54 protein-coding genes (2 of these 54 only partly in view) are annotated in these 57,671 nt (G+C 35.4%); 29 read left to right on the top strand and 25 right to left on the bottom strand.

The window, feature by feature from the left end; genetic code table 11:
• The 3 genes from E0H99_RS01975 to E0H99_RS01965 form a co-directional block, all read right to left on the bottom strand.
• Window positions 1-474, bottom strand: partial view of a flavodoxin family protein gene (locus tag E0H99_RS01975; RefSeq protein ID WP_131990666.1) — the 5' portion only. Its footprint begins 15 nt before the window's first position; only the first 474 of its 489 coding nucleotides appear in the window; it begins with the start codon at window positions 472-474; its stop codon lies beyond the left edge, outside the window.
• A 7-nt stretch (window positions 475-481) separates the two neighbouring features.
• Window positions 482-1,930 (bottom strand): Fe-S cluster assembly protein SufB, encoded by a 1,449-nt coding sequence (sufB, locus tag E0H99_RS01970; protein WP_131990664.1) that lies wholly within the window; start codon window positions 1,928-1,930, stop codon window positions 482-484.
• A 90-nt stretch (window positions 1,931-2,020) separates the two neighbouring features.
• Window positions 2,021-2,350: a HesB/IscA family protein gene (locus E0H99_RS01965; protein ID WP_114753489.1), complete on the bottom strand. Its 330-nt coding sequence runs from the start codon at window positions 2,348-2,350 to the stop codon at window positions 2,021-2,023.
• A 169-nt stretch (window positions 2,351-2,519) separates the two neighbouring features.
• Here E0H99_RS01965 and E0H99_RS01960 point away from each other — a divergent pair, with 169 nt between their 5' ends.
• The 3 genes from E0H99_RS01960 (at window position 2,520) to E0H99_RS01950 (ending at window position 7,013) form a co-directional block, all read left to right on the top strand.
• A complete protein-coding gene (locus E0H99_RS01960) occupies window positions 2,520-3,380 on the top strand; it encodes an MBL fold metallo-hydrolase (protein WP_131990662.1) in 861 nt (286 codons plus the stop codon).
• A gap of 76 nt (window positions 3,381-3,456) precedes the next feature.
• On the top strand, window positions 3,457-5,079 hold the full coding sequence (locus E0H99_RS01955) for a S8 family peptidase (protein ID WP_131990660.1): 1,623 nt from the start codon (window positions 3,457-3,459) through the stop codon (window positions 5,077-5,079).
• 59 nt (window positions 5,080-5,138) lie between these two features.
• Complete coding sequence (locus E0H99_RS01950; protein ID WP_131990658.1) at window positions 5,139-7,013, top strand: M1 family metallopeptidase; 1,875 nt, start codon at window positions 5,139-5,141, stop codon at window positions 7,011-7,013.
• A gap of 77 nt (window positions 7,014-7,090) precedes the next feature.
• Here the strand turns inward: E0H99_RS01950 and E0H99_RS01945 are convergent, their stop codons facing one another.
• Together E0H99_RS01945 and E0H99_RS01940 are read right to left on the bottom strand one after the other, a co-directional pair.
• The gene (locus E0H99_RS01945; RefSeq protein WP_131990656.1) at window positions 7,091-8,296 is read right to left on the bottom strand and encodes an NAD(P)/FAD-dependent oxidoreductase; all 1,206 of its coding nucleotides are present in this window, start codon (window positions 8,294-8,296) and stop codon (window positions 7,091-7,093) included.
• Between the two features lie 214 nt (window positions 8,297-8,510).
• Window positions 8,511-9,461, bottom strand: coding sequence for an L-threonine 3-dehydrogenase (locus tag E0H99_RS01940; RefSeq protein WP_131990654.1), 951 nt, complete (start codon window positions 9,459-9,461; stop codon window positions 8,511-8,513).
• Window positions 9,462-9,770: 309 nt separating this feature from the next.
• Between E0H99_RS01940 and E0H99_RS01935 the strand changes: the two genes are divergently transcribed.
• Together E0H99_RS01935 and mfd are read left to right on the top strand one after the other, a co-directional pair.
• Window positions 9,771-10,376 carry a hypothetical protein gene (locus tag E0H99_RS01935; RefSeq protein WP_131990652.1) on the top strand — a complete coding sequence of 202 codons (606 nt, stop codon included), beginning with the start codon at window positions 9,771-9,773 and terminating at the stop codon, window positions 10,374-10,376.
• A complete protein-coding gene (gene mfd, locus E0H99_RS01930; RefSeq protein ID WP_131990650.1) occupies window positions 10,369-13,734 on the top strand; it encodes a transcription-repair coupling factor in 3,366 nt (1,121 codons plus the stop codon). The genes E0H99_RS01935 and mfd overlap by 8 nt, the downstream gene beginning before the upstream one ends.
• Window positions 13,735-13,809: 75 nt before the next feature.
• On the opposite strand, the gene E0H99_RS01925 is transcribed toward mfd, so the two are convergent.
• From E0H99_RS01925 to E0H99_RS01915, 3 genes are all read right to left on the bottom strand, one after another.
• Window positions 13,810-14,466, bottom strand: coding sequence for an aspartate kinase (locus E0H99_RS01925; RefSeq protein WP_131914702.1), 657 nt, complete (start codon window positions 14,464-14,466; stop codon window positions 13,810-13,812).
• Window positions 14,467-14,573: 107 nt separating this feature from the next.
• Window positions 14,574-14,933: a YraN family protein gene (locus E0H99_RS01920; RefSeq protein ID WP_131990648.1), complete on the bottom strand. Its 360-nt coding sequence runs from the start codon at window positions 14,931-14,933 to the stop codon at window positions 14,574-14,576.
• Between the two features lie 84 nt (window positions 14,934-15,017).
• The gene (locus tag E0H99_RS01915; RefSeq protein WP_165930251.1) at window positions 15,018-15,914 is read right to left on the bottom strand and encodes an LD-carboxypeptidase; all 897 of its coding nucleotides are present in this window, start codon (window positions 15,912-15,914) and stop codon (window positions 15,018-15,020) included.
• A gap of 268 nt (window positions 15,915-16,182) precedes the next feature.
• Between E0H99_RS01915 and E0H99_RS01910 the strand changes: the two genes are divergently transcribed.
• The 3 genes from E0H99_RS01910 to E0H99_RS01900 all read left to right on the top strand — a co-directional run bounded on the left by E0H99_RS01910 (window position 16,183) and on the right by E0H99_RS01900 (window position 19,742).
• Window positions 16,183-17,268: an endonuclease/exonuclease/phosphatase family protein gene (locus E0H99_RS01910; RefSeq protein ID WP_131990646.1), complete on the top strand. Its 1,086-nt coding sequence runs from the start codon at window positions 16,183-16,185 to the stop codon at window positions 17,266-17,268.
• Between the two features lie 92 nt (window positions 17,269-17,360).
• Window positions 17,361-17,900, top strand: a complete 540-nt coding sequence (locus E0H99_RS01905) for a 3-hydroxyanthranilate 3,4-dioxygenase (protein ID WP_131990644.1) — start codon at window positions 17,361-17,363, stop codon at window positions 17,898-17,900.
• Between the two features lie 294 nt (window positions 17,901-18,194).
• Window positions 18,195-19,742, top strand: coding sequence for an aldehyde dehydrogenase family protein (locus tag E0H99_RS01900; RefSeq protein WP_131990642.1), 1,548 nt, complete (start codon window positions 18,195-18,197; stop codon window positions 19,740-19,742).
• Between the two features lie 121 nt (window positions 19,743-19,863).
• On the opposite strand, the gene E0H99_RS01895 is transcribed toward E0H99_RS01900, so the two are convergent.
• Both E0H99_RS01895 and E0H99_RS01890 read right to left on the bottom strand, forming a co-directional pair.
• On the bottom strand, window positions 19,864-20,385 hold the full coding sequence (locus tag E0H99_RS01895; protein ID WP_131990640.1) for a DUF6646 family protein: 522 nt from the start codon (window positions 20,383-20,385) through the stop codon (window positions 19,864-19,866).
• A gap of 43 nt (window positions 20,386-20,428) precedes the next feature.
• Window positions 20,429-21,154, bottom strand: a complete 726-nt coding sequence (locus E0H99_RS01890; RefSeq protein ID WP_131990638.1) for a metallophosphoesterase family protein — start codon at window positions 21,152-21,154, stop codon at window positions 20,429-20,431.
• Window positions 21,155-21,559: 405 nt separating this feature from the next.
• Between E0H99_RS01890 and E0H99_RS01885 the strand changes: the two genes are divergently transcribed.
• Entirely contained in the window at window positions 21,560-22,351 is a 792-nt protein-coding gene (locus tag E0H99_RS01885) for an alpha/beta fold hydrolase (protein WP_165930243.1), read from the top strand.
• Window positions 22,352-22,371: 20 nt separating this feature from the next.
• Here E0H99_RS01885 and E0H99_RS01880 read toward each other — a convergent pair whose 3' ends face one another.
• From E0H99_RS01880 to E0H99_RS01870, 3 genes are all read right to left on the bottom strand, one after another.
• Complete coding sequence (locus E0H99_RS01880) at window positions 22,372-23,511, bottom strand: ATP-binding protein (RefSeq protein WP_131990636.1); 1,140 nt, start codon at window positions 23,509-23,511, stop codon at window positions 22,372-22,374.
• An 83-nt stretch (window positions 23,512-23,594) separates the two neighbouring features.
• On the bottom strand, window positions 23,595-24,350 hold the full coding sequence (locus tag E0H99_RS01875) for an SDR family NAD(P)-dependent oxidoreductase (protein ID WP_131990634.1): 756 nt from the start codon (window positions 24,348-24,350) through the stop codon (window positions 23,595-23,597).
• 48 nt (window positions 24,351-24,398) lie between these two features.
• Window positions 24,399-25,271, bottom strand: a complete 873-nt coding sequence (locus E0H99_RS01870; RefSeq protein ID WP_131990632.1) for an aldo/keto reductase family oxidoreductase — start codon at window positions 25,269-25,271, stop codon at window positions 24,399-24,401.
• 212 nt (window positions 25,272-25,483) lie between these two features.
• Between E0H99_RS01870 and E0H99_RS01865 the strand changes: the two genes are divergently transcribed.
• The 8 genes from E0H99_RS01865 to E0H99_RS01830 all read left to right on the top strand — a co-directional run bounded on the left by E0H99_RS01865 (window position 25,484) and on the right by E0H99_RS01830 (window position 34,668).
• Entirely contained in the window at window positions 25,484-26,488 is a 1,005-nt protein-coding gene (locus tag E0H99_RS01865) for an AAA family ATPase (RefSeq protein ID WP_131990630.1), read from the top strand.
• Between the two features lie 81 nt (window positions 26,489-26,569).
• Window positions 26,570-27,433, top strand: coding sequence for a DUF58 domain-containing protein (locus tag E0H99_RS01860; protein ID WP_131990628.1), 864 nt, complete (start codon window positions 26,570-26,572; stop codon window positions 27,431-27,433).
• 17 nt (window positions 27,434-27,450) lie between these two features.
• Window positions 27,451-29,082 (top strand): hypothetical protein, encoded by a 1,632-nt coding sequence (locus E0H99_RS01855; RefSeq protein WP_131990626.1) that lies wholly within the window; start codon window positions 27,451-27,453, stop codon window positions 29,080-29,082.
• Window positions 29,082-30,083 carry a vWA domain-containing protein gene (locus E0H99_RS01850; protein WP_131990624.1) on the top strand — a complete coding sequence of 334 codons (1,002 nt, stop codon included), beginning with the start codon at window positions 29,082-29,084 and terminating at the stop codon, window positions 30,081-30,083. Before E0H99_RS01855 ends, E0H99_RS01850 begins: the two co-directional genes overlap by 1 nt.
• Window positions 30,084-30,213: 130 nt before the next feature.
• Complete coding sequence (locus E0H99_RS01845) at window positions 30,214-31,251, top strand: VWA domain-containing protein (protein WP_131990622.1); 1,038 nt, start codon at window positions 30,214-30,216, stop codon at window positions 31,249-31,251.
• A 78-nt stretch (window positions 31,252-31,329) separates the two neighbouring features.
• Window positions 31,330-32,070, top strand: a complete 741-nt coding sequence (locus E0H99_RS01840; RefSeq protein WP_131990620.1) for a tetratricopeptide repeat protein — start codon at window positions 31,330-31,332, stop codon at window positions 32,068-32,070.
• Between the two features lie 20 nt (window positions 32,071-32,090).
• Complete coding sequence (locus tag E0H99_RS01835; protein ID WP_131990618.1) at window positions 32,091-33,845, top strand: BatD family protein; 1,755 nt, start codon at window positions 32,091-32,093, stop codon at window positions 33,843-33,845.
• A 79-nt stretch (window positions 33,846-33,924) separates the two neighbouring features.
• Entirely contained in the window at window positions 33,925-34,668 is a 744-nt protein-coding gene (locus E0H99_RS01830; protein ID WP_131990616.1) for a tetratricopeptide repeat protein, read from the top strand.
• A gap of 28 nt (window positions 34,669-34,696) precedes the next feature.
• Here the strand turns inward: E0H99_RS01830 and E0H99_RS01825 are convergent, their stop codons facing one another.
• Window positions 34,697-35,200 (bottom strand): CvpA family protein, encoded by a 504-nt coding sequence (locus E0H99_RS01825; protein ID WP_131990614.1) that lies wholly within the window; start codon window positions 35,198-35,200, stop codon window positions 34,697-34,699.
• A 313-nt stretch (window positions 35,201-35,513) separates the two neighbouring features.
• On the opposite strand from E0H99_RS01825, the gene E0H99_RS01820 reads away from it, so the two are divergent.
• The 3 genes from E0H99_RS01820 to E0H99_RS01810 all read left to right on the top strand — a co-directional run bounded on the left by E0H99_RS01820 (window position 35,514) and on the right by E0H99_RS01810 (window position 37,505).
• Window positions 35,514-35,870, top strand: coding sequence for a hypothetical protein (locus tag E0H99_RS01820; RefSeq protein WP_131990612.1), 357 nt, complete (start codon window positions 35,514-35,516; stop codon window positions 35,868-35,870).
• Between the two features lie 112 nt (window positions 35,871-35,982).
• Window positions 35,983-37,002, top strand: a complete 1,020-nt coding sequence (pheS, locus tag E0H99_RS01815; RefSeq protein WP_131990610.1) for a phenylalanine--tRNA ligase subunit alpha — start codon at window positions 35,983-35,985, stop codon at window positions 37,000-37,002.
• A gap of 95 nt (window positions 37,003-37,097) precedes the next feature.
• Window positions 37,098-37,505, top strand: a complete 408-nt coding sequence (locus E0H99_RS01810) for a hypothetical protein (protein ID WP_131990608.1) — start codon at window positions 37,098-37,100, stop codon at window positions 37,503-37,505.
• Window positions 37,506-37,728: 223 nt separating this feature from the next.
• On the opposite strand, the gene E0H99_RS01805 is transcribed toward E0H99_RS01810, so the two are convergent.
• The 4 genes from E0H99_RS01805 to E0H99_RS01790 all read right to left on the bottom strand — a co-directional run bounded on the left by E0H99_RS01805 (window position 37,729) and on the right by E0H99_RS01790 (window position 41,224).
• Window positions 37,729-37,947: a hypothetical protein gene (locus E0H99_RS01805; RefSeq protein ID WP_131990606.1), complete on the bottom strand. Its 219-nt coding sequence runs from the start codon at window positions 37,945-37,947 to the stop codon at window positions 37,729-37,731.
• Between the two features lie 37 nt (window positions 37,948-37,984).
• Window positions 37,985-38,980 carry an NAD(P)H-dependent glycerol-3-phosphate dehydrogenase gene (locus E0H99_RS01800; RefSeq protein ID WP_131990604.1) on the bottom strand — a complete coding sequence of 332 codons (996 nt, stop codon included), beginning with the start codon at window positions 38,978-38,980 and terminating at the stop codon, window positions 37,985-37,987.
• A gap of 311 nt (window positions 38,981-39,291) precedes the next feature.
• Window positions 39,292-40,455, bottom strand: a complete 1,164-nt coding sequence (locus tag E0H99_RS01795) for an iron-containing alcohol dehydrogenase (protein ID WP_131990602.1) — start codon at window positions 40,453-40,455, stop codon at window positions 39,292-39,294.
• 4 nt (window positions 40,456-40,459) lie between these two features.
• Window positions 40,460-41,224 carry a type 1 glutamine amidotransferase domain-containing protein gene (locus tag E0H99_RS01790; RefSeq protein WP_165930169.1) on the bottom strand — a complete coding sequence of 255 codons (765 nt, stop codon included), beginning with the start codon at window positions 41,222-41,224 and terminating at the stop codon, window positions 40,460-40,462.
• Between the two features lie 86 nt (window positions 41,225-41,310).
• Between E0H99_RS01790 and E0H99_RS01785 the strand changes: the two genes are divergently transcribed.
• Window positions 41,311-42,207: a LysR family transcriptional regulator gene (locus E0H99_RS01785; protein WP_131990600.1), complete on the top strand. Its 897-nt coding sequence runs from the start codon at window positions 41,311-41,313 to the stop codon at window positions 42,205-42,207.
• On the opposite strand, the gene nadD is transcribed toward E0H99_RS01785, so the two are convergent.
• The 5 genes from nadD to E0H99_RS01760 all read right to left on the bottom strand — a co-directional run bounded on the left by nadD (window position 42,208) and on the right by E0H99_RS01760 (window position 45,815).
• Window positions 42,208-42,789: a nicotinate (nicotinamide) nucleotide adenylyltransferase gene (gene nadD / locus E0H99_RS01780; protein WP_131990598.1), complete on the bottom strand. Its 582-nt coding sequence runs from the start codon at window positions 42,787-42,789 to the stop codon at window positions 42,208-42,210.
• Window positions 42,790-42,873: 84 nt separating this feature from the next.
• Window positions 42,874-43,449 (bottom strand): guanylate kinase, encoded by a 576-nt coding sequence (gmk, locus tag E0H99_RS01775; RefSeq protein WP_131990596.1) that lies wholly within the window; start codon window positions 43,447-43,449, stop codon window positions 42,874-42,876.
• 82 nt (window positions 43,450-43,531) lie between these two features.
• Window positions 43,532-44,392, bottom strand: coding sequence for a YicC/YloC family endoribonuclease (locus E0H99_RS01770; RefSeq protein ID WP_131990594.1), 861 nt, complete (start codon window positions 44,390-44,392; stop codon window positions 43,532-43,534).
• A gap of 186 nt (window positions 44,393-44,578) precedes the next feature.
• On the bottom strand, window positions 44,579-45,466 hold the full coding sequence (locus tag E0H99_RS01765; protein ID WP_131990592.1) for a DMT family transporter: 888 nt from the start codon (window positions 45,464-45,466) through the stop codon (window positions 44,579-44,581).
• A complete protein-coding gene (locus E0H99_RS01760) occupies window positions 45,459-45,815 on the bottom strand; it encodes an arsenate reductase family protein (RefSeq protein ID WP_131914733.1) in 357 nt (118 codons plus the stop codon). The genes E0H99_RS01765 and E0H99_RS01760 overlap by 8 nt, the downstream gene beginning before the upstream one ends.
• A gap of 76 nt (window positions 45,816-45,891) precedes the next feature.
• On the opposite strand from E0H99_RS01760, the gene E0H99_RS01755 reads away from it, so the two are divergent.
• Together E0H99_RS01755 and E0H99_RS01750 are read left to right on the top strand one after the other, a co-directional pair.
• Window positions 45,892-46,347, top strand: a complete 456-nt coding sequence (locus tag E0H99_RS01755; RefSeq protein ID WP_131990590.1) for a DinB family protein — start codon at window positions 45,892-45,894, stop codon at window positions 46,345-46,347.
• A 37-nt stretch (window positions 46,348-46,384) separates the two neighbouring features.
• Window positions 46,385-46,840 carry a DinB family protein gene (locus E0H99_RS01750; protein ID WP_131990588.1) on the top strand — a complete coding sequence of 152 codons (456 nt, stop codon included), beginning with the start codon at window positions 46,385-46,387 and terminating at the stop codon, window positions 46,838-46,840.
• On the opposite strand, the gene E0H99_RS01745 is transcribed toward E0H99_RS01750, so the two are convergent.
• Window positions 46,833-47,576, bottom strand: a complete 744-nt coding sequence (locus E0H99_RS01745; protein WP_131990586.1) for a DUF3298 and DUF4163 domain-containing protein — start codon at window positions 47,574-47,576, stop codon at window positions 46,833-46,835. The genes E0H99_RS01750 and E0H99_RS01745 overlap by 8 nt on opposite strands.
• Before the next feature lie 102 nt (window positions 47,577-47,678).
• Here E0H99_RS01745 and E0H99_RS01740 point away from each other — a divergent pair, with 102 nt between their 5' ends.
• The gene (locus tag E0H99_RS01740; protein ID WP_131990584.1) at window positions 47,679-48,824 is read left to right on the top strand and encodes a cystathionine gamma-synthase; all 1,146 of its coding nucleotides are present in this window, start codon (window positions 47,679-47,681) and stop codon (window positions 48,822-48,824) included.
• Between the two features lie 75 nt (window positions 48,825-48,899).
• Here E0H99_RS01740 and E0H99_RS01735 read toward each other — a convergent pair whose 3' ends face one another.
• A complete protein-coding gene (locus E0H99_RS01735; protein WP_131990582.1) occupies window positions 48,900-49,703 on the bottom strand; it encodes a THC0290_0291 family protein in 804 nt (267 codons plus the stop codon).
• A 276-nt stretch (window positions 49,704-49,979) separates the two neighbouring features.
• Between E0H99_RS01735 and gdhA the strand changes: the two genes are divergently transcribed.
• The 5 genes from gdhA to ileS all read left to right on the top strand — a co-directional run.
• A complete protein-coding gene (gene gdhA / locus E0H99_RS01730; RefSeq protein WP_131990580.1) occupies window positions 49,980-51,323 on the top strand; it encodes an NADP-specific glutamate dehydrogenase in 1,344 nt (447 codons plus the stop codon).
• A gap of 297 nt (window positions 51,324-51,620) precedes the next feature.
• Complete coding sequence (locus tag E0H99_RS01725) at window positions 51,621-53,909, top strand: two-component regulator propeller domain-containing protein (RefSeq protein ID WP_131990578.1); 2,289 nt, start codon at window positions 51,621-51,623, stop codon at window positions 53,907-53,909.
• 62 nt (window positions 53,910-53,971) lie between these two features.
• Window positions 53,972-54,685, top strand: coding sequence for a DNA repair protein RecO (recO, locus tag E0H99_RS01720; RefSeq protein ID WP_131990576.1), 714 nt, complete (start codon window positions 53,972-53,974; stop codon window positions 54,683-54,685).
• A 341-nt stretch (window positions 54,686-55,026) separates the two neighbouring features.
• A complete protein-coding gene (locus tag E0H99_RS01715) occupies window positions 55,027-56,064 on the top strand; it encodes an alpha/beta hydrolase (protein ID WP_131990574.1) in 1,038 nt (345 codons plus the stop codon).
• Window positions 56,065-56,358: 294 nt separating this feature from the next.
• Window positions 56,359-57,671 carry the 5' portion of an isoleucine--tRNA ligase gene (gene ileS, locus E0H99_RS01710; RefSeq protein WP_131990572.1) on the top strand. 2,146 nt of this gene lie beyond the right edge of the window, so 1,313 of the gene's 3,459 nt are visible here — the first part of the coding sequence; its start codon is at window positions 56,359-56,361; the stop codon falls past the right edge of the window.

Here is a 57,671-nt window from a genome sequence, read left to right as displayed (position 1 = left end):
ATTGATGCGTTCTTGGTCTTTTATTGTTTGATAGGATAAATGCTTTTCTCCTAAATATTTTATTCCTAAATATTCCGCTGATAATCGAAAGGGTAAATAAAAATCATACTCTAATTGATCTTCATCAGAATTTGAAATTACAAACATATTTTTACCTCTTAATTTTCGACCTAATTCTTTTTCGATTCTGATTAAATCAGAAAAACGGTCGAAAAACACTTTCATTATTCCGCTCATCGCATACCAGTAAACAGGTGTTGCAAAAACTAGCGTATCATATTTTTCAATGATAGAAGTTATTAAAGGCAAAAAATCATCGGCTCTATTTTCACTTTCATAATCATAATAGGAAATAGAATAATCTCTTAAATCGATAACATCAGCATTTATTTGGTTGGAAATTTTATCAACTATTTTTGAAGTATTTCCATTGCTTCTGGAAGAACCAACAATAATAACTTTCGTGTTTCTCATATTCAAATTATCCAACACTTCCCTCAAGAGAAATTTCTAATAATTTTTGTGCTTCTACTGCGAATTCCATTGGTAATTTATTCAAAACCTCTTTGCTGAAACCATTTACGATTAAAGCAATGGCTTTTTCGGTTGGAATTCCACGTTGGTTGCAATAGAAAACCTGGTCTTCGCCAATTTTACTTGTCGTAGCCTCATGTTCTATTTTTGCCGATGGATTTTTACTTTCGATATAAGGGAAAGTATGCGCACCACAATTGTTTCCCATTAATAACGAGTCACATTGCGAAAAGTTTCTGGCATTATCCGCTCTGGCGCTAATTTGCACCAAACCACGGTAACTGTTTTGTGATCTTCCCGCAGAAATTCCTTTAGAAATAATAGTCGATTTAGTGTTTTTTCCTAAATGGATCATTTTGGTTCCTGTATCGGCTTGTTGGAAATTATTGGTAACAGCAATCGAATAAAATTCACCTGTTGAATTATCTCCTTTTAAAATAACGGAAGGATATTTCCAAGTTATCGCTGAACCTGTTTCAACTTGAGTCCAAGAAATTTTTGCGTTTTTCTCGCAGATACCTCTTTTGGTCACAAAATTGAAAACCCCACCTTTTCCTTCTTTATTTCCAGGATACCAGTTTTGTACGGTTGAATATTTGATTTCGGCATCGTCCAATGCAATTAATTCCACTACTGCAGCGTGCAATTGGTTTTCATCACGACTTGGAGCAGTACATCCTTCTAAGTAAGAAACATAACTACCTTCGTCAGCAACTAATAATGTTCTCTCGAACTGTCCTGTTCCGGCTTGATTGATTCTGAAATAAGTCGAAAGTTCCATAGGGCAACGAACGCCTTTTGGAATATAACAGAAAGACCCATCAGAGAAAACTGCCGAATTCAGCGCCGCATAAAAGTTATCTTTTTGTGGTACAACCGTTCCTAAATATTTACGGACTAATTCCGGATGTTCTTTGATGGCTTCAGAAATACTCATAAAAATGATTCCTTTTTCACCTAATGTTTTCTTGAATGTAGTCGCTACTGAAACCGAATCGACTACGATATCCATAGCTACATTATTCATCATTTTTTGCTCATCGACAGAGATGCCCAACTTTTTATACATTTCTAAAAGTTCAGGGTCTACATCGTCCAATGTTTTATTAGGATCTACCGCTTTTGGGGCTGAATAATAGGAAATGGCCTGAAAATCAGGTTTGATATAATGCACATTTGCCCATTCTGGCTCTGTCATTTGCTCCCAAGCACGAAAAGCCTCAAGACGCCAATCAGTCATCCATTGAGGTTCTCCTTTTTTATGGGATATGGCACGAACTATATCTTCATTTAAACCAATAGGAAACGTTTCTGATTCTAATTCGGTATAAAATCCGTATTCGTATTCTTTATTTTCGAGTTCGATTTTTAAGTCGTCTTCTGTGTATTTTGACATAATTTTATTTTTTAAAACCATTAAGAAATTAAGGTTTATTAAGGCTTAATTACCTTAATTTCTTAATGGTTTAAATCTTTTTTAATTTGGTTATAGAGAAAATGATTCTCCACAACCACAAGTTCTATTGGCATTTGGGTTATTGAAAACAAACCCTTTGCCATTTATTCCTCCTGAAAATTCTAATATTGTTCCGGCTAAGTACAGAAAAGATTTCTTTTCTACAGCAATAGTAATATCGTTGTCTACAAAAATTTTATCGTCTTCGTTTTTTGTTTTATCAAATTTTAAATCATAAGACAATCCAGAACATCCGCCGCTTTTTACACCAACTCTTACGTAGTCGATTGCAGCATCAAAACCATCATCTTTCATTAAATCGATGATTTTTTTTCTTGCAGTGTCAGAAACTTTTATCATAGCTTATATTGATTTTGTCTAAATTAAGCACAAAGATAGTGTATAAAAAGCTTTTTCCATAATTGATGTGATTTTTATAACCAATGCAAAAATAGAAAAAACCTATTTGAAACGGGTAAAAGCGTTTGAATTCCTTAACTTTGGTTCCTCTCAAAAAAAATAAAAAAACATGAAATTATATCCTATAGAAACAGGCAATTTTAAATTGGATGGCGGCGCAATGTTTGGCGTGGTGCCAAAAACCATTTGGAACAAAACCAATCCAGCCGATTCAACTAATTTAATAGATATTGCGGCACGTTGTTTATTGATTGAAGATGATAATAAATTGATTTTGATAGACACCGGGATGGGAAACAAACAATCAGAGAAATTTTTTGGTTATTATTCACTTTGGGGAACACATTCGATGGATAAATCGTTGGCCAAATACGGTTTTCATCGTGAAGATGTCACTGATGTTTTTATGACGCATTTGCATTTTGACCATTGTGGCGGAAGCGTGCAATGGAACGCAGAAAAAACCGGTTACGAACCAGCGTTTAAAAACGCAAAATTCTGGAGTAATGAAAATCATTGGGAATGGGCAACCAAACCAAATCCCAGAGAAAAAGCGTCCTTTCTATCGGAGAATATTTTGCCGATGCAGGAAAGTGGGCAGTTGAATTTTATCCAAAGACCGGAAGGGGATTTTTTAGAAAAATCGGAACTGGGTTTTGGCATCTTTTTTGCTGATGGACATACCGAAAAGCAAATGATTCCGCACATTCAATATAAGGATAAGACAATCGTTTTTTGTGCTGATTTATTGGCAACAGCCGGACATATTCCTATTCCGTATGTGATGGGCTATGATACCAGGCCGTTATTGACCATGCCAGAAAAAGAAAAATTCATGAATGTGGCAGCTGATAATAATTATTATTTGTTCTTGGAACACGATGCACATAATGAAATAATAACCGTACAAAAAACCGAGAAGGGTGTTCGATTAAAAGAAAGATTTACCTGTAACGAAATCTTAACATAGTGTTAATCATAACTCCTTTTGTAACAAAAAAAATTATTTTAGACCAATATTTTAAAATTAACAAAAAACATTTTAGATGAATACCATTAAACCTATTTACATTTCTGCTTTTGCAATCTTAGCATTAGTAGGGTGTGGTGCTTCAAAACAAGTTTCAACTACTTCGGGACTAGTTGCTATTAGCGCACCTTTGAACATTACAAAAAAGGCACCGATTGCTGAAAATGACTTGAAACGTTGGAGCCATTTAGATATTGTAACCGATACCATTCCTGGAATGAGTGTTGACAAAGCGTATGCTGAATTATTGAAAGGTAAAAAAGGCGTGCCAGTTATTGTTGGAATTGTAGATTCTGGTGTGGATATCGAACACGAGGATTTAAAATCAGTGCTTTGGACCAATACAAAAGAAATTGCCGGAAACGGAATAGACGATGACAAAAACGGGTATATCGATGATATTCACGGTTGGAATTTTCTTGGAGATAGTACCAAAGAGAATCTAGAATACGAAAGAATCATTAAAAACAAAAGCTTAGTTGATGAAGTAACCTATCAAGCTGCAAAAGCATTGAATGACAAAAAAGTTGCTGATGCAGCTGCAGGAAAAACACGTTCAGAGCAAATGTTGGGGACTTTAAACGAAGGAGATGCTGCTTTAGTAAAATATTTTGGCAAACCAGTGTACACAATTGAAGAAGTTAATGCAATCGTTTCGCAAGAACCGGCAACACAAAAGAGCAAAGCGGCAATGCAACAAATGCTTTCTTATGGATTGCCAATAGCGGATTTAAAAGTTGCTGTTCAAAAACAATTAGACGATCAGATTGCGCTTATAAACGGAGATAATCTGAAAACGGATTACCGTAAAGTGGTAGGTGATAATCCAAATGATATTACTGATACTAAATACGGAAATAACAATGTAATGGGACCAGATAAGAACGAAATTCTTCATGGAACTCACGTTGCCGGAATTGTTGCTCAAAGCAGAAACAATGTATTAGGTGGTGATGGTGTTGCTAATAATGTTCAAATTCTTACTGTTCGTGCGGTGCCAGACGGGGATGAATACGATAAAGATATTGCATTAGGAATTCGTTATGCGGTGGATAATGGTGCCAAAGTAATCAACGGAAGTTTTGGAAAAAGCTTTTCTCCACATAAACAATGGGTTTATGATGCCATAAAATATGCTGAGAAAAAGGATGTATTGATCGTTCACGCAGCGGGTAATGATGCAAAAGATATTGATTATGCAGAAAATTTCCCTAACGATTCTGAAGATAAAGTAACGGAGTTTGCTGATAATTTAATCACAATTGGTGCTTTGAATTTTGAGTACGGAAATAAAGTTGTAGCTCGTTTTTCTAATATTGGGAAGATTAATGTTGACGTTTTTGCTCCTGGAGTAAAAATCTATGCTACAACTCCAAATAATACATACAAGTACTTACAAGGAACTTCAATGGCTGCGCCAAATGCTGCCGGAGTTGCTGCATTAATTCGTTCGTACTATCCAAAATTATCTGCTAAACAGGTAAAACATATTTTGATGGATTCAGGAGTTGCAATTGCAACGGATGTTATTGTAGGTGGAAAAGCAAATGACACGCGTTCTTTTACTGCTCTGTCTCAATCAGGAAAAATAGTAAATGCGTATAACGCTTTACTGATGGCAGAGAAAATGTCTAAATAATATTTAAGAATTCATTACATGGAAGGGCAATTTGCCCTTCCATTTTTATTTTAACCTATATGAAAAAGTTACTTTTATTTTCTATTTTTTCCTTAAGTTTCGGAAGTCTGCTGGCTCAGAACACCTCGTATTGGCAGCAACATGTCGATTACAAAATGGATGTTTCCATGGATGTAAAAACATACCAATACAAAGGAAAACAGGAATTGGTTTACACCAATAATTCTCCTGATACTTTGAGAAAAGTATATTATCACCTATTCAATAATGCCTTTCAGCCTGGAAGCGAAATGGATGCCAGAATCCAAAGCATCAAAGATCCAGACGCAAGAATGGTCACCAAAGTAAAAGTTGGCGATACCGAAGTAAAAGAAAGCCGAATTAAAAATTTGAAACCAAATGAAATTGGTTATTTGCGAATTTCTAATTTCAAACAAGACGGAGCAGTTGCTAATGCAAAAGAGATAGGGACTATTCTTGAAGTGACTTTGGCTAAGCCAATACTGCCGAATACTAAAACTACATTTACATTAGATTTTGATGGTCAGGTTCCAATTCAGATTCGTCGTTCCGGAAGAAATAATGCCGAAGGTGTAGCATTATCCATGTCACAATGGTATCCAAAACTTGCTGAATTTGATTTTGAAGGTTGGCATGCCGATCCGTATATCGCCAGAGAATTTCATGGCGTTTGGGGGAATTTTGACGTGAATATTACTATTGATAAAGATTACGTTTTAGGTGGCACCGGTTATTTGCAAAACAAAAACGAAATCGGTCATGGCTATCAAGACCAAGGTGTTGTTGTGTCTGTTCCAAAGAAAACAAAAACATTGACGTGGCATTTTAATGCGCCAATGGTTCATGATTTTACTTGGGCTGCTGATAAGGATTACATTCATGATGTAGTAAAAGGGCCTAATGGCGTTGATTTGCATTTCTTGTATAAAAACAATCCAAAATACATTCAAAACTGGAAAAACCTGCAACCAAAAACGGTTCAGTTGATGGAAATTTACAACAAAACGGTTGGGGATTATCCATACAAACAATATTCTGTGATTCAAGGTGGCGATGGCGGAATGGAATATGCAATGTGTACGTTGATTTTGGGTCAAGGTACGTTTGACGGATTGCTTGGGGTGACCGCACATGAAATGGCGCATTCTTGGTTCCAACATATTTTAGCTTCCAATGAATCTAAACACGGATGGATGGACGAAGGATTTACCTCATTCCTGGAAGATTTTGGACTGAATGAAATTGACGATAAAAAAGTAGAAAACCCATTTGCAGCAGCATATAAAGGGTACTATGCAATGGTAAATTCAGGAAAAGAATTACCACAAGGAACACATGCGGATCGTTTTGATGAAAATAAAGTATACAGCGTTACTTCCTATAGTAAAGGAGAAATTTTCTTGGCACAATTGATATACTTAACAGGTAAAGAAAATGCATTCAAAACCTTGAAAAAATATTACAGCGATTTTAAATTCAAGCATCCTACGCCAAATGATATCAAAAGATCTGCGGAAAAAATTTCTGGAGCAAATCTAGATTGGTATTTGACGGATTGGACACAAACCACAAATACTATTGATTATGGTATCAAGGATGTAAAAGAAAATACGGATAAAACAACTGTTACTTTAGAAAGAATTGGAAGAATGCCAATGCCAATTGATTTGACAGTGGAGTATACGGATGGAACAACAGAAAGTTTTTACATTCCGTTGCGCATGATGAGTTTTGAAAAAGAAAACCCAACACCAGCAATAAAAAGAACGGTTTTGAATGATTGGGCTTGGGCGTATCCAACCTTTGAATTTGATATTTCTAAATCAAAAGCTTCCATCAAGAAAATCACCATCGACCCAAGTGGATTAATGGCCGATTTGAAAAAGGAAAACAATACGTATGAGATAAAGTAATTTTGAAAAGCCCTGAAAAGGGCTTTTTTTATTCAAATTAATTTGGTGTTTGTATTGGAAATTTTATTTTTTTACAATTACCGTCGGAATTTAAAATATTCGGCTAAAGTATGTTTCTTATTTTTCAACATTTCAGAAACGAGTTTCATTCCAATGACCGAAAATGTGATGCCGTTTCCACCAAAACCTAAAACAAAATAAGCACTTGGAAAATTAGGATGTTTACCAATGTAAGGTAAGCCGTCTTTAGTCTCGCCAAAAGTACCTGCCCAGACAAAATCCATTCTGAAATCATAATTTGGTAAAATTTTCTTCAGATATTTGGTCAATCTACCAGACTTGTCGTTTAGTAATGCATCCCTTTTTTCAGCATTTACAAAATCCTCATCTTCTCCGCCAATAAGTAATCTGTTGTCATCCGTAGTTCGCATATACAGGTATGGTGCTGCTGTGTTCCAAAACAGAGTGTCGTTGAGATACGATTGGTCGTCTTCAGATCTTTCGCCAACAATGGCATAGGTAGAAAGTAATTTCACAAAATTGTCTTTAATGATTTCAGTACTTTCGAAACCGTTGCAGTAGATTATTTTCTTTGCTTTAATAGTAGTGCCATATTCAGTCACAACAGTTACGCCATTTTGTTTGTTCGTGACTTTTTTGATATCAGTCTTATCGAATATTTTCAATCCTTTTTTGTAGTTGTACGCTAAAATATCATGGGCTAATCTAAATGCATCAATGCTTCCGCCTTGTTCAGACAAGATCCCGCCATACGAGTTTTTAAGGCGGTACTTTTTATAAATTTCTTCGGCTTCCATCCATTTTACGGGTATTCCGATTTTTTTTCTAGCCTCAAATTCTTTTTTTAACCAACTGACATCTTTCTTAAGAGCTGCAAAATAAAGAGATTCTTTTTTCTTGAATCCACAATCAGATTTTATCAGTTGCGCTATTTTCTTTAAATCATCAATCGATTTATAACACGCCCAATAACATTCAACAGCGGCTTTTTTACCAATTAAGTCTATAAGTTGGTATAAAGGAATATCAATTTCGTACTGCAACATTGAGGTAGTTGCTGATGTGCTTCCGTGACCAATTTCTCTGCGATCCATCAGTATGGTTTTGTAGCCGTCTTTTATACATTGATGTGCTATAAGACTGCCTGTTATACCACCGCCAATGATTAGGATTTCTGTGTCCAAGTTTTCCCTTAATGAAGGATAGGAGTTGATAATTCCATTTTTCACCAACCAAAAGGGTTCACTTGATTTAAGTTTCATGGTGCTGAGGTTTTTATCAAATTTAGCAAAAATATCTTTGAAAATATTCCTCAGGAAGGAACTATACTCTATTTGAAACAAAAATGGCTGTTAATAGTAATGATGCATGTATGTATTTTACAGATAGCTCACTTAAGTCCAAAAAAACGGGTTTTAAAAAACCAGGATTCTCACCTTGATTTTTTAAAACCCGAACTCTTAATAAATGGGCGTATTATGCTTTTTCTTGCTTTAAGTTTTTAAGCATATCCGTAGTCATCGATGCTAAATCAAATTCGTGTTTCCAGTTCCAGTCTTTTCTGGCTTCAGCGTCATCAATACTCGCGGGCCAGCTGTCGGCTATTTTTTGACGGAAGTCTGGATTGTAAGAGATTGTAAAATCAGGAATGTGTTTTTGTATCTCGGCAGCAATCTCTGTTGGCGTAAAGCTCATTGCGGCTAGATTGTACGAAGAATGAATTTTTATTTGTTCTACCGGTGCCTGCATAATTTGAATAGTCGCAGCAATGGCATCGTCCATATACATCATCGGCATTTTGGTTTCTGAAGATAAAAAGCATTCGTATGTTTTATCCGAAAGTGCTTTGTGAAAAACATCCACCGCATAATCCGTAGTTCCACCACCAGGAGGCGATGACCAACTGATTAAACCAGGATAACGGATGCTTCTTACGTCTACACCAAAGATATTATGGTAATATTCGCACCATCTTTCGCCAGCTTGTTTACTGATTCCGTAAACTGTCGAAGGTTCCATAATCGTGTATTGGGGCGTATTTTCTTTAGGAGTTGTTGGTCCAAAAACCGCAATACTCGAAGGCCAGAATATTTTTTTTATTTTTCCGGCTTTCGCCAAATTCAAAACATGAAATAACGAATTCATATTCAAGTCCCAAGCAAATGCTGGGTTTTTCTCGGCTGTTGCCGATAATAATGCGGCCATCAAATATACTTCGTCAATTTGATGCAATTCCACCAAATGTTCAATTTGATTGAAATCTAAAGCGTTCACCACTTCAAATGGGCCTGAATTTACCACGTCAATATTTAACTTTCGGATATCCGAAGCAATTACATTTTCTGTTCCGTATATTTTTCGCAACTTTTGTGTAAGCTCCGTTCCAATTTGTCCGCAAGCTCCAATAATCAATATTTTAGTACTCATTTTTGTCTGTTTTGAAAAGCAAAGATAATGTTTTCGCAAATAAAATAACTTTGATAAAATGATTATAAAAAATATTAAATTACCGATAAAAATCAGAATTTATTTTTAGTTACTGTTTTTTAAAAATAAAAAATACTTCAGGAATATTAGATTGTTATTCCTATGCTGTAATTCGTAATTGTAAATTTACTTTGTAACTTTGTGCATTAATTAATGGAGATTTTTAAATCAGCATAACTGGTTCTAGTATACAAAATTAAGACAGTATGCGAATTACATTTGACCATTAAAAATAATAAATAGCTACACATGAAATATAAAATAGCGGTCTTCTTTTCTCTGGTTTTTCTTTTGTTGTCCTGTAAAAATGACAATCAAAAACGCATTGCTGAGAATAAAAAAGAGATGCAAAGAAGAGAAGTCATTTTCACGAACATAGAGAAAGGCTGGGTTTTTTATGATACGCCTGTAACTGAGGCTTCTGAAAAAAGTATCGTATCTTGGAACGAATGGCGTGTTTTTTTGGCTGAACTAGCTCAAAAACCTAAAAAAACCATTGGTGCCTTTCAAAAAAAATCGGAGGCACTTTCTAAAAAAGTCATGGCTTTGAACGACAACATTCCTTATGAATACAACAAACCTCAGATAAAAAGTAGGATATCGACTCTAATCACTAAAGTACGTTTGTTGGATTTATTCATTCATTTGGATAATATTCCAGATAAAAAAGTGACGTTGTTAGTGTCAGAAATCAACTTGGAATTGGTTTCGCTACAAAGACAAATGGACAAAATTGTGGAGAAAAGTAAAATTCCGCTTGAAGAAGGAGAATCTGATCTATTAAAAATGATGGACACCGCAAGAGCTATTCCTAATACACTAGTCATCGACCCAAATCTGCCCCGCGTTGAGTAAAACAGCCTTATACAATACCTACGATAATTCGCCAAAAACCCAGCAAATTGTTGCTCGTTTATTGGAAGATAACCAAGTCAAAATGCATTTTTCGGGACTTTTGGGTTCCGCACTTTCGTTTGTAATCCGATCGATTTTCAAGAAAGCCGAACTTCCTTTTTTAATTGTTTTAAACAATAAAGAGGAAGCCGCTTATTATTTGAACGATTTAGAACAAATGATTGGCGAACAAGATGTGCTCTTTTATCCCGGTTCATACCGTCGTCCGTACCAAATTGAAGAAACCGATAATGCGAATGTTTTGCTTCGCGCCGAAGTGTTAAACCGAATCAATTCGCGCAAAAAACCAGCGGTTATTGTCACGTATCCGGAAGCATTATTCGAGAAAGTGGTGACTCGAAAAGAATTGGATAAAAACACTTTGAAAGTAAGTGTTGGCGACAAGATTTCTATTGATTTTATCAATGAAGTATTGTTCGAGTATGAGTTCAAAAGAGTCGATTTTATTACCGAACCCGGAGAATTCTCAGTTCGTGGAGGAATTGTTGATGTGTTTTCGTTTTCGAATGATAATCCGTACCGAATCGAATTTTTTGGAGACGAAGTGGAGAGTATTCGTAGTTTTGATGTAGCGACGCAATTGTCCATTTTACAACAGAAGAAAATTACGATAATCCCCAATGTGGAGAACAAAATTTTTCAGGAAAATCGAGAAAGCTTCTTGGATTATATTTCGGAGAAAACGGTTATTTTCATTCAGAATACCGAAGATTTTTTATCGCAATTAGACAAACAATTTGGCAAAGCCGAAGAAGCTTTCGCAAAACTATCACAAGAAATAAAACGTTCGACGCCGGAACAATTATTCTTGAATCAAACAGAGTTTATAAAAAGAGCATTGGATTTCTCGATTGTGGAATTGAGTTCGAAAGCGATTTTTAGAACTACCAAAAAATTCGAATTTCACATTCAGCCGCAACCGTCATTCAACAAACAATTTGATTTGTTGCTGAATAATCTGAATGAAAATCATTTTAACGGGTACAAAAATTATTTATTTTGTTCCAATGATGCCCAAGCCAAACGATTCCATGATATTTTTGAAACGTTGGATGAAGCAAATTCTGAAAACATCAGAAAACAATATCATACTGTTGTTTTGCCTTTGTACCAAGGATTTGTAGACGATGAAAATCAAATTACCTGTTACACCGACCATCAGATTTTTGAACGCTACCATAAATTCAGCATCAAAAACGGCTATTCGAAAAAGCAAAATATCACTTTAAAAGAACTGACGACTTTATCTGTTGGCGATTATGTTACGCATATCGATCACGGAATCGGGCGTTTTGGAGGTTTGCAAAAAATACAAGTCGAAGGCAAAACACAGGAAGCCATCAAGCTCGTTTATGCCGATAATGACATTGTGTATGTGAGCATTCATTCGCTGCACAAAATTTCAAAATACAACGGAAAAGACGGAACGCCACCCAAAATTTATAAATTGGGCTCGAATGCTTGGAAGATTTTAAAACAAAAAACCAAGGCGCGCGTCAAACATATTGCATTCAATTTGATTCAGTTATATGCCAAGCGACGACTGGAAAAAGGATTCCAGTTTGCGCCCGACAGTTATTTACAAAATGAACTGGAAAGTTCTTTCATTTACGAAGATACACCAGATCAGACCAAATCGACGGCAGAAGTCAAAGCAGATATGGAAAGCGACCGCCCGATGGATCGGTTGGTTTGTGGGGATGTAGGTTTTGGAAAAACCGAAGTCGCCATTCGTGCGGCTTTCAAGGCAGTCGATAATAGCAAACAAGTGGCGATTTTGGTCCCTACAACCATTTTGGCCTACCAACATTACAGAACCTTTACGGAACGACTGAAAGATATGCCAGTTTCTGTGGGCTATTTAAACCGTTTCAGAACAGCCAAACAAAAAGCAGAAACACTAAAATTATTAGCCGAAGGAAAACTGGATATTGTTATTGGAACACACCAATTAGTCAACAAAAATGTAGTTTTCAAAGACCTTGGATTGTTGATTGTGGATGAGGAGCAAAAATTTGGTGTCAACGTAAAAGACAAACTCAAAACCATTGCGGCCAACGTCGATACATTGACATTGACAGCAACGCCAATTCCGAGAACCTTGCAGTTTTCGTTGATGGCTGCTCGTGATTTATCAGTGATTACAACACCTCCACCTAACAGATATCCGATTGAAACGAATGTGGTTGGTTTTAGTGAAGAGTTGATTCGGGATGCGATTTCGTATGAAATTCAGCGCAACGGACAGGTTTTCTTCATCAATAACCGAATAGAAAACATCAAGGAAGTTGCCGGAATGATTCAGCGCTTGGTACCAAATGCCAAAGTTGGAATTGGTCACGGCCAAATGGAAGGAAGAAAACTGGAAGAATTGATGTTGGCTTTTATGAACGGAGAATTTGATGTTTTGGTAGCAACCACCATCATCGAAAGCGGTTTAGATGTTCCTAATGCGAATACTATTTTTATCAATAATGCCAATAATTTCGGATTGTCTGATTTGCATCAAATGCGTGGTCGGGTAGGGCGTAGCAATAAGAAAGCGTTCTGTTATTTTATTTGTCCGCCGTATTCAGCAATGACCGATGATGCCAGAAAACGAATTCAGGCTTTGGAACAGTTCAGCGAACTAGGAAGTGGTTTTAATATTGCGATGAAAGATTTGGAAATTCGTGGTGCCGGAGATTTATTGGGAGGCGAACAAAGTGGTTTCATCAACGAGATTGGTTTTGATACGTACCAAAAAATCATGAACGAAGCCATTGACGAATTGAAAGAAAACGAATTCAAGGATTTGTATCCTGAGGAAAATAATTTGGAAACCAAAGAATACGTCAAAGACCTGCAAATCGATACCGATTTTGAGTTGTTGTTTTCGGATGAATATATCAATAATGTTTCGGAACGATTGAGTTTATATAATGAGTTGGGCGGTGTGAAAAACGAAGAAGAACTCATCATTTTTCAGAATAAATTGATTGACCGTTTTGGTCCTTTGCCGCCACGAGCCAATGCGTTAATGAATAGCATTCGTATCAAATGGATCGCCACTCGCATTGGAATCGAGAAATTGGTGATGAAACAAGGCAAGATGATTGGTTATTTTGTATCGGATCAACAATCTGATTATTATCAGTCGAATCGCTTTCATCAGGTGCTACAATTTGTGCAAACGCACAGTTCTATTTGTAAAATGAAAGAAAAACAAACGCCAAACGGCTTGCGATTGCTGTTAACTTTTGACAATGTAAAATCTACTAGGAGAGCCTTGGAATTGATGGAGTTGTTGGGGAAGTAAGCCATTTAGAAACCACAATTCAAAGCTTCCAGCCTTCAAAAGGCTGGAAGTTTTAAAATATATAATAGTAAATTTTTAATTTTTCAGATCTTTAATTACTTTGAAAGCCACATCCACTTGTTCTTCGCTCACTAAGATCGTGAACTCATTAGAAGTTGAAATTACTTCATTAATAATGATTCCTTCCCAAGCCAGACGTTGAAAAATGAAATAGTAAATCCCCGGAACAACAATGTTTTCTTTAGGTAATTTTACCGTGATCGAAGCCAGATTGTCCAGTTTTTGAATCAATTTTTCATTGGCAAAATGCTTATCAACCAAATGATTGATGCTGTTGCTTACCACAATATTAGTCTCATTCACGCCTCTGGACGAGGTATAAAAAATATCCGGGAAAGCATTGATATCAGTAATTAAGTCCGCTTGTTTGTTTAAAACGGTTTCTGATGCAGCAAAGGTGTAATCTGTCAAAGCGGAACGAACGGTGATTTCCCCAATGTTTTTTATTACTTTATTAATCTTATGATTCAGTCTGAAGTCAAGTTCTTCGGTTAACCTTTTTAAAGCCATGACAACGGCACCTTGTTTTACTTCCTTACCAAATTCACTTTCCAATTCAGTCATTATATTTCGGGATAATGAAGTCAAATTAATTATGCCTAATGATAATGCATTCAATAAAAATGGTTTTGTTTTAATGTAGTTCTCTACAATGGAAGAAACAGTTTTCATAGTTTAGCTTTTTAATTGATTGTAATTATACGCACAGTAATGTATAAATAAGGCGCAAATATAAATAAAAAAACAATTTGTTACAAATATAACATTTAAAAAATGCATTAAAAATGATAAAAAGCATCTATAAGGTGCTCAACTACAAAAGATTTACCCTCTTTATGAACTGCAATTATGTCAAAACGGACTTCAATGTCTAAATTTCTTTCGTTTACAAATGCATCCACCGCCTTCACAAGAAGTTGAATTTTTTTGGGTTTTACAAAATCCTGCGGCAAACCAAATTCCAAAGAGGAACGGGTTTTTACTTCAACCACGGCGAGTGTATTTTCTTTTTGGGCGAGAATGTCTATTTCTGCTTTTTGGAACGTCCAATTGGTTTCTAAAATAGTGTACCCATTTTTTTGAAGAAATTCGACTGCCATTTCTTCTCCAAGTTTTCCGAGTTCGTTGTGTTCCGCCATGAATTAAGTTTTCAGTATTCCGCCTCCGTTTTCAAACTTCTGCAATCAGAAATCGTTACTCTACAATCTTAAATCAAATTGCCTTTATTCAAAAACAACTTTACTGCAAGTGCCGTTCACGTCAATGCGCACTTTATTTCCTAAAATCAATGCTCTATTGTCTTGAATATGACCAGCCGGAAAATTATAGAGTACAGGAATATTGTATTTTTTAGTAACATCATCGATTATTTCGATTGCATTTTTACCCCAAGGAATATCATTGTCTTTCATTTTTGTCATGGAACCCACCACAATTCCTTTGATGCTTTCCAGACAACCATTTCGTTTTAAATTCATCATCATGCGGTCAATGTGATACAAATATTCGTCTAAATCTTCCAGGAATAAGATTTTATCAGTACAATCAATCGCTGATGGGGAACCGAACAGACTGTATAGAATCGATAAATTTCCTCCCACTAATTCTCCGCTGGCTTTCCCGTGTCTATTCATTAAGAAAGGGTCTATGTCATACGATAATTTTTCGCCAAACAAAGCAATTCTCATCGTTTCTATGGCTTCGGGAGTGGCTCTGGGAGCACTTATTGGCATGATTCCATGAATGGATTTGAAGCCCATTGTATTCAAATGATTGTGTAAAACGGTCACATCGCTAAAACCAACAATCCATTTCGGATTTTGTTTGAACGTGCTAAAATCCAATAAATCGATCATACGCACGGTTCCGTATCCGCCTTTTACGCACCAAATGGCTTTGATGTTTGGATTGTCCAGTTGCTGCTGAAAATCGGCGGCGCGCTGTTCATCGGTACCGGCTAATTGATCTTTATCTAAGCCAATAGTACTGCCAATAACAACTTCCAGTCCCCAACTGTGTAACAAATCGATGGCGGGTTTCAGGTTGTCATCTATATTCTTTCGGGCTGTTGCCAAAATAGCTACGGTATCTCCTTTTTGTAAATTTGGTGGTGTGATCATTTGTGATTGGGCTTGAGAGTTGGAGGTTTGTAAAACAAAAATAAGGAATAGAAATTTATATAGAACAGGATGATGTGAGATAAAAGTAAACAGGTTGGCATTCATGTTGTATTGTTTTTCTAAAATAATTGGAATCATGGGGTCTTTGAAAGACAAAACAAAGATAGACAATTAGAAAATAATTTTAAGTTCACGGTCAAATGACTATTTTTACAATAAACAGATCCAAATAAGGAATCTACTCAACGACTGGAAATAAATGGTACTTATGAGAATTACGCATTGGATTCCTATTCTTTTTTTATTTTTTCCAATAGCAAAATCGAATGCGCAACAGAAAAAATATGTCATTCATACCGTTGCATTTTATAATATCGAAAATTTATACGATACGATAAATGATGCAAATACTCGAGATGATGATTGGGTTTATTCCTCAAGCTATTACAGGAAAAAAATTAGCAACATAGCAAGAGTTCTTTCAAAAATAGGAACAGGGGAGAATCCTAATTCGCCAACAATTATAGGTTTGGCAGAAGTCGAAAATAGAAACGCTTTGGAAGATTTGATAAAAGATCCTCAAATAATCAATAAAGATTATGGAATAGTTCATTTTGAATCACCGGACAGAAGAGGTATCGATTGTTCTTTTCTATATCAAAAAAAATATTTCCAGCCTACCAGCTATGCAAGCATCCCATTGCTGATTTTTGAAAAAGATACAAAACCAATTAAGAAAAAAATACCAGAAGACGATAAAGAGGATAGTAATGAACCGGATCAAATTACAAAAAGAATTTATACCAGAGATCAAATCCTATTAACAGGATTTCTTGATGGGGAAGAAATAAATTTCATAGTAAATCACTGGCCTTCAAGGAGAGGAGGAGAAGCTATAAGTAACCTATTAAGAGAAAAGGCTGCGGCATTGAATGTTAAAATTATTGATTCTTTGCAAAAATTAAATCGAAATGCTAAAGTAATTACTATGGGCGACTTAAATGACGGGCCATTTAATACTAGTTTAAAAAAAGTACTTAAAACAAAAGCAAATAAAAATGAAGTTCAACTTTTAGGAATGTATAACCCAATGGAAAACATCGCCAAAAAAGGAATTGGAACTATTGCTTTTCGAGATGCATGGGATGTTTTTGATCAAATGATTCTGACGGAATCATTAATAAGGGAGGATTATTCGACCTATAAATATTGGAAAGCAGGCGTTTATAACGCTCTATTTATGGTTCAGACAACAGGACAATACAAAGGGTATGGTTTAAGAAATACACCAACTGTTCCAGGATTCAGCGATCATTTCCCAGTTTATATTTATTTAATAAAAGAAAAAAAATAATCTGGTAGTAGAGACGCACTGCAGTGCGTCTCTACAGTGCGTCTCTAACACATTATTTTTTATTTCATAACTTTACATTTAAAATTAAAAAAATGGCAATTGCAAAACCTTTCAACCTCAATAAATGGATTGACGAAAACCGTCACCTACTTAAACCACCTGTTGGCAATAAAAATTTATACAGAGAATCCGGTGATTATATCGTTATGATTGTTGCGGGTCCGAACGCCCGAAAAGACTATCATTACAACGAAACCGAAGAGTTGTTTTACCAACTTGAAGGCTCTATCAAAGTGATTGTTCAAGAAGATGGTGAGCGTAAAGAAATGGAATTGAATGCCGGTGATATGTACCTTCATCCTGCCAAAATTCCGCATTCTCCAGTTCGTTCCGAAGGTTCGATAGGGCTTGTAATCGAACGAAAAAGAGTTGGAAAAGGATTCACGGATGGTTTATTGTGGTTTTGCGACAACTGCAATCATAAGATACACGAAGTTTATTTTGAACTGCATAATATTGAGAATGATTTCCTGCCTCATTTCGAACATTTCTATAATTCAGAAAAGTTGAGAACCTGCGAAAAATGTGGAACCGAAATGGAAACCGACCCAAGATTTGTTGCCAAAAAATAATTTTAAGGAGCTATTCCCGCTATTCGTTCTATCTTTTGTGGTTAAAGAAAGCCACAAAAGGATGCCACTGCTATCGGGGCTAAAAACCATGTTGCGTATCCCATATTATTTTGTTATTCCTACGAAGGAAGAATTATTTTAAAAGAATTTCCGAGTGGATTAAAAGGATATGTCTTGTAAAAGATAATTTCAATGCAAAAACAACAGAATAAATAAAAGTAGCAATGTTTAGTTTTTCACGTTAAATCAATATATTTGTAAAAAAATATAACAATTTTTAATAAAAAAGTTACAATGATAACAATAGCAGATCAATTCGGAATCAAAGAAGCCCTTAAGCAATTAGGGATTGGGGAAATAAATGAAGGAACATCAACTGGAGCAGCTAATTTTGCCAACGGAAAAATCATCGAAAGTTATTCGCCAGCAGATGGGACTTTAATTGGAAAAGTAAGAACTTCTTCTAAAGAAGATTATGAAAAAGCGATGCAAAAAGCTTCAGAAGCATTCTTAGAATGGCGTATGGTTCCAGCTCCTAAAAGAGGTGATATCGTTCGTCAGATGGGAGATGAATTAAGAAAATTCAAAGAGCCTCTTGGAAAATTGGTTTCTTATGAAATGGGAAAAAGCCTTCAAGAAGGATATGGTGAAGTTCAGGAAATGATTGATATCTGTGATTTTGCAGTGGGATTATCTCGTCAATTGTACGGATTAACAATGCACTCTGAAAGACCTTTGCACAGAATGTATGAGCAATACCACCCAATAGGAACGGTTGGAATCATTTCAGCGTTTAATTTTCCGGTAGCAGTTTGGAGTTGGAACGCAATGATTGCCTGGATTTGTGGCGATGTTGCAATCTGGAAACCAAGTTCAAAAACGCCATTGTGTGGAGTGGCTTGTCAGAATATTATCAAAAGTGTTTTAGAAAGAAATAATGTTCCTGAAGGCGTTAGTTGTTTGGTAACTGGAAACGAATCAGGAGATTTAATCAATAATGACAAAAGAATTTCGTTGGTTTCTTTTACAGGATCAACAAGAATTGGACGTCACGTATCTAAAACCGTAGCAGAACGTTTTGGAAACACCATTCTTGAATTAGGAGGAAACAATGCAATTATTGTTTCGGAACATGCTGATATCAGTATGGTATTGGTGGGAGCCGTTTTTGGTGCGGTAGGAACAGCTGGACAACGTTGTACATCAACCAGACGTTTAATTATTCACGAAAGTGTGTATGACAAAACCATCAGTGTGTTGAAAAATGCGTACGGTCAATTACAAATTGGAAATCCATTGGACGAAAACAACCACGTTGGACCGCTTATCGATAAAGGAGCTGTTCAGGATTATTTGAATGCGATTGAAAGTGCCAAAAAAGAAGGTGGAAAAATCATCGTTGAAGGCGGATTGGTTGAAGGCGAAGGATATGAAAGTGGTTGTTATGTGAGACCCTGTATCATTGAAGCTGAAAATCATTTTGACATTGTTCAAACAGAAACTTTCGCTCCTATTTTATATGTAATGAAATACAGCACGATTGAAGAAGCGATTGCGTTGCAAAACGGAGTGCCACAAGGACTTTCGTCTTCTATTTTTACAAACAGCATGAGAGAAATGGAATTGTTCCTTTCTCAATCTGGTTCTGACTGTGGAATTGCCAATATAAATATTGGTACTTCCGGAGCAGAAATTGGTGGTGCTTTTGGTGGTGAAAAAGAAACGGGTGGCGGACGTGAATCCGGTTCTGATGCTTGGAAAGCCTACATGAGAAGACAAACCAATACGATCAATTACGGAACCCAATTGTCATTGGCACAAGGAATCAGATTTGATTTGTAGAGAACAAATTATAATAAACTAAAAAAGGCAATTTGAATATTTCAAATTGCCTTTTTTTATGATTAAAAATTGCTGCGTGTACTCAGCGGAAATCTTTGTCCTCTTTGCGGTTAAAACGGCTCTATAAATTAAAAGATGCTCCAAGACTAAAAGTGAATTGGTTGTTTAGATTATAAAACAATTTGTCATCATTTCCATATTTTGCAATTGGAAATCCAAGTTCCGTAAATACGCCAAATCCTTCAGTAAAAAAATAACGACCACCAAGATGGCCACCAAAATTTTTCAATCCTAAACTTAACCCGGGATAAACATCTAATTTTTCGTCCACATTTATAACGCTTCCTAAATTAGCATTGATTCTAAATTTAGCATCAAAACGATCTTTAAAATCTGGTTTTTCTCCATAATATTGTGTTGAACCATAAAAGCCAGAATATTCATTTACTCCTAACAAATAAGAAGTAACAAATCCGAAAGAAAAATTTTCTCCAAGGCCAAAATCTGCGGAGCCTTGAATTCCTGATCCACCTTCCTGAATGTTAGCGCCGATGTTAATTTTAGTATCTCCTTTTCCTTTGAAAGCCTGTGCATTGATCAAGCCAACTGTCAATAGCAATACTAATGTAGTGATCTTTTTCATACTTTTAATTTTTTAAGTGAGTGCAAAAGTAATTCAATAAAACCTAATTTCTCCCTTTTTCGTCAAAATACAATTGATTCAAAGGTTCGCTTTGCCAGAATTCCTTGCTGTCAACATCCATAATGGTCAATGGCCCTTTAAAGGCAGCACCAGTATCAATATTCCAAATATTTGCTTTTTGTATCGGGGTTGTTTCGCCAATTCGGGTGACGGGTGTATGACCAATATAAATTTCGTTGTATAAAGTAAAGCGTTTTGGATAGAAAACAGCATCAGTTTTCATGGTGTTGTCTAATGCCAATGCGGTTTCCCATAAGGTTCTGTCCCAATAAAAAAGCTCGGGAAAATATTCAAAATCAACACCGTTCATATTGGTAAAACCAGCATGAACAAACAGGCGACGTTGCTCGTCCAGATAAAAATTTTCTAATGATTTCAAGAATTCAATATGCTTTTGCTTCGTTTCTGAGCTAACGGATTCGTAGGCTAAAACAGTCGCTTCTCCGCCATGTTTATACCACATCAGATTGTCTTTACTTTCGTCAAGCCATTCCAGTAATAAATCATCATGATTCCCGCGAATGCAAACACAGTTCTGTTTGGTTTTCAAATCAATTATAAAATCGAGTACCTGAGGAGATTGGCTCCAGCCATCAACGTAATCTCCTAGAAAAACCAGGGTGTCGTTTTTAGTAACGCTGGCTCTCTCCATAATTTGGTGTAATGCTCGCAAACCACCGTGGACATCGCCTATAACAAGTGTTCTCATGTACTGAATGTTCTTTATTAGTATAAAAATAGTCAAAAAAAAGCACTATTTTCAAGTCATAAAATTAAGTAAAAGACTGATGAAGTATGCTACTTTAACTTATTTTTTAAATAAATTAAAAGGAATGGTATTTTAAAGATTGTAATTTTTATTTAAATTGCAATAGGAAATTCCTCGAAATGATGTTTTAATCAAGGAACAAAATATCACTGTTTTAGGTGATGTTTTTTTTATTTTTTAAGATTAGCTTTACAAAAAATTAAATCTCCCGAAAATGAGTGCACTTCTTGCGTTATCGTTACTTTTGGCTAAAATGATCTGTCAGGTTTTAAAAGAATTATTGACTTTGATTTAGAATTATAAATCAATAATTTCTTTTTCAAAATAATTTTTTCAATCAGATAAATGCTCAAAAATAACATAAAAATATACTTGCAAATACTGTTTTGTTTCCTTTTGTTAAGTTGTACTTCCAATAAAAACACAACAAATACAAAAGTCAATAACCAAGAATTTGAAATCAAGTTAGATAGTGCAAGTTGGTTGGACAGTTCCAGAAATAGATTAATTCCGGTTACGTTCTATTCACCAATTGTAAACGATAAAATCAGAAATCAACAATTGGTAATCGTGAGTCACGGTTATGGAGAAAATAAACCAGGCGCCAATAAATCGTATTCCTATCTGACGAATAAGTTAGCCTCCAAAGGCTATTTTGTAGTGAGTATACAGCATGAATTACCAACCGATGATTTATTGCCTTTAACAGGAATTCCTCAAGTTGCGCGACGACCAAATTGGGAAAGAGGGGCAGAGAACATTCTATTTGTTCTGAATGAATTGAAAAAAACAAAAACAGAATTAGATTTCAAGCATGTAAACTTAATTGGGCATTCCAATGGAGGTGATATGACAGTTTTGTTTGCTCATAAATACCCTAATTTAGTTGACAAAGTAATTTCGTTAGACAACCGCAGAATGGAATTGCCAAGAACATCACATCCTAAAATCTACTCGCTTCGCTCCAGTGACCAGCCTGCTGACGAAGGAGTTTTGCCTACTGTTGCAGATCAGGATAAGTTTGGAATAAAAATCATAAAACTTCCCAACACCATTCACAATGACATGAATGATAGAGGAAATGAAAGACAGAAAAGAGAAATTAATACGTATATAATGGATTTTCTTAGCGAATGAAATCTATAAAATAATTATACTTACTGCACATCATATTTCATTTTTCTCAAAATTCGCAACGCTTCTTTAAACGATAAATACACTTGGTTGAAAGGTTTTAAAAGCGCTTTTGCATCAATTAGTTTTTGTTTGGCTTCTTCAAAACCGTTGAGGTAACAAATCATGAATGTGGAAGGCAAGTTTTCTAAATCTTTGTGCTCTCTTTCGGTTAACGAAAGTCCTTTTTGTAGTTTGTTCAGTAAAGCAATATTGGAATTATAAATATGAAACAGCATTTTTTTGTTGAATTCCGGCGGCTGAAAAAGTATCTCCCTTTCTATTTTGTAATAGCCGTTATCATGAAAATGAATCGTTTGTTTTTCTAAAGGATAGTAGCTTGTTTTGTCATTCAGACCCAAAGGAACATATTCAATAATGGTAAAAGTATCTTCATCGAAAGTGATTTCGACAACATCTTGAGCCGAATAAAATAGTTTGATTTGTTCATTTATCAGTTCAATATCCACACGTGATAAATACGTTTTATCACGGGATTTTTTGGCGATTCCTGCCCAGCAAATCACAAATAATTCCTTGAATACTTTATATTTTGGAGCCATATCCTTGTGGCGAAAATTCATGAAATCAATCACGCCATCGAGTGTGTACTCAATGCTGTTTCTGGAATTATTTTCGATACCGATTACGGTTTCCGTGTTCTGGTAATTTTTTTCGATTTCGCCTTCAATTGGCATCGTGTTACTGCCACGTCGTATAAAAATACTGTTGGCAGGGATTGTGTGAATTCCTTTTTTGAAATGGGAAGTTTTGCTTTTTGGCTTGACCGTAACCAGCCCTATAACTTTGTCCTTTGGCAAATTCGGGAAAGGCACATTTTCGTACTGAATTTTGGGAGGGTTTTCCAAATAGGCATTCACTAAATTCTGAATGCGGCTGTCATCAAAGAAATCATCACCCACGATAGTGTTATCCTGGTCTTCAACACCCACAACGATGTAAGAGTTGTTCGTAGGATTCGAATTGGACAGCGCACAAATGTGTTTCAAAAACTTGGCTTTTCCTTCCCGTGTATGTAAATTCAACTGACGCTTTTTGTCATAAAAACTGCTCTCATCATTGTGAGCAAGCAGGTTCTTGATAAGAATGCGTTTGTTGATCATACAATTAGATTTTTAGATTTCTTAGACAGTTGGATTCTTAGACTCTCTAAATAATCTAAAATCCAACAATCTAAAAATCAATTTTAAATATCCCTTTTAAGGATAGTAGCTGCGGCTTGTGCCGTTGGAAAAACAATCAAATCGGCAATATTTACATGATAGGGTCTCGAAACTACAAAGTGAATAATATCAGCAATGTCTTCTGGACGTAATGGTTCAAAACCTTTATAAACATTGACGGCTCTGTCTGTATCGCCTTTGAAACGCACTTCGCTAAATTCCGTTTCTACTGCGCCGGGATGAATAGCTCCCACCCGAATTCCGAAAGGATTTAAGTCCATTCTCATGGCTTGGTTCAAGGCATCAACGGCATGTTTGGAGGCGCAATAGACGTTTCCGTTTGGATATACTTCTTTTCCGGCAATAGAACCAATGTTGATGATATGACCCGATTTTCGTTCGATCATTTGCGGGATTATAGCTTTCGAAACATATAAAAGCCCTTTTACATTGATGTCAATCATGGCATCCCAATCGTCTAAATCGCCAGTTTGAATGGGATCTAAACCATGAGCATTTCCGGCATTATTAATCAAAACATCAATTGTAGCAAAGGCTTCCGGCAAGGAATTGATACTTTCAAAAACCGCTTTTTTATCCCGAACATCAAAGGACAAAGTATGCACTTCTGTAAATTCCGAAAGTTCTTTTTCAAGAGCAATTAAACGGTCTTCACGGCGTCCGCAAAGAATAATTTTATAGTTATTTTTAGCTAATATTTGCGCTGTTGCTTGACCAATTCCACTGGTGGCTCCAGTTACTAAGGCTGTTTTATTCATGAATTTTTTTCTATTTTAGATTCTAAAGTTGCTGTACTGAACACTGATTTAGGCTACATCATTCCCCATGCTTTCTGTCCAAATGGCAAACCAATCTTCTTTGTCTAATTCTAATTCGACAGCTTTCATCAACGATTGAATTCGGGCTACATTTACCGTTCCTGCAATAGGAATCACTTTAGCAGGATGTTTCAGAATCCAGGAAAGTAAAATCGAATCCGATCCCAAATGGTATTTTGAAACTAAGGTCGCCAGTAATTTTTTCAATCGTCTGGTTTGTGGAATGTCTTCTCTAAAAATGATTCCTAGCGGATTCCAAGACATAGGGCGAATGCTGTTGGCTTGCATATAATCAAAACTTCCGTCCACCATTGGGTCGAAATTAGTTGCCGAAAATTGCACTTGATTGTATAAAATTTCTGTTTTTTGACGAATCAATTCGGTTTGTGTGGCCGTGAAATTAGAAAGCCCAAAATCAATAATTTTCCCCTCTGATTTTAGTTTCAATACCGCTTCAGCAATTTCATCCGCTTGCATCAAAGGACTTGGTCTGTGTAATAAAAACACATCCAGATAATCAGTTTGCAGATTTTTTAAGGAGTTTTCAACGGACCAGACAATATAATCTTTCGAATATTCATAATGTTTTATAGTGTTGATGCGGTTTTCAGTTACCATTTGAATACCGCATTTGGATATCAATTGCATTTTTTCTCTGGCAATTTTACTCGATGCAAAGGCTTTTCCAAAATCAGATTCGGTGGTATAATCACCATATATATCGGCATGATCGAAAGTAGTAATTTTATTTTCTAAACAGACATTAATCATGTTTTCCATTTCTTTGGTATTGAGATTTTTATCCCAAATTCCCCAATTCATGACACCCGCTACAATTGGTGATAATTTTGTTTTACTCATGGTTTTTATTTTTTATTGAAATTCGTAATTCTTCTATTTCAAAGTAGATTTTTCAAAGTTCTTAAAAATATAAAAATTGTATCATAATTCATCCTTAAAATTAGCACTTTTATCGAAGTTTTAACCATTTTTTAACATCTTACTTCTAAAAAAAAATTCAATTTGCACCATCAAAACGAAGGCATTAAACTCAAGGTTTTAAAAATAATAAAATGGAAGAAAATACAGCGACTTTAGACATCAGAGCAATCAATGAAAAAATTGAAAGAGAGAGTGCTTTTATAGACCTTCTCACGATGGAAATGAACAAGGTTATTGTGGGTCAAAAGCACATGGTGGAGCGTTTGTTAATTGGACTTTTGGGTCAGGGACATATTTTGTTAGAGGGAGTTCCCGGATTAGCAAAAACATTAGCGATAAACACACTCTCACAAGCGGTACACGGATCTTTCAGCAGAATACAATTTACCCCTGATTTATTGCCTGCCGATGTTGTGGGAACTATGATTTATAACATCAAGCAAAATGAATTTTCGATAAAAAAAGGACCAATTTTCGCTAATTTCGTCCTTGCCGATGAGATTAACCGTGCGCCTGCCAAAGTACAATCGGCATTGTTAGAAGCGATGCAGGAAAAGCAAGTGACTATTGGCGATACTACTTTTAAGTTAGACCGACCGTTTTTAGTTTTAGCTACACAAAACCCAATTGAGCAAGAAGGAACGTATCAATTGCCTGAGGCACAAGTCGATCGTTTTATGTTGAAAACGGTTATTGATTATCCAAAAATGGAAGACGAGCGTTTAGTGATTCGTCAGAACCTAAAAGGAAGTTATGAAAAAGTAAATCCTGTAGTTTCAGTAGAACAAATTTTACGCGCTCAAGAAGCAGTTCGTGAGGTTTACATGGATGAAAAAATAGAAAAATACATACTTGATATCATTTTTGCCACGCGTTACCCAGAGAAATACAAATTGGCTGATTTGAAACCATTAATCAGTTTTGGAGCGTCGCCGCGTGGAAGTATCAATTTGGCGAATGCTGCAAAATGTTACGCATTTATCAAACGTCGCGGCTATGTAATTCCGGAAGATGTTCGTGCGGTAGTTCATGATGTTTTGCGTCACAGAATAGGAGTTACCTATGAAGCGGAAGCCGAAAATATTACTTCAGTGGACATCATTAACAAAATTGTAAACGAAGTAGAAGTACCCTAAAAGTGAATAGTAATAAGTGAATAGTAATTAAGCCTTGGTTGGTTACTATTCACTGTTCACTAATTACTAATTACTAAAGAAATGGATACAAAAGACCTCTTAAAAAAAGTACGAAAAATAGAAATCAAAACCCGAAGATTGAGCGATCATATCTTTTCGGGAGAGTATCATACGTCTTTCAAAGGGCGTGGAATGACGTTCAGCGAAGTGCGTCAATACCAATATGGAGATGATATTCGTGCGATTGATTGGAATGTAACCGCACGGTACAATGAAGCGCACGTAAAAGTTTTTGAGGAAGAAAGGGAATTGACCATGATGTTGATGGTTGATATTTCGGGTTCAGAAAGTTTTGGTTCTAAAAATCAATTCAAAAAGGATATTGTTACGGAGATTGCTGCAACGATGGCTTTTTCGGCTACTCAAAACAACGATAAAATAGGTTTGATTTTGTTTTCAGATGAAATTGAATTGTATATTCCGCCAAAAAAAGGGAGGTCGCATGTGTTGCGAATCATTCGGGAATTAATAGAATTCCACCCTAAAAGCCGTAAGACGGATGTTGCCCAAGCTTTGAAATTTTTATCGGGAACCCAAAAAAAGAAAGCGATTGTGTTTGTAATTTCTGACTTCATGTCGGAAGATTACGAACAAACATTAAAAATAGCATCTAAAAAACACGATATAACAGGGATTCGCGTGTACGACATTCGAGAAGAAAAAATGCCGGATTTAGGTATGGTTTCTATGCTTGATGCCGAAACCGGCGCAATCGAACTGATAAATACCGGTTCGAAATCAGTACGAATGAATTATGAAAAACAGTACCACGATAAAGTAAACTATTTTAAAGAAACATTCAGCAAATCAGGTTCAGGTGTTGTAAACACTAGAGTTGACGAAAGTTATGTGACAAAATTGCTGAGTTACTTTAAATCGAGATAAGGGTTCAATAATAAAAGATGAAAAAACAATTATACCTACTACTATTGCTGCTTTCTACGGCTGTTTTTGCACAACAAAAGCAAGTAGTCACAAGTATTGACACGATTAAAAATAAAATTGGTGCCGAATTTAAACTGTCTATAAAAACTACTGTTGATACTTCATCTAAAGTGATTTTTCCAAAACTAAAAAACGTTGGAGCTTTAGAGGTGATTCAGTCGTATCCTATTGATACTGTAAAAATGGACGGCCGTTATGAATTAATCAAAAAATACGGTTTAACTCAATTTGATTCCGGTAGATATGTTATTCCGAGTATAAAGATTTTTATCGACAGCAAACAGTTTCTGACGGATTCGCTTTTGGTTGAAGTGGCGAATGTTCAAGTGGATACTTTAAAACAAAAAATGTTCGACATTAAGGAAATTGCTCCAGCGGATAATCCAATAGGAGACTGGTGGAAATACCTGTTGATTGTTGCTTTAATTGTTGGAATTGGAGCTTTCATTTATTGGTTCATTAAAAAGCGTCAAGAAAAGAAATTACTCGAAGAAATTTATAAAACTCCAATCGAGAAAGCGACCGGTTTGCTGGATACTTTAGAGAAAAAAGAACTTTGGCAAAAAGGAGAAGTCAAAGCGTATTATAGTGAATTGACGGATATCGCCAGAAATTATATTGAAGAAGCGATAGAAATTCCAGCAATGGAAAGCACTACTTCGGAATTGATTCAAGGACTTAGAGCGGCTTCTGTCAAAAAGAAAATGACGCTTTCGCAGGAAATAATCGAAAATCTGGAACGTGTTTTGAAACAAGCCGATTTAGTAAAATTTGCCAAGTCAAAACCATTGGATTTTGAAATCACGGAAGACCGAAATAAGATTCAAAAAGCAATTCTGACATTAGACAATTCTATTCCTGTGGAAGTACCAATAGAAGAAGATGTGTTGTTGAATGAAGCACAAAGACAAAAACAGCTACAAATTCAATTGCGAAAGCAAAGAAATAAGCGTATTGTTACTGCCGTAGTATCAGTTGTGTTTTTATTGGCAGCAACCACTACTTTTTTCATTGTAACCAAAGGGTTTAGTTATGTAAAAGACAATATAATTGGTCACCCTACCAAAGAATTATTGGGAGGAGAATGGGTGAAAAGTGATTACGGAAATCCAGGAGTTATTATAGAAACGCCAAGAGTGCTTAAGAGAGTAGACCTGACAAAAACACTTCCTAAAGATGGAATGGCTTTGATCAAAGAAATGCAGTCTTTTGCGTATGGAAGTGCTTTAGATCCTTTTTATCTAATGGTTTCGACTTTAAAATTTAAACAAGAGACACAAATAGATTTGACTAAATCAATGGATGGTATATTGCAATCAATGGAAGCTCAAGGCGCCCAGAATATGATTGTCAAACAAGAAGAGTTTGAAACTAAAGAAGGTGTTAAAGGAATTAAAGCCTATGGTACTTTTTCGCAAATTGATGGTGACAATAAGTCAAGTGCAAAAATGTATTATGAAGCATTACTGTTTAGTCAAGAAGGTGGATTACAACAGATTTTACTTTTTCATGAAGAAGGTGATGCCTATGCAAATGAAATATCAGAACGAGTTTTGAACTCTGTCGAATTAAAACAAGCAAGTAAATAATGACTAAAGTAACTTTTTTAAACCCAGAGTTTTTTTGGTTGTTTCTTCTTATTCCAGTAGCGATTGTATGGTTGTTACGGAAAAAGAACCATCAATCAGCCACATTAAAAATAAGTTCGTTACAAGGATTTAAAGGTTCTAATTCCTATTTGAGAAAGCTAAAGCCGATGTTGAATGTGCTTAGAATCCTGGCTTTGTGCTCTTTGATTGTAGCTATGGCAAGACCGAGAACAGTTGATGTAAGTAATAAAACAAAAACTACGAAAGGAATTGATATTGTTATGGCAATAGACGTTTCAGGAAGTATGCTTGCCAAAGATTTGAAACCAGATCGAATGCAAGCACTCAAAAAGCTAGCGGCTGATTTTGTTGAGGAAAGACCAAACGATAGGATCGGGCTTGTGGTTTATGCCTCGGAAGCGTACACAAAAACACCGGTGACTAGCGATAAAGCTGTTATTCTGGATGCGATCAGAAGTATAAAATACGATAATGTTTTAGTAGACGGAACTGGGATAGGAATGGGATTGGCTACCGCTGTAAATAGACTAAAAGACAGTAAAGCGAAGAGCAAAGTGGTTATTCTGATGACTGACGGTGTTAATAATGCTGGATTCATTGAGCCAGATACGGCTTCTGATATTGCAAAAGAATATGGAATAAAAGTATATACAATAGGAATAGGAACAAACGGAATGGCTATGTTTCCCTATGCTATTGCGCCAAATGGAAAATTTCTTTTTCAAATGATGAAGGTTGAAATTGATGAGCAAATGATGAAAAAAATTGCTAATAATACTGGTGGAAAATATTTTAGAGCAACGAGCAACAGCAAGTTAGCCGAAATTTATACTACAATAAATAAGTTAGAAACTACCGAAATTGAAGAACTAAAATTTTATGATTATGATGAGAAATTCAGACCTTTTGTATGGTTTGCCGGTTTTTTATTGTTGTTTGAATTAGGATTGCGAAATACGGTTTTTAAAAGCTTTATTTAGAGTCCCCACCCCAGGCCTCCTCCGAAGGGAAGGGAGCCGGAACTGGAACATTGGAATTGAAATCACCAAGTTTAGAATTTAGATTTAGAATAAAAATCTAAAATCAAAATTCAGAAATCTAAAATTAAAAATGGAATTAGACGAAAAAAAATATTTATACCTCCTTTTTATATTGCCTCTTTTGGTGTTGGTTTTTTTCGCCAATTTATATTGGAAAAGAAAGAAACAGCGTGAATTTGGGGATTTGGAGATGGTAAAAAGACTGAGCCCGGAAAGTTCGGTTTTTAAACCAGTTTTGAAATTAGGAGTGTTGCTTTTGGCATTGACGGGGTTAATTCTTGGATTGGTAAATCCAAAAATTGGTACTAAAATGGAAACCGTTAAAAGAGAAGGGATCGACATTGTTTTTGCAGTGGATGTGTCAAAAAGTATGCTTGCCGAAGATGTAGCGCCAAATCGTCTGGACAAAAGCAAGCAAATTGTTTCGCAAATTATCAATCAATTGGGAAGCGATAGAATAGGAATTGTGGCGTATGCCGGAAGCGCTTTCCCCGTATTGCCTATTACTACGGATTATAGTGTTGCAAAAATGTTTTTGCAAAGTATGAATACAGATATGGTTTCCTCTGTAGGGACGTCATTCAACGAGGCAATCAAATTATCCACGACTTATTTTGACGACAAAAAAACCAGCAAGTTATTGATTATGATTTCTGATGGTGAAGACCATAACGAAGGTGCAGAAGAAGCAGCGGAAGAGGCTAATAAGCTTGGAATTAAAATCATTACAATTGGTGTTGGAACTGAAAAAGGAGGTACGATTCCATTGAGAAAAAATGGAATTATTGAAGGTTTCAAAAGAGATAATAACAATGAAGTAGTTATAACGAAATTGGTTCCAGAAAGCCTGACAGCGATTGCCAAAGCAACGAAAGGCGGTTATGTAAACGGAAATAACACTAAAGAAGTGCTTGAATATATTAAGAATGCACTGAATAATATTCAAAAAACAGAATTTGAAGCGACAGAAATGGCTGATTTTCAATCGCAATTTCAATGGTTTTTAGGTTTTGCGTTTGTTTTTTTATTTCTAGATATTTTCCTTTTGGAAAGAAAAACAAGTTGGGTAAACAAGTTGAATTTATTTAACGAGAATAAAAAAGTATAAAGAGTAAAGTATCGCGTTGCGCTCCATTATTGGAACAAAAATACTCGACATACTTTGACACTTACATTTAAAAATACAATGAAGAACATAATTTTATACCTGTTATTACTTTTTTCTTTTGTTGCAAATGCACAACAGAAAGATAGAATATTGCCCAAAGCGAACGAGGAATATGCCGAAAATAAATTTGTTGATGCCGAAGCTAATTATAGAATTTCGGATTCAAAATTTCCAAATAAAGCGAATGCACCTTTCAATCTTGGAAACACTATTTATAAGCAAAAACAATCTTCGGAAGCAAAATTTGCGTATGCTAAATCGTTAAAAAATTCAAAAACAAGACCACAAAAACACAGAGCTTTTCATAATTTAGGAAATGTTTTTATGAATGAAAAGGATTATACGCAAGCGGTTGAGGCTTACAAAAACGCCTTGAGAAACGCCCCGACAGATGAGGAAACGCGTTATAATTATGCTTTGGCAAAAAAAATGCTGAAAGAAAATCCTCCAAAGGATGATAATAAAAAAGACGATAAAAAGAGCGATAAAGACAAGAAGGACGATAAGAAAGACGGGGAAAAAGATAAAAAGGACAATAAGGATAAAGAAAAGAAAGACGATAAGGGAGATAAAGACAAACAAAATAAAGATCCTAAACCTAATGAAAATGGAGAACCAAAACCAGCTCCAGGAGGAATTTCTAAAGAACGTTTAGAAAACCTATTGAATGCGGTGAATAAAGAAGAAAAGAAGGTACAGGATAAAGTAAATGCCAAAAAAGTGCAAGGAAAACCAGTTAAGACGGAGAAAGATTGGTAGTTCAATTAGATAATTTGAAAATGAAAAGATTTATAGCAGTACTTGTTTTAATGGTGTGCAATTTGCTTAGCGCTCAAGTGCAATTTGAGGCTAGAGTGAGTAAAGCTACGCTAGGAATAAACGAGAGACTTCGTATCGATTTTATGATGAATGTAGATGGAGATAATTTTGTCCAACCCTCTTTTGAAGGATTTAGAATTATTGCCGGACCAAGTCAGCAAGTCAGTCAGTCTTGGGTGAACGGAAGAAGTTCTTTTGAGAAAATATATTCTTATTTTCTTTTGCCAAATCAAAAAGGGACATTAGTTATCAAGCAAGCCGCAATCGAATACAACGGGCAAATTTATAAAACATCGTCGATAAAAATAAATGTTACCGCAGCAACGGAACAGCCTAGAGATCCAAACGACACCAGTGTTTCAGCGGATGGGAATCTCTATTTAGTTGCTGATATTTCTAAAACAAATCCATATATAAACGAGCCAATTACGGTAGTTTATAAATTGTATTTTAACAATATCGGAATCACAAATTCTAACGAAGTTAGTAAGCCAAAATACAATGATTTCTGGAGTCAGAACATTGATATAAAACAGTTTGTTGCTGAAGAAGGCATGTTCAAAGGGGAAAAATACCGTTTTATTGTGCTCAAAAAAATAGTTTTGTATCCTCAAAAATCAGGAAAGCTGGTTATTGAACCGTTGTCATTAGACATTGATGTTCAATTACCGTCGAATCGCAGGGATATGTTTGGTCGAATGGTTGTCACCGAAGCGACTAAGAGAGTTTCCGCAGGAGCTAAAACCATAAATGTTAAGCCACTTCCTGAGGCTGGAAAACCGGAAGACTTCTCGGGTGCTGTTGGAAATTTTGATTTCAAAGTAAGACCAACAAAAACCGATTTAAAAAACGGAGAAAGCCTGGATTTAGTGGTAAGTGTAACCGGAAAAGGGAATCTGAAATTATTTAGTTTACCAAAACCGATAGCTCCAAATGCGCTGGAAATGTATGAAGCCGTTCATAGCGAACAGGTCAACACGCCTCTTTCTGGAATGGCCGGAAAGATTTCAGACAGTTATACAATCGTTCCGCAGTACAAAGGAAATTACCCGATAAAACCATTAAAATTTACCTATTTTGATTTGGGTTCAGGAACCTATAAAACGCTAAGTTCTCCAGAGATCATGATTAATGTTCTTGATGGTCCTTCGCCTACTGATGCAACGGCAGCTTCCGGTGCTGATGCAAACAAGAATAAAACAGACAACGTTGAGCAATTCAAATTCATAAAGTTAAAAAGCAATCTTTTGACGATGAATAAGAAAGATTTCTTTGGGTCTAATTTGTTTTACGGATTGTTCTTTTTTCCATTTTTAATGCTGCCTTTAATTGTATTATTCAAAAAGAAAAAAGAAGCAATAGATAGTGATACTGCCGGAAACAGAATACGAATGAATAATAGATTGGCAAAGAAATATTTATCGGAAGCTAAGAAACAAATCAACAACAAAGAACTGTTTTATATTGCGCTGGAGAAAGCGATGCACAATTTCTTGAAAGCTAAATTACATATTGAGACTTCTGAAATGAGTAAGGATAATATTCAAGAATTGTTGTTGTCAAGAAATGCTAATCCTGACGCGGTGAATGATTTTATTGCGCTTACGGAGAATTGTGAAGTGGCACGATATGCGCCATCATCAAGTGTGGCTATTCAACAGGATTTTGACAAAGCCGTTTTGATTATTTCAGACTTAGAAAAACAAATTGCTTAACCAACGATGTCATTGCGAGGAACGAGGCAATCTCACTTTGATTTTCGAGAATAGTCAATCGACAACTTATAACATTAAAATGAAAAACATACTTTATATATTATTATTGACAACCCAAGTTTTCTTTGCCCAAAGTGGCTTTGAAAAAGGAAACGAGTATTATCAAAAAGGGAAATATAATGAAGCGGTTACTGCTTATGAGAGTGTTTTGACAGAAAGCAAACACTCTTCTGAGTTGTATTTTAATTTAGGAAATGCGTATTATAAGTTGAATAAAGTAGCACCTTCTATTTACAATTATGAAAAAGCATTGGTGTTGAATCCAAATAACACCGATGCGATTAACAACTTGAAATTTGCTCAAAAACGAACTATCGATGAAATTAAAATAATTCCAAAAGTAGGTTTTGCAAAGCTGATTCGGGATTTTACGGGAATCTATCATTACAATACGTGGGCGTGGATTTCTGTTGGACTAGCAATGGCGTTCTTGTTGTTTTTTGTCGGGTATTATTTTTCACAAATTACACTTTCAAAAAGGATTTTCTTTTTTGGAATGTTTGTACTTTTTTTTCTAATTCTAATCAGTGTTTCATCAACAATTTTTGAAAAAAGTCATTTTGACACTGAAAAACCGGCTATTGTTTTTGCCGAAATGGCCAATGTAAAGAGCGAACCCAGAAATGGTGGTCAGCCAATATCTGTGCTCCACGAAGGAACAAAAGTTTATGTGGAGGAAATCATAGGGAAATGGAAAAAAGTACAACTAACGGATGGAACAGAAGGCTGGATTGAAAGCAGTGCAATTAAGGAAGTGAAATAGAGTTTGAATACTTAACACTGGAAACTAATTATTTTTTCTTCAAGCTATCATACCAGTTTTCTATCGAAGGGTACATGAATCCTGCTGTTTTTTGGATTGGATTATAAAAAAGAGAATTGTCTAACGTTTCTTTTTTGGCGATAAAATTATGATAGTTTATTTTTTCGAAAACCTTGAAAACAATTCCGATTATTAAAATTGTTTTTAGCACCCTGAAGAAACCACCGCCTAGTTTATTCAACCATCCTAAAAAGGCAAAATCAGCTACTCCAGTAAGGAATTTACCCAAAAGTGATATTCCGATTACTACCAATATAAATGTGAGTACAAAAGCAATTACTTGGATTGTATTGGGATTCCATTTGACAAATCCGGCTAAAATTTCTTTGATAAATGATGAAAATTTTATGGCAAAATAAATTCCGGCCAATAGCGAAACCAAAGAAGCTAATTCTACAAAAAGACCATTTCTAATGCCTTTATACAAAGCAAAAGCTAGCAATACACCCAAAATAATATCCAAAAATCCCATGACTTTTAATTAAGAAAAATAAAGTGCAAATATAAAAGAATTGTTATGCCGTTTAACATTAGAATTTACTGTAGGAGAAAATAGAGTTTTTTTTCATTATTCAAAAAAGAAAAATTTAGCATAGCTTGGCTAAGGTTTATTTTTATTTTGAAGAAGAAAGGGAAAAAGAATGTTTTATTCCATTAAATTCTAGTGTTAAAGGGTATCAGTTATCAATTGCCAATTTTCAAGTTCTTATATTTGCCGAAATAATTTGATTACAATTTTTGAAAATCTACAATCAAAAATCGTTAATCTACAATCATAAATCAATATGTCAAGAGACACACAACTTAAAGAACGCTGGGAACAGCTTGTAAATATACTTTCCAATCAATTTTCTCAAGGCGAGGATTTAGATCTCGACGCTATTATTTATTTAATTGGCGTACAAGAACTCGGAAAAGTACATAGTGAATACAAAAAAGACGAAAAATTAAACCTGATGCACATCGCCATTTGCCGTTTATTGGAACCTTACGGGTTTTATGAATTCGAATTTTTTGATGAAGAAGGCTGGCCACATTACAAAGTAAAAGAGGAATTACCACCGCTAAAAGCAGGAGAGCAATCGGTTTTAATGAAAGAAGCCATTGTGAATTATTTCTTGGAAAGAGAACTTATTTCCTAGTGATCAGTGTTCAGTCACGGTTCTCAACCCACAATATTGAAAACTGAGACTGAGACTGTATCCTTTTTACCTAAAAATTTACTAAATTTGCACTCTCAATTATTGAATGAAAATGATAGACAAGATAAAAGAATATATTGGTGAAGCACAAGCTTTTTCAACGCAAGACACAGCTGAATTAGAGACATTCCGAATTAAATTTCTTGGAAGCAAAGGACTTTTAAAAGACCTTTTCGCTGAATTCAAAAACGTTCCCAACGACCAAAAAAAGGAATTCGGACAAGTAATTAATTTGCTTAAAACGTCTGCCGAAGACAAAGTAAAAACTATACAGGAAGCTTTAGAAAGTAAAGAAGAAGTTAAAGGCTTTTATGGTGATTTGACGCGTTCGGCTGAACCAATAACTATTGGCTCTCGTCACCCTATTTCATTGGTAAAAAACCAAATTATAGACATCTTTTCAAACATTGGTTTCAACGTTTCTGAAGGTCCAGAAATTGAAGATGACTGGCACAATTTCACCGCATTAAACTTACCGGAATACCATCCGGCGCGTGACATGCAAGACACGTTTTTCATTCAAACAAATCCTGATATTTTGTTGCGCACGCACACATCATCGGTGCAAGTGCGTTACATGGAGGAAAATAAACCGCCAATTCGTACTATTTCTCCGGGAAGAGTATTCCGTAACGAGGCTGTTTCGTCCCGTTCACACTGTATTTTTCACCAAGTGGAAGGCTTGTATATTGACAAAGACGTTTCTTTTGCCGACTTAAAACAAACGCTTTTATATTTCACCAAAGAGATGTTCGGAAAATCAAAAATCCGTTTGCGTCCGTCCTATTTCCCGTTTACTGAGCCAAGCGCTGAGGTGGATATTTATTGGGGTCTTAAAACAGAAACCGATTATAGAATCACCAAAGGAACCGGTTGGTTGGAAATCATGGGTTGCGGAATGGTAGATCCAAACGTTTTGAAAAACTGTGGCATCAACCCTGATGAATACAACGGTTTTGCATTCGGGATGGGAATCGAAAGAATCGCCATGTTGTTGTATCAAATCGGTGATATCCGTATGTTCTACGAAAATGACGTTCATTTCTTGGAGCAATTCAAATCCTCAATTTAGTCAAAAGTTATAAAGTCTTAAAGTCGAAAGAAATACCTGTTTCAGATTTTCACTCGACTTTACGACTTTACGACCTTAGACATTACGACTGACTTATGAAAAAAGACATCATTATCCCCGAAGTAGAAAACGTTTTTCTTGCTGTAGTTCAAGAATGGAGTGACGATTTCATGGAAAAAGTGTGGTATGCTTATTTAGTAAATGATAGCGATTACTTAATTGAAAGTGTTATGGTAGTTTCCAAAGCTTTTGGAACTATTGACGGCGAAATGAAAAAAACCTCTCTTTTACGTCATGCTTTTGTAGAAGTGCCACCGGTTTCAGTGGTAAAAATCGAAATGATCGAAAAAAGTGTATTGGCGCTCAACAATGAGTTCATGCTAACGTTTTTTATTGGAGACAAATTATACGATAAAAAGTTCATTTTCAAAGCACATTCGATCCATGAGGATTTCGTTGAAGAAGTGCCTATTCTATTTGTTGACGGCGTTATCGTGAGATAGTTTCGTATTATTCTGGCGTTTGACTTTTTTCGTCCAATTCGAATATCCAACAATAAATATTCCCGCCAAAATAAAATAAAGCGTTCGGAGTAGCTTTTCTTTGGACAAAAAAGCATCTTTAAAAGGCATTTCGAATACGTCAAAAACGGCTATGCAAGAGGAGGTAATTAATCCCAAATCATCCCATTTTTAATCTGGAATTTCCATCTTTCACTCATGAAAATCATTTAGCGGCTTGTTGTTTAACTTTGGATTTCCAGGTGAAATAGCCTAAAACAAATATCCCTACAATGATATAAGCACCTGCGCGAATATAAAAATTAGGTGTAGCAACCTGTTCTGAAAAAGGAATTTCTTTAATGTCGAATAATACATTGAAAACCGTCATAAATAGACCCCAAATTCCACCAGTTTTAATCTGGTATTTCCATCTTTCGCTCATGAAGTGATTGGTTTTGATTATTAAATCTGTAGCTGAATTAATCCAGTTTATCGGTAAGTTTCTTAAACACGGCTTTAGCGTCCTGTCCTTCGTATAAAATACTGTAAACAGCATCTATAATTGGTGTTTTGGCACCGTAAGCCTGATTGAGTTTATAGGCACTTTTTACGGCATAATATCCTTCGGCAACCATACTCATTTCCATCATTGCTGATTTAACCGTATAGCCTTTGCCAATCATATTTCCGAACATTCTATTTCTTGAGAATATAGAATAACCGGTAACCAATAAATCGCCTAAATAAGCTGAATCATTGATATTGCGTTTCATTTTATGGACTTTCTTAATGAATTTTTTCATCTCCCGAATTCCATTACTCATCAATACGGACTGGAAATTATCACCATAACCCAAACCATGTGCAATTCCTGCTGCAATGGCATAAATGTTTTTAAGCATGGCTGCATATTCTGTTCCTATGATGTCATCTGTGATTTTAGTTTTGATATAATTTCCAGATAAATTTTTAGCAATAACCTTGGCTTTATCAGGATCACCACACGCAATGGTAAGGTAAGAAAGGCGCTCCATCGCTACTTCTTCTGCGTGACAAGGACCAGTAATTACACCTATATTATAATAAGGAATATCATATTTCACATGGAAATGTTCTCCTACAATTAAACTCGTTTCCGGAACAATTCCTTTAATCGCTGAAAAAATAATTTTATCTTTCAATGAAACTGTTAATTTTTCTAATTCACCATCCAAAAAAGCAGATGGAATAGCAAATATGATGTAATCAGCGTAGGCTACGGCTTCATTGATATCGTTGGTTAGTTTGAGTTTATTGATGTCGAATTCTACAGAGCTCAAATAATTTGGATTGTGTTTGTGCGTTTTAATGTGCTCTATAGCAGCTTCATTACGCATATACCATGAAATTTCTGTAAGATTTACACATAACATTTTTGCTATCGCTGTCGCCCAACTTCCACCACCTATTACTGCGAATTTTATATTTTCAGCCATTTTTTTATTGAATTTAATCAAAAGTACTTAAAAAAGTACTGATTATACAAATAAAATAAGAACAAGAAGGCTGGTTTTTAAGTGTATTGAAAATACTGCAATTATAACGGGTAAAAAATAATTTTATTTTTTTTATTTTTTAACACAATATAAGTATTACTATTTCGTTCTTGTTGTTTATTGTTTAATAATTTAACAAAATAATGCGAATTGAGTTAGTTAGTTGTAATTTAGAATTTTAAAAGGCGTTCCTAAAAAATGAGAACGCCTTTTATTTAATACAGACTCTATCTGTATGAGGATTACTTGAATTAATAACTCATTTCAACAATCGATTTTACCTTTTCTAAAGTTATGTTTTGTTTTTCTCCTAATCCCAACCAACCTCTTTCTTCAAAACGATTTACAATAAAATCTGCCGTTTTATCAAACTCTTTAGTGTAATCGGATAATTTAGTTTCCATTCCCATAGTATGGAAAAATTCGACTGTTTTGTTGATGGCTTCGTTTGCGATTTCGTCCTCAGTACCAGTCAAATTGAAAATACGTTTTCCGTATTGTGCCAATTTTCCCTTTTTAGTTTCAAACATCACTCGGTATAAATTTGGACCCACAACAGCCAAAGTTCTGGCGTGATCGATTCCGTACAAAGCCGTTAATTCATGTCCAATCATGTGCGTAGCCCAATCCGAAGGAACTCCTTTCTGGATTAACCCATTCAAAGCCATGGTACAACTCCACATAAAGTTAGAAGCCAAAGCATAATCAGTAGGTTTTTCAACAACATCAGGACCAACTTGAATCAAGGTTTGTAAAATACTTTCGGCAATTCTATCTTGAAGATACCCTTCGTGCGGATAGGTTAAATACTGTTCCAAAACATGGGTGTACGCATCTACAACTCCGTTTTGCAATTGTCTTTTTGGTAAAGATTCAATTACAGTTGGATCACAAATAGAAAATTTCGGGAATAAAGCGGAACCGCCAAATGATAATTTTTCTTGTGTAGATTCAATAGTAACAACTCCGCCAGAATTCATTTCACTCCCAGTTGCTGGTAACGTTAGAACAGTTCCAAAAGGAACAATTTTAGATAAATCTTTAGTCAAAACTCTTTTTTGAAGAATGTCAATTGGATTTCCGTCAAAATGAACGGCAGCCGAAATGAATTTTACCCCATCAATTACGGAACCTCCACCTACGGCAAGTATAAAATCTATTTTTTGTTCCTTGATCACTGCAACTGCTTTCATCAATGTTTCAAAATGTGGATTCGGTTCAATTCCTCCAAATTCCACGATTTCAAAACCTTTTAAAGTGTTGATTACTTGGTTATAGATTCCATTTTTGAAAATGCTTCCGCCACCATACGCCAGAAGAATTTTTGCTCCTTGTGGCACTAAAGAGGATAGTTTTTCAATTTGTCCTTTTCCAAAAATTAAATTAGTAGGATTGTATAATTCGAAATTTAACATGTTTTTATTTTTTTGAATTTAATTGGTTTAATAATTTTTCAGCAACTAATTTAGACGATGCTGGGTTTTGACCTGTAATCAATAATCCATCTTCCACGGCATAAGGATGCCAGTCTGCAGCTTTTGAATAAGTTGCACCATTGGCCTTTAAAGCATCTTCTAATAAAAATGGAACCACATCAGTTAAACCTACAGCGGCTTCTTCGGTATTAGAAAATCCGGTCACTTTTTTGCCTTTTACTAAAAATTCTCCATTTACTTTTACGCTTTTAAGAACCGCAGGTGCATGACAAACAAAAGCAACGGGTTTATTGTTCGTATAAAATGCCTCGATTAGGGCAATTGAAGTTGCATCAGTTGTCAAATCCCATAATGGACCGTGACCTCCCGGATAAAAAACCGCATCATAATCAGACTCTTTTGCATCTGCTAATTTTTTTGTGTTTTTCAGTTTTGCCAATAATTCGGTATCGCTATCGAATCTTTTGGTATCCTCCGTAGCTGCTGATGGATCTTCACTTTTTGGATCAATGGGAGGTTGTCCACCTAGCGGAGTAGCAACATCAATGGTAACTCCTTTATCCAATAATTCGTAATAAGGCGCGGCGAATTCTTCTGTCCAAAATCCTGTTTTTTCTCCTGTGTTACCTAATTTATCGTGACTGGTAACAACAAATAATACCTTTTTCATGCTTTTTTTATTTTGTGCAGTTGCTGTAACGCAACTTACGGTTAATGCTATAAGGGCAAATAATGCGATTTTCTTCATTTCTAATTTTGTTTGTACAAATTTAGGATGAATATGTTATTTGTAAAAATAATTTAAATTATGTTTGTGATAAATATATTTATATCATGGTCAATCTGGAATGGTACCGAACGTTTAAATCCGTATATAAAAATGGTAATTTTTCTTTGGCCGCCAAAGAATTATTTATCAGTCAACCAGCTGTGAGTCAGCAAATATCCATGTTGGAAGCGCACGTAGGGTATAAACTTTTCAATCGAAAGTCTAAAGGCGTAGAACCTACGGAATATGCTAAGTTACTCAATAATTTAATCATCGAGGCGTTAGACCGATTAGAAAATGTGGAGAATGGTTTTCGTGCCAAAGCGTTCAATGCGAATCGATTAATTTCAATTGGAATCTCAAAGCATTTGATGAGCAGTTTGGGAAGTGCCTTGGTTTCAAAATTTGAATTTATCGATTTTAGTTTTCATCATGACGATGTGCTTTTTGAATTGGTAGATTCTAAAAAATTAGATTTTGCAGTTGTCACCAAAAAATATGACACGTTTGACACCATTCAGAAAAAGGTCGGGGAAATTAAACAAGTGATTGTTGGCTCAAACACTATCGATGCTTCCGAATTAAAATCCAATATCAAAATAAAAGATTTCTCAGCAATCGAACATTGGTTGAACGACCAAAAATGGTACAGCCACAATGCGCAAATTCCGCATATTAAATTGTTCTGGTTGCATGTTTTTAATAAAAAAAGACCGTCGATGATTCCTAATTATATCATTCCATCCGAATATGAAATGCTGGAAATAATTTCGAAAAATACCGGAATCGCTGTAGTTTGGGATTGCAATGCGAAAAGTTTAATGCAAGAAAAAAAAATCCAATTGTTGTGGAATAGCACGCAAATGCCAAGTACAGACGTGTTTTTATTATCAGGTAAAAATGAAAATCTGAGTACTGTTTTTGAGAATATTGAAGTAGAATTGAAAAGAGTTATAGGGTAATTACTTCTTATAAAAGTTATTATGATCAATGTATTCCCAAACTTTTACCGGCAATAACGGCTGCACATTTTTTCCTTTTTTGATATTGTCCCGAATAAATGTCGATGATATTTCTACTACAGGAGCATCAATCATGTGAATTTTTGCGTGGTTTTTAAACATCTGGTTCTCTGCTTCGATTGAAATTCGAGGATACACATAAATCTCATGGTTTTCAAGAATTGCTTCGTAGTTTTTCCATTTGTGCAAAGACTTGAGATTGTCTTCGCCCATGATTAAGGAGAATTCGTAAGTCGGATATTTTTCCTGTAAGTGTACTAAAGTATTCACCGTATAATTGGGTTGTGACAATTTAAACTCAATATCCGAAGGTTTTATTTTTGGAAAATCTTCTGAGGCAAGATGTACCATTTGTAACCGATGGTAATCATCGAGCAAAGTACTTTTTTTCTTCAAAGGATTGTGTGGCGTAACCACCATCCAAACTTGGTCTAAATCGGCATGCTCCGCCATGTGATTGGCAATGATAAGATGCCCAACATGTATGGGATTAAACGTTCCAAAATACAGACCTATTTTCATTAATTTAATTTAAAGATTTAAAAATTAAATGATTTAAAGATTAGAAATAACTTTGAATTTTTCAATTCTTTAATTTTCAATCTTTTAATCCTTAACATAATTCTTTACCAATTGGTACGCTTCTTCCAAAGCAATATCTAAATCGTAATTTTTTATGATTACATCAAACTGTGGTGCTGTTGCCAATTCTACAGAGGCTTTGGCAATACGCATATTGATTTTGTCATCACTTTCGGTAGAGCGTTCCTTTAATCTTCTTTTTAGTTCATCCACGCTTGGTGGTTTCACGAAAACAGCTAAAGTTTCTTCCGGAAATTTATGTTTAATACGCAATCCACCAGAAACATCAATATCAAAAATTACATTTTTACCTTTGGCCCAAATACGTTCTACTTCACTTTTGAGGGTTCCGTAGAAATTATCGCGGTACACTTCTTCCCATTCCAGAAAGTCTTCGTTTTTGATGTGTTTTTTAAACTCTTCGGTAGACATGAAATAATAATCTTTTCCGTTTACTTCTTCACCTCTTGGTTCGCGGGAAGCTGCCGAAATCGAAAATTCAAGATTCAAATCTTCTTTGCTTAATAAATGTCTAACGATAGTAGTTTTTCCCGATCCTGATGGTGCTGAGAATACTATTAATTTTCCTCCTGTGCTCATGTTGTTGTTTAATTCTAGTCGCAAAAATGTTTCTATCTTTATGCATAAAGACGCGATTCATCGCGTCTCCATTTAATATTTTTTACAATACGTTTAATACTTGTTCCTTGATTTTTTCCAATTCGTCTTTCATTTGAACGACTAATTTTTGCATTTGTGCGTGATTGGATTTAGAGCCCATCGTGTTGATTTCACGTCCCATTTCTTGAGTAATGAAACCTAATTTTCTACCGTTAGCTTCGGTTCCGTTGATGGTTTCCAGGAAATAATCCAAGTGATTCGTCAAACGTACTTTTTCTTCGGTAATGTCTAATTTCTCTAAATAATAAATCAATTCCTGCTCGAAACGATTTTCGTCTACATTTACTTTAAGTTCTGAGATTGCAGTTTGTAAACGGTCTTTTATCGCCTGAACGCGTTCTGGATCAAGTGCCAAAGCTTCGGTCATGTATTGACGAATATTGCCTATTCGCAATTGAAATTCTTTTTCTAAAGACATTCCTTCATCTCTTCTGAAGTTCAAGATGTTTTGCAACGCTTCTTCGATAACGGTTTGGATTTGTACCCAGTCGTTTTCATCAATTTCATCACGTTCTATTTTCATGGTATCCGGCATGCGAACAGCCATTTTCATTAGTTCCGTTTCATCGGCATCGGCATACACTTCTCTCAATTGGTTGATGTAGGCTTTTACAATCGGCACATTCACTTTCGTAGAAGTTTGTTCCGCGGTACTTTCGATAAAAATAGAAAAATCTACTTTTCCTCTTTCCAGTTTTAGTGCGATTTGGTTGCGTAAACCCAATTCCATTTCGCGGTACAGCGAAGGCATTCTCACATTCAAATCCAAACCTTTACTGTTTAAGGATTTTGCTTCTACCGTGATTTTTTTGGTTGGTAATTGCAAAGTCGCTTTACCAAAACCCGTCATTGATTGTATCATATAATTTTCTAAAAGAGGTCAAAGATAATAAAAAAGTGTTCAGTGGTCCGTTTTTAGTATTCAGTGACTTGGTTTAAGTAAATGTTTTTAGTAATCAGTTTTTAATTTTTGAATTTATATAACAAGCCGAATGAACAATATAAAAGACTATAATCTGCGATTTGGGCGCTGAACACTAATAGCTGATTACTGAACACTCTTTTTCTGCGTCACCAAATAAACGCCTACAAATATCAAAATTGCCGAACCAATTTTCACCAAACTCAATTCGTCTTTTCCCAAGCTTATCGCAAAAATTGTTGCGAATAGCGGTTGTAAATAAATAAAGACGGCAACCGTGGTTGGTTTTAATTCTTTCATCGAAAGCAAATTCAGTAAATAGGTCAGGAATGTCGAAAAAATCACTACAAATCCTATTTTCCAGCAAATATCCATTGGAACCAAAGCCCATTCAACAGTTTGAAATTGGCTCCAGCCAAAAGGCAAAACCATAATAAAACCGAACAAATAAATCCATTTTACAAACGTAAAGGCATTGTACTTGTCCATTAATTTCTTGACAATTATCAGATAAAAACCATAGGAAATGGCATTAACCAAAACCAGAAAATTTCCCAATCCGGCATTTGTGGCGCTACCGATGGATTTTCCGTACAGAATTAGAAAAGCAGTTCCTATTAGACCAAGGATAATCCCGAAAATCATTCGTTTTTGCATGCGTTCCTTCATAATCAATGCCGAAAGGGTCAAAACAATCATCGGTGTTGAAACCATAATCACCGCAGCACTAATGGGAGAAGTAAGGCTTAATCCTTTGAAAAATGTAAGCATATTGAAAGCCACGCCAAAGAAAGCCGCTGCAATAATTCGAGGAAAATCATTGAACGCAATTTTCTCTTTTGGCATAAAAAGCCAAGCCAGCCAAAATAAAATCATCGAACCGCCCACGCGCAACAAGATAAAACCATAGGCGTCAATGTACAATGGCATGACATCTTTGGCAATGGTAAACGTAACGCCGTAAATCAAGGAAACAATGGTGGCGCCAATAAGTGCGAGATTTCTTTTAGACATTTGCAAAAGCAAGCATTACCTGATGCATGTTTTGTTGTGTGTTACCAATGTAAATCTTGTCTTTGATAATAAAAACAGGACGACTCAAAAACGTATAATGTTCCAGAATGTATTTCTTGTAATCGTCTTCAGTTAACGATTTATTCTTTAAATCCATCGATTTGTACAACTGTGCTTTTTTGCTGAAAAGAGCTTCGTAACTTCCGGAAAGCTCGCGCATTTGCTCCAATTCTGCTACAGTAATTGGGTCTTGTTTGATGTCGTGAAACTTCAAGTTATGATCTTTCGGTAATGATTTTATAATTTTTCTGCAGGTATCGCAAGAAGCGAGATAATATATTTTGTCCATGTAAATAGCGATTTCTTTGTGCAAAGAAAAATCATTTGATACGGAAAATGATTATTTTTATCAAAAAAATAAAAAAATGCATCAAACATTCGATGTTGCCAAAGCGAGTAGAAAAGTGTTGTCCCAATTTCTGGAAAATTATACTTTGGAACAATTGAATAAAATGGCTCCGGGATTTAATAATAATTTGATTTGGAATATCGCTCACATTGTGGTTACACAACAAAGGTTGGTCTATAAATTTTCGGGAGTGCCTATGATTATATCAGACGAGTTGTTCGATAAATACAAAGGAGGAACCAAGCCGATTCAAGATGTTACTCAGGCTGAGGTTGGAGAAATTCGGTCGTTGCTTTTTGAAACAATCAATCAAACCGAAGTTGATTTTAATAATGAAATTTTTAAAAATTATCAGGAATATACCACTTCAATAGGCTTAAACATTAAGAATATTGAAGATGCTTTATCTTTTAATAACTATCATGAGGCATTACACATGGGAGTGATTATGAGTATCAGAAAGTTTATTTAAGTCAAAAAAATAATTGTTTTATAAAAAAAATAGAAAAATGCATCAAACATTCAGCGTTACCGAAAACAGTAGAAATACATTATCAAAATTTTTACAAGGATATACATTAGAGCAACTCAACACAATTCCGGAAGGCTATAACAATAATCTGATTTGGAATATTGGGCATATTGTTGTGGTTCAGCAAATGTTGGTTTACAAATTGTCAGGTTTGCCTATGATGATTTCAGATGAAATGGTCGAGAAATATAAAAGAGGAACCAAGCCGGAACAAGACGTAACGCAGGCTGATGTAGATGAAATTCAATCCTTTCTTTTTGAAACCATCAATCAAACCAAAGTGGATTTAGAGAACAAAGTGTTCAAAAATTTCCAGGAATTCACCACCATGACCGGTTTTACGATAAAAACTGCCGAAGATGCAATGGCTTTCAATTACTATCACGAAGCACTTCATACTGGAATCATGATGAGTATCCGAAAGTTTATTTAACAGCCAAATAATCGTTTACTTCTTTATAAGGCAACAATAATTCTTTTGGGCCATCAGCATACGATGCGGCTTCATAGGAATTGTAATAAAGAAGCAATCCTTTATCGGTAAAGAAAATATTTTGGGGAAGATTGAATTTCTCGTCTTCAAACATCAATCCGGTTGTATTGATTGATTTGTTTGCAGGGATTTTATATTTGGCTCTGAATTTTTTTTCGGCGAAAGCCTTGAAAGTCTCTTTGTCATTGAACAATTCCTCATTTGAAATGGATTTTCCGGTAGTGGGGTCAAAAAGCAATGAACGCAATCCTTGATATCCGTGAGCGCCACCCGTATAGGTGTAATGGTTGATTTCTATATTCAAAACACTTTCGGACTGGTGTTTTACACTTCCTTTAATTTCAGCTTCCCAGCCAAAGGTGTCATTCGGAAAATCTTTTTGGAGTTTCTCATAGGAATCAATAAATGAGGCTAACAATCCATTATAATCTGTTGATGTATATGGTTTTTCGCCAAAATAAATAATCTCTTTCAATACTGAAAACACTTTTTTGTTGATGCTGTCCGCTACAATAGGGTCGTTTTTCGCAACAGGTATTTTTACAGTTATTTCAGGGCAATTTTCGTTGCATGGTAAAGTTGTTTTTTTCTGAAAAGATTGGTCTTTAAAAGCCAATTCGTTCGAACAACCTGTTATTAAAAAAAGGAATAAAGTATAAATTAGGAAGTGCTTCATATCAAAATTGTTAATTAAATACAAAGGTACCTACTTGTGCTTGGTTAAAATAAATTAAAAGGTAAATTTGTGAAGATATTTAGCATTTTAAAATTAAAAGATATGAAATTCAATACGAAGGTTATTCACGGAGGTCAGCATCATGATCCAAGTACGGGAGCAGTTATGCCGCCAGTATATCAAACGTCAACATTTGTACAAACTAGCCCTGGGCAACCTATAAATCCAGATTATGAGTACAGTAGGGCTGCAAATCCTACCAGAAGCGCACTTGAAAATGCATTAGCAAGTATTGAAAATGGAACACGAGGATTGGCTTTTTCGTCAGGATTAGCAGCTACAGATTGTGTTTTACGTTCTTTTAAGGCTGGTGACGAAATCATTTCCATGGATGATTTGTATGGTGGAACCTATAGAATGTTTACCCGTATTTATAAAAATTCCGGAATAAAATTCCATTTTGTGGATATGAATGACATTGAGAAATTCAAGTCATTAATCAACGAAAACACGAAACTGGTCTGGGTAGAAACACCAACGAATCCTTTGATGAAATTGGCCGATATTCAAGAAATTGCAAAAATCACCAAGGAAAAGAAAATTCTTTTTGCTGTTGACAATACTTTTGCAACGCCTTATTTGCAAAAACCATTAGACCTGGGAGCAGATATCGTAATGCATTCTGCAACTAAATATTTGGGAGGCCATTCTGATGTTATTGCCGGCGCTTTGATTGTAAAAGATGAAGCACTTGGAGAACAATTGCATTTTCAACAATTTGCGACTGGAGCAACATTGGGGCCAATGGACAGTTTCTTGGTATTAAGAGGAATTAAAACCTTGCATTTGCGTGTCGAAAGACATTGTGAAAATGGAGGAAAAGTAGTGGAGTTTTTGAACAGTCATCCAAAAGTTAAAACAGTATATTATCCAGGCTTGCCAAGCCATCCGTATCATGAAATTGCCAAAAAGCAAATGAGTGGTTTTGGAGGAATGGTTTCATTTACTTTTGTTTCCGGACAAAAAGAAGATGCAATTGATTTTCTGGAGAAACTAAACGTTTTCACACTTGCTGAATCTTTAGGCGGTGTGGAATCACTAGCGAATCATCCCGCTTTGATGACGCATGCCTCCATTCCGGAAGACAAACGAAAGGAAGTTGGGATTACAGATGATCTAGTTCGATTAAGTGTAGGTATAGAAGATGCTGAGGATTTGATCGAAGACTTGAAACAAGCGTTAGCATAAATTAATAAAAACAAAACCCCCAATTCTAAATTTCAGAATTGGGGGTTTTTGCTTTTTATAATAATTGTATTTCTACTATTGTAAGTAATAAATATAACCCACATTGAGCCAAACCAACCAGTCATTTGCCTTGTTTTCTTTGTAAAGTTCCGGATTAGGATTTAAACCATCTACCCAATTGGAGAAAAAATATTGAAATCTTAAATCAATCATTAAATCTTGTAAAGGAGTTAGTTTATAACGAGTTCCCACACTGGAAACAATGGACCAAACGGTTCCTCCTTCGGTTGAAAACCCATAAGGACGCCCGTCTGTTGGAGTCAAATATTTAGGAAATGTAGTCAAAGGAGTTCCTAATGGACCCAAGGTTGATGAGGCTTCGGCATTGTAATAACTGAATTGTCCACCAAGACTGATAAATGGTCCAAAACTTCCTGTTCTTGCAGTGAAATCACGAATACTCCACGGGAAATATTCCAGCTGCATTCCTATATTAGTTACTGCGGTACTCCCAGTCATTGCTTTCAATTGCTCTTTTCCTCGCGAAGGTTTGCCTTCAACCCATTGTCCAAAATGTTCTAATTCGGTTTTATTATAAGAAAGTTCTGATCTTAATTTAAAATGGTCATTAAAATAAGTTTCAGGCGTATAACAGTTACATTCTGCTTTATAAGAAAAGTTGAGATAGTGAATAATTCCGATACCAATTCCCGTATTCCCCGAGTTTGTTGAAAGATCATAACGTTCCCCATAGTCAGATTGAAAGGCAACGGGCCCTGCTATTACTCCTATCTCATGTGAAAATCCGCCGAATTGTGCGTTTGCATCATACGAAAATCCATAACAGATTAATAAAAAGAGGATTGTTTGTTTGACCATTAGTGGTTGCTTTTCTAATCTTGACAAATATATAAAAACATCATACATGGCTATTATAAAAATGAAATTAAAATAAGCAGACAAATTCTTATTTAGTTACGAAAGTCCTAGTCATTTGGTTTAAATGAGTGTATCATAAACACAATTGTTTGAAAATGGGTAATAAAAAGATAATTCTATTTAGAAATCGAAAAAAACAGAGTCTGAATATTTTTATAAAATGTATCTTTGTGAATTATAACGAAATCGTTTTCTTAATTAAATTATTTATAATCTATGTTACTAAAAATAAATGATTTTATGGCTCAAGTTGAGGCCAAAAATCCAAATGAACCTGAATTTATTCAAGCTGTTAGGGAATTTGCAGAGACTGTAATTCCATTTATTGCAGAGCAAAAAAAATACGACGGAAAAAATTTGCTTCTCAGAATAGCTGAACCTGAGCGTTCTATTATATTTCGTGTCCCTTGGGTAGACGATAAAGGAGAAATTCAAGTAAATAGGGGTTTTAGAATTCAGATGAATTCAGCAATTGGACCTTACAAAGGTGGAATTCGTTTTCATCATACAGTAAATTTATCAGTGCTTAAATTTCTAGCTTTTGAACAAGTATTCAAAAACAGTTTGACTACTTTGCCAATGGGTGGAGGAAAAGGAGGATCTGATTTTGATCCACAAGGAAAATCTGATGGGGAAGTGATGCGTTTTTGTCAGTCTTTCATGACTGAATTGTGCAGACACATCGGGCCGCAATTAGACGTTCCTGCTGGGGATATCGGAGTTGGAGCCAGAGAGATCGGGTATTTATTTGGTCAATACAAGAGAATAAAAAATGAGTTTACCGGAGTTTTAACCGGAAAAGGATTGGCTTATGGTGGTTCTTTAATCAGACCGGAAGCAACAGGTTACGGAGTGGTTTATTTTGCAGAACAAATGCTGAATACTATTGGTCAAAACATCAAAGGAAAAAGAGTCTCTATTTCTGGATTTGGTAACGTTGCTTGGGGAGTAGCTTTAAAAGTAAATGATCTTGGAGGAAAAGTAGTTACTATTTCTGGTCCTGATGGTTATATTTATGATGAAGAAGGAATCTCTGGAGATAAAATTGAATTTATGCTTGAAATGAGAGCCAGAGGAGATAATAAAGCCGAAGCTTATTTAGAAAAATATCCAAATGCAGTTTTCCACAAAGGGAAAAGTGTATGGGAAGTAAAAGTGGATGTTGCTATACCTTGTGCTACTCAAAATGAGTTGAACGAGGAAGATGCTAAACACTTAATTGCAAATGGTGTTATTTGTGTAACTGAAGCGGCGAATATGCCTTGTACTTTAGAAGCTATCAAACTGTTCTTGAAGGCTAAAGTGCTTTTTGCTCCAGGTAAAGCAGCAAATGCAGGTGGCGTTGCAGCTTCAGGATTAGAGATGACACAAAACTCTATTCGTTTAAACTGGACCAGTGAAGAAGTGGACTCCAGATTAAAAGAAATCATGGTTGGAATACACAATCAATGTAAAAAATACGGTACTGACAAAGAAGGATATGTGAACTATGTAAAAGGTGCAAACATTGCCGGATTTGTAAAAGTAGCTGATGCTATGCTTGCTCAAGGAGTGGTATAATATTGTTTTGATTAAGGAATTTTGATACTTTATATTTAAGATTTTTGATTAACGATTTTTGATTTCAGATTTGCAAAAAGATGGAATTATTTAAAAATTTAATTTTTATAATAAAATGGGTCGTTAATTTTAAAATAAATCTGAAATTAAAAATCGTTAATCATCATTCAAAAATCTCTTATTTAAAAGCCTTTCACTATCCTGAGCTTCGGGATCGGATGAAAGGCTTTTTTTTGCGTAACAAAATGCTAAGACTTTCGTTTGTTCTATATTTGTAAACCAATATTGATGCAAATAATGAAAAAGAGCGGTTTATATTTTTTGCTTTTACTTTTTATTCAAATGGGTTTTGCCCAAAGTAACTTGTCGTGGCAAGGGTATTTCTCTTACAATGAAATTAAAGATATCTCAGAATCTGCAACGGCTGTCTTTGCTGCTTCCGAAAATGCTCTGTTTTCAAAAAACGTATCTACAAACGTAATTAAAACAACGAATACCATTGACGGGCTTTCCGGACAGACTATTTCATCGGTATACCACAGTGCAACATTCAATAAAACAATTGTAGGGTACGAAAACGGACTGATAATAGTGATTAATGAAGCTGATGGAACGATGCTGAATGTAGTCGATATTATCAATAAGCAACTTTCTCCAAATATAAAAAAAATCAATCACTTCATGGAATTTGAAGGCGTTGCCTATGTTTCCTGTGATTTTGGAATTGTTCAATTTAATCTGGCTACCATGCAATTTGGGGACACTTATTTTATTGGTGACAACGGAGCCGAAATCATAGTAAACCAAACAGCACTCTTTAATGGATTTATTTATGCAGCCACAAATAACGGAATAAGAAGAGCCAATATTTCCAATAAAAACTTAATCGATTACAATCAATGGGAAACAATCGCAACTGGAAATTGGTTAAGCATTGTAACTTTTGGAACGGATTTGTATGCCATTAATGCTGCGGGATACATTCATAAATTTAATTCTGTTTCCAATTCCTTTACAGGATTTATTGCCCTTTCTCAACCTTCATTGGACATGAGAGCAACAGCAGGTTATGTAATAGTGACTACTCTAAACAGTATTTATATTTACAACAATCAGATGGCTTTGGTGCGTCAAATAAATACAAATCAAATCACGGACAGTACTCCGAGTTTTACGTCTGCAACAATAATTGGGGATGCTATTTTCATTGGAACAAAAGAAAATGGATTGATTACAGCTTCACTTTCTTCGGGAGTAACTTTCGAAAATATAACGCCTATCGGCCCTTCTCGGAACAATATATTTGCGCTTGACGCCACGACAAGTGCGCTCTGGACGGTTTACGGAGATTATTCGGCAGATTATAATCCGTACCCATTAGACAGTTACGGTATCAGTAAATTTAGTGGAACTGGATGGCTGAATATTCCGTATGAAGAAGTTTTAGGAGCACAATCGATGACCAGAATTACGGTAAATCCAAGCAATGAAAACGAAGTATATGCGAGTTCTTTTTTTTCGGGTTTGCTAAAAATAGAAAATGACATACCAAAAATTTTGTACAATCAAACCAATAGTGGTCTTGAATCTTTGACCTTTGTGGGCCCTAATTATATAGATATAAGGGTTAACGGAAAGGCATTTGATAAATCAGGAAATCTTTGGGTCACCACCAGCCGAATAAAAAATGGATTGAAAGTATTTAAATCTAATGGTCAATGGCAAAGTTATGCTATGGATAATATTCTTGATTCGGCTATTGACAATAATTTTGGAACAATAGCTATTGATAAAAATGGAACTAAATGGCTTTCTACCAGTGAAGATGGGGTTATTGGTTTTAATGAAAGTAACAATGTCTTCAAAAAAATAACAACTGGACCAGATACCGGGAATTTGCCTATTTCAAATGTAAGGACACTTGCTGTGGACGCCAGAAACCAACTTTGGATAGGGACCACAAAAGGATTGCGGGTTTTGCCGAATGTTGGCAGTTTTCAAACGGAAGACCAGATGACAACGAACCCCATAGTTATTTTAGACGATAATCTGGCGCAAGAGTTATTATACGAGCAATTTATTACTGATATTGCTGTTGATGGAGCCAATAATAAATGGATTGGCACCGCCGATTCGGGTTTGTTTTTGGTCTCGCCAAACGGTCAGGAAACCAAGTATCATTTTACGATAAATAATTCGCCGTTGCCCAGCAATGCTATCAATGACATTGATATCAATAGCGCTACGGGCGAAGTTTTTATAGCTACTGCCAAAGGTTTAATTTCTTTCAAAGGAACTGCTACTGCGCCAAATGACAATCTAAGCAATGCGTATGTGTATCCGAATCCAGTGCGCCCGGAATACCAAGGAACCGTTAAAATTGCGGGATTATTAGATAAGGCGAACATCAAAATCACCGATATCGAAGGGAATCTGGTTTATGAAACCACTTCCGAAGGCGGAACAATAGAATGGGATACTACCGCTTTTGGGAAACACAAAGTGGCTTCGGGAGTTTATATGATTTTTATTTCGGCACAAGACGGAGTGGAAACGAAAGTTAAAAAAGTAATGATAATCAGGTAAATTACGAATTCCAAATTACGAATTCCAAATCGTAATTTCGTAATTAATAATTCGTAATTAATATGCTCGTAAAAACCAAAGCCATTGTCCTTTCAACCTTAAAATTCCAGGAAAAAAGCTTGATTGTGAAATGCTTTACGCTTTCTCATGGTTTGAAATCGTACTTCGTTCGGGATGCTTTTTCGAGCCGAAAAGCCAATCAGAAAATCGCCTATTTTCAACCGTTGACTATTCTCGAAATTGAAGCGGTTCATAAAAACAAAGGCACTTTAGAAAATTTCAAGGAAATAAAAATCGCTTCTCCTTTTCATTCCATCCATTCGGACATTTATAAAAGCACGATTGTGATGTTTGTTTCAGAAATGCTGCATCATTCCATTCATGAAGAAGAAACGAACGAACATCTTTTCATCTTTTTAGAAACTGCCTTGCACTGGTTGGACAACCATGATGAAATTGCTAATTTTCATTTAATTTTATTATTGGAAACCACAAAATATTTGGGTTTTTATCCTGATGTTTCTAATATGGATATGCCTTTTTTCGAAATGAACGAAGGTGTTTTTACCCCTTTTAATGCCATCAGTTCGCTCACGGAACATGAAAGTAATTTGTTCAAAAAACTGATTGATTTAAAATTCGATAACAATCAAAAAACATTCCACGTCATTGAAAGACAAATAGTTTTAAGAATACTTATCGACTACTACAGTTTTCATTTGGATGGCTTTAAAAAACCAAAATCATTAGACGTTTTGAAAGAAGTTTTCTCTTGATTTATTTAGTTTAAATCGTCAGATAATCAAGAATCCATTGCAGTTTTTTATTTTTCTGATTTAAATTAATAATGCTATTCAAAGAATTTATTTTTTTAAAATTAGCGAATAATTATTTACTATATTTGATATAATTATTTATTTGAACTTTCAACCTACTGAAAACCATTATTTTGACTGCCACATATCTCTTTTTGGTAACCCTACAAATATATTGTCAGCTAAATTTTAAAACGCTATATCTCAAAAAATAATTTATTAGGACAAAAAATCTTGAACTTTTTATTCTATTGAATTTATCTGGAGATTGTATTTCTATCATTAAATTTAAAATACATAAAATGAAATCAAAATTAAAAAAAGCAGGAACATTATTGTTAGCAATTGCTTTTTCTAGTGAGGCGTCTGCACAAACAAAAGATGCTTCACAAGATCCAAACATCGAAAGCAATATCAGAGGTTTTTTGAAGGTTCTTAATTCAGGAACTGGCAAGCCTATAGAACAATTGCCACCTAAAGAAGGCAGGGCCGTACTGAGTGACGCACAATCAGCTGTGAAAGTTGATATGTCAGGTATAATTATTACAGAGAAAATGATTGCTACCGATGGACAAAACATTAAATTAAACATCGTCAAACCTGAAAATGCAAAAGGCATATTGCCAGTATTTATGTTCTTTCATGGTGGAGGCTGGGTTCTTGGAGATTTTCCTACTCACCAACGAATGGTTAGAGATTTAGTCGTAGAATCGGGTGTGGCAGCGGTTTTTGTTAACTATTCGCCGTCTCCCGAAGCGCATTACCCGGTTGCGATCAACCAAGCCTATAATGCTACAAAATGGGTAGCTGATCATGGGGAAGAAATTGGAGTTGATGGGAAACGAATGGCGGTTGCGGGAAACAGCGTAGGAGGAAACATGGCTACCGTTGTTGCATTGATGGCTAAAGAAAAAAAAGGACCAAACATTAAATTGCAGGTTTTATTTTGGCCAGTTACCGATGCTAATTTTGAAACTGAATCCTATAACTTGTTTGCCAAAGATCGTTTTCTGACTAAAAATTTAATGATGTGGATGTGGGATAATTATACAACTGACCCGAAACAACGTAAAGAAATTTACGCTTCACCTTTGCAGGCTACAAGCAGTCAGCTGAAAGGATTACCGCCAGCATTGGTATTAACTGCGCAAAATGATATTTTAAGAGATGAAGGGGAAGCTTATGCCCGTAAATTAGATGAAGCAGGAGTAAAAGTTACTGCAACTCGTTATAATGGAATGATTCACGATTGGGGTTTGTTAAATGCATTAAGTACAATTCCCGGAACTAAATCAGCTTTGTTACAAGCCGCTTCTGAATTAAAAAAAGCACTTAAATAAATCTTGATTTTGTAACGATAACTAAATGTAAGTTTTATAAAAAAGTATCCTGGATCTAAAATTCAGGATACTTTTTTTATTAATCAAAATAGAAATCTTTCTTAAGAAAATTAATTTGGACTTAAACAAGCTTTTACTGTCATTTTACTTGGTTTGTGCGATTCACTTTAATTTTATTCTGCACAAACTCCATAAGAGGGTTTCAATACGCTCGCTAACACAAAAACTCATAACTCATAACTCATAACTCATAACTATTTATTACTTTCGCACTTCGATTTAGAAAAGGATAAAATGAGCACAAAATTTACTGAATACAAAGGACTTGACTTACCAACGGTAGCGTCAGAAGTACTTGATTTTTGGAAGAAAGAAAATATATTTGAGAAAAGCGTAACCACTCGTGAAGGAAACCCACCATTCGTGTTTTTTGAAGGTCCTCCTTCGGCAAATGGATTGCCTGGAATTCACCACGTAATGGCGCGTGCGATTAAGGATATTTTTTGCAGATATAAAACTCAAAAAGGGTTTCAGGTAAAACGTAAAGCGGGCTGGGATACTCATGGTTTGCCTGTGGAATTAGGTACCGAAAAAGAATTAGGCATTACCAAAGAAGATATTGGAAAAACCATTTCCATCGAAGAATATAACGAAGCGTGTAAAAAAACCGTGATGCGTTATACAGACGTATGGAATGATTTGACCGAAAAAATGGGCTATTGGGTTGATATGGAAGATCCATATGTGACATATAAGTCTAAATATATGGAAACGGTTTGGTGGATTTTGAAACAAATCTACAACAAGGATTTGATGTACAAAGGCTACACAATCCAACCGTATTCTCCAAAAGCAGGAACAGGATTGTCTTCTCATGAAGTGAACCAGCCGGGAAGTTATAGAGATGTAACGGACACGACGGTTGTGGCACAGTTTAAAGTGATTGATGCACACAAAGAATTGTTGTTCTCTAGGTTTTATGATTATATCACTTCAAAAAACTTACAGCATTACAAGCTAGAAGCGTTAGATTTAGACGAAATCTATTTCTTGGCTTGGACAACAACGCCTTGGACATTGCCAAGTAATACTGCCTTGACTGTAGGTCCAAAAATCGATTACGCATTAGTAAAAACATTTAATCAATATACTTTCCGTCCGGCAACATTGATTTTGGCTAAGAATTTAGTTGGAAAACAATTCGGAAAAGGTTTCTTCGAAAGTGCTGAACCAGCTGATTTTGAAAATTTCAAAGAAGGCGATAAGAAAATTCCGTATCAGGTTTTGGCTGAATGTAAAGGTTCGGATTTGGTTGATATACGTTACGAGCAATTATTGCCATTTGTTCTGCCATACCAAAATCCGGAAAATGCTTTCAGGGTAATTTCGGGAGATTTTGTAACCACCGAAGACGGAACAGGAATTGTGCATACGGCGCCAACATTTGGTGCTGATGATGCAAAAGTTGCCAAAGAAGCAACTCCTGAAGTTCCGCCGATGTTAGTTTTGGATGAAAATGGAACTCCAGTTCCGTTAGTAGATTTACAGGGAAAATTCACGTCTCACATGGGTGAATATGCCGGCAAATATGTGAAAAATGAATATTA

The sequence above is a fragment of the Flavobacterium sp. GT3P67 genome (assembly GCF_004349155.1).
Lineage (GTDB): Bacteria > Bacteroidota > Bacteroidia > Flavobacteriales > Flavobacteriaceae > Flavobacterium > Flavobacterium ranwuense.
Note: the sequence above shows the minus strand (reverse complement) of the source record. Positions and strands in the feature narration are given on the sequence as shown.

What these genes read in the sequence shown, in the direction of transcription:
- E0H99_RS01755 (WP_131990590.1), top strand. Translation starts at nt 45,892, where the DNA reads ATGCATCAAACATTCGATGTTGCCAAAGCGAGTAGAAAAGTGTTGTCC.
- E0H99_RS01830 (WP_131990616.1), top strand. Translation starts at nt 33,925, where the DNA reads ATGAAAAACATACTTTATATATTATTATTGACAACCCAAGTTTTCTTT.
- E0H99_RS01825 (WP_131990614.1), bottom strand. Translation starts at nt 35,200, where the DNA reads ATGGGATTTTTGGATATTATTTTGGGTGTATTGCTAGCTTTTGCTTTG.
- E0H99_RS01870 (WP_131990632.1), bottom strand. Translation starts at nt 25,271, where the DNA reads ATGAGTAAAACAAAATTATCACCAATTGTAGCGGGTGTCATGAATTGG.
- gdhA (WP_131990580.1), top strand. Translation starts at nt 49,980, where the DNA reads ATGTTACTAAAAATAAATGATTTTATGGCTCAAGTTGAGGCCAAAAAT.
- recO (WP_131990576.1), top strand. Translation starts at nt 53,972, where the DNA reads ATGCTCGTAAAAACCAAAGCCATTGTCCTTTCAACCTTAAAATTCCAG.
- E0H99_RS01900 (WP_131990642.1), top strand. Translation starts at nt 18,195, where the DNA reads ATGATAACAATAGCAGATCAATTCGGAATCAAAGAAGCCCTTAAGCAA.
- E0H99_RS01940 (WP_131990654.1), bottom strand. Translation starts at nt 9,461, where the DNA reads ATGAGTACTAAAATATTGATTATTGGAGCTTGCGGACAAATTGGAACG.
- E0H99_RS01905 (WP_131990644.1), top strand. Translation starts at nt 17,361, where the DNA reads ATGGCAATTGCAAAACCTTTCAACCTCAATAAATGGATTGACGAAAAC.
- E0H99_RS01915 (WP_165930251.1), bottom strand. Translation starts at nt 15,914, where the DNA reads ATGATCACACCACCAAATTTACAAAAAGGAGATACCGTAGCTATTTTG.
- E0H99_RS01820 (WP_131990612.1), top strand. Translation starts at nt 35,514, where the DNA reads ATGTCAAGAGACACACAACTTAAAGAACGCTGGGAACAGCTTGTAAAT.
- E0H99_RS01925 (WP_131914702.1), bottom strand. Translation starts at nt 14,466, where the DNA reads ATGAAAACTGTTTCTTCCATTGTAGAGAACTACATTAAAACAAAACCA.
- E0H99_RS01800 (WP_131990604.1), bottom strand. Translation starts at nt 38,980, where the DNA reads ATGGCTGAAAATATAAAATTCGCAGTAATAGGTGGTGGAAGTTGGGCG.
- E0H99_RS01810 (WP_131990608.1), top strand. Translation starts at nt 37,098, where the DNA reads ATGAAAAAAGACATCATTATCCCCGAAGTAGAAAACGTTTTTCTTGCT.
- E0H99_RS01920 (WP_131990648.1), bottom strand. Translation starts at nt 14,933, where the DNA reads ATGGCGGAACACAACGAACTCGGAAAACTTGGAGAAGAAATGGCAGTC.
- E0H99_RS01960 (WP_131990662.1), top strand. Translation starts at nt 2,520, where the DNA reads ATGAAATTATATCCTATAGAAACAGGCAATTTTAAATTGGATGGCGGC.
- nadD (WP_131990598.1), bottom strand. Translation starts at nt 42,789, where the DNA reads ATGAAAATAGGTCTGTATTTTGGAACGTTTAATCCCATACATGTTGGG.
- E0H99_RS01785 (WP_131990600.1), top strand. Translation starts at nt 41,311, where the DNA reads ATGGTCAATCTGGAATGGTACCGAACGTTTAAATCCGTATATAAAAAT.
- E0H99_RS01875 (WP_131990634.1), bottom strand. Translation starts at nt 24,350, where the DNA reads ATGAATAAAACAGCCTTAGTAACTGGAGCCACCAGTGGAATTGGTCAA.
- sufB (WP_131990664.1), bottom strand. Translation starts at nt 1,930, where the DNA reads ATGTCAAAATACACAGAAGACGACTTAAAAATCGAACTCGAAAATAAA.
- E0H99_RS01835 (WP_131990618.1), top strand. Translation starts at nt 32,091, where the DNA reads ATGAAAAGATTTATAGCAGTACTTGTTTTAATGGTGTGCAATTTGCTT.
- pheS (WP_131990610.1), top strand. Translation starts at nt 35,983, where the DNA reads ATGATAGACAAGATAAAAGAATATATTGGTGAAGCACAAGCTTTTTCA.
- E0H99_RS01845 (WP_131990622.1), top strand. Translation starts at nt 30,214, where the DNA reads ATGGAATTAGACGAAAAAAAATATTTATACCTCCTTTTTATATTGCCT.
- E0H99_RS01840 (WP_131990620.1), top strand. Translation starts at nt 31,330, where the DNA reads ATGAAGAACATAATTTTATACCTGTTATTACTTTTTTCTTTTGTTGCA.
- E0H99_RS01945 (WP_131990656.1), bottom strand. Translation starts at nt 8,296, where the DNA reads ATGAAACTTAAATCAAGTGAACCCTTTTGGTTGGTGAAAAATGGAATT.
- E0H99_RS01950 (WP_131990658.1), top strand. Translation starts at nt 5,139, where the DNA reads ATGAAAAAGTTACTTTTATTTTCTATTTTTTCCTTAAGTTTCGGAAGT.
- E0H99_RS01965 (WP_114753489.1), bottom strand. Translation starts at nt 2,350, where the DNA reads ATGATAAAAGTTTCTGACACTGCAAGAAAAAAAATCATCGATTTAATG.
- E0H99_RS01735 (WP_131990582.1), bottom strand. Translation starts at nt 49,703, where the DNA reads ATGGTCAAACAAACAATCCTCTTTTTATTAATCTGTTATGGATTTTCG.
- E0H99_RS01750 (WP_131990588.1), top strand. Translation starts at nt 46,385, where the DNA reads ATGCATCAAACATTCAGCGTTACCGAAAACAGTAGAAATACATTATCA.
- E0H99_RS01770 (WP_131990594.1), bottom strand. Translation starts at nt 44,392, where the DNA reads ATGATACAATCAATGACGGGTTTTGGTAAAGCGACTTTGCAATTACCA.
- E0H99_RS01795 (WP_131990602.1), bottom strand. Translation starts at nt 40,455, where the DNA reads ATGTTAAATTTCGAATTATACAATCCTACTAATTTAATTTTTGGAAAA.
- E0H99_RS01865 (WP_131990630.1), top strand. Translation starts at nt 25,484, where the DNA reads ATGGAAGAAAATACAGCGACTTTAGACATCAGAGCAATCAATGAAAAA.
- E0H99_RS01910 (WP_131990646.1), top strand. Translation starts at nt 16,183, where the DNA reads ATGAGAATTACGCATTGGATTCCTATTCTTTTTTTATTTTTTCCAATA.
- E0H99_RS01880 (WP_131990636.1), bottom strand. Translation starts at nt 23,511, where the DNA reads ATGATCAACAAACGCATTCTTATCAAGAACCTGCTTGCTCACAATGAT.
- E0H99_RS01725 (WP_131990578.1), top strand. Translation starts at nt 51,621, where the DNA reads ATGAAAAAGAGCGGTTTATATTTTTTGCTTTTACTTTTTATTCAAATG.
- E0H99_RS01745 (WP_131990586.1), bottom strand. Translation starts at nt 47,576, where the DNA reads ATGAAGCACTTCCTAATTTATACTTTATTCCTTTTTTTAATAACAGGT.
- E0H99_RS01715 (WP_131990574.1), top strand. Translation starts at nt 55,027, where the DNA reads ATGAAATCAAAATTAAAAAAAGCAGGAACATTATTGTTAGCAATTGCT.
- E0H99_RS01860 (WP_131990628.1), top strand. Translation starts at nt 26,570, where the DNA reads ATGGATACAAAAGACCTCTTAAAAAAAGTACGAAAAATAGAAATCAAA.
- E0H99_RS01885 (WP_165930243.1), top strand. Translation starts at nt 21,560, where the DNA reads ATGCTCAAAAATAACATAAAAATATACTTGCAAATACTGTTTTGTTTC.
- E0H99_RS01740 (WP_131990584.1), top strand. Translation starts at nt 47,679, where the DNA reads ATGAAATTCAATACGAAGGTTATTCACGGAGGTCAGCATCATGATCCA.
- E0H99_RS01805 (WP_131990606.1), bottom strand. Translation starts at nt 37,947, where the DNA reads ATGAGCGAAAGATGGAAATACCAGATTAAAACTGGTGGAATTTGGGGT.
- E0H99_RS01890 (WP_131990638.1), bottom strand. Translation starts at nt 21,154, where the DNA reads ATGAGAACACTTGTTATAGGCGATGTCCACGGTGGTTTGCGAGCATTA.
- gmk (WP_131990596.1), bottom strand. Translation starts at nt 43,449, where the DNA reads ATGAGCACAGGAGGAAAATTAATAGTATTCTCAGCACCATCAGGATCG.
- E0H99_RS01935 (WP_131990652.1), top strand. Translation starts at nt 9,771, where the DNA reads ATGAAATATAAAATAGCGGTCTTCTTTTCTCTGGTTTTTCTTTTGTTG.
- E0H99_RS01760 (WP_131914733.1), bottom strand. Translation starts at nt 45,815, where the DNA reads ATGGACAAAATATATTATCTCGCTTCTTGCGATACCTGCAGAAAAATT.
- E0H99_RS01850 (WP_131990624.1), top strand. Translation starts at nt 29,082, where the DNA reads ATGACTAAAGTAACTTTTTTAAACCCAGAGTTTTTTTGGTTGTTTCTT.
- E0H99_RS01765 (WP_131990592.1), bottom strand. Translation starts at nt 45,466, where the DNA reads ATGTCTAAAAGAAATCTCGCACTTATTGGCGCCACCATTGTTTCCTTG.
- E0H99_RS01955 (WP_131990660.1), top strand. Translation starts at nt 3,457, where the DNA reads ATGAATACCATTAAACCTATTTACATTTCTGCTTTTGCAATCTTAGCA.
- E0H99_RS01895 (WP_131990640.1), bottom strand. Translation starts at nt 20,385, where the DNA reads ATGAAAAAGATCACTACATTAGTATTGCTATTGACAGTTGGCTTGATC.
- E0H99_RS01855 (WP_131990626.1), top strand. Translation starts at nt 27,451, where the DNA reads ATGAAAAAACAATTATACCTACTACTATTGCTGCTTTCTACGGCTGTT.
- E0H99_RS01790 (WP_165930169.1), bottom strand. Translation starts at nt 41,224, where the DNA reads ATGAAGAAAATCGCATTATTTGCCCTTATAGCATTAACCGTAAGTTGC.